The following is a 57,671-nucleotide window of genomic DNA, read 5'->3' on the forward strand; positions in this document are numbered from 1 at the left end:
GGGTGGTGGTGGGTGGTGGTGTCAGGCGGGGGTGAGGTGGGGGGTGTCGGGGGCGACCGGCTCGACGGGTGGGGCGGCGGGCTCTGCCGGCACCTCGAGTTGTCGGGCGCGGCGGCGCTCGGCCACCACCTCGTTGATTCGTCGCTGCATCTGCCGGCGGATCCGCATCCGCTCGTTGTTGCTGATCACGCTTGCTCCTCCCCCGAAGGCGCGCGCCGAGCCATACCCGGTATGTGAATAGTAAGACGTACGGGCGACAGAATTAGTTGCCCATGATCGCGAACTTTTTCTTCGGCTCGCCGGCCGTCACCGCCCTGACGTGCGCCTCCACTACGGTGACTGGCATGAGTCAGAGCAACGGGCGGCAGCCGGGCCGCGATCCGGAGCGGCACCGGGGGGCGGTCACGCTGCGCCGCGGTGCGATCCCCACCAGCACCGCTGACCAGCGATTGTTGGACTCCCGGGGGCGCAGCGACTGGAAGACCAAGGACGCCTGGCGGGCACTTCGGATCCTCTCCGAGTTCGTCGAGGGCTTCGACACGCTGGCCGACCTGCCGCCCGCGGTGAGCGTCTTCGGCTCCGCCCGTAGCAAACCCGACAGCCCGGAGTGCCGGCTGGCCGAGGAGTTGGGTGCGGCCCTCGCCCGGGCCGGTTACGCGGTGATCACCGGTGGTGGTCCCGGGGTGATGGAGGCGGCCAACCGGGGTGCCAGCGACGCCGGTGGACTCTCCGTCGGGCTGGGCATCGAACTCCCCTTCGAGCAGGGGCTCAACGACTGGGTCGACCTGGCCATCGACTTCCGCTACTTCTTCGCCCGCAAGACCATGTTCGTCAAGTACGCCCAGGCGTTCGTCGTACTGCCGGGCGGCTTCGGCACCATGGACGAGCTGTTCGAGGCGCTCACCCTGGTGCAGACCGGCAAGGTGACCCGCTTCCCGGTGGTGCTGATGGGCACGGCGTACTGGCGTGGACTGCTCGACTGGTTGCGCGACAGCATGGCCGCCGAGGGCAAGATCGGCCCGGTGGACCTGGAGCTGATCTGCCTCACCGACGACGTCGACGCGGCGGTGCGGCACATCGTCGCGGCCGAGGCGGCGCTCGCCGCCGACCAGGAGGCGGTCCGCGAGGAGGCGGTCGCCCGGACCGCAGCCGACCAGCAGGCCGCCCGCCGCGCCGCCGACACCGCCGCGCCGTCCGGCGGCACCGCGTCCGGCGGCACCGCGTCCGGCGGCACCGCGTCCGGCGGCACCGCGTCCGGCGGCACAGGCTCCGGCGGTACGGGAGGCAGCGGTACGGGGAGCGGCGCAGGATCCGGCGGCACCGCGTCCGGTACCGGACGCGGCGTCGATGGTCGGGAGGGCTGAGACGGTGGCGGCGATCTGTGTCTTCTGCGCGTCCTCCCGTACGCTCGATCAGCGCTGGCTGGACCTGGCGGCCGAGACCGGGGCGGAGCTGGCCCGGCGCGGGCACACGCTGGTCAGCGGCGGCGGTTGCGTCGGGATGATGGGTGCCCTCGCCGACGGGGCGCGGGCGGCCGGCGGGCGCACGGTCGGGGTGATCCCGCAGGCGCTGATGGACCTGGAGGTCTCCGATCTCGCCTCGGACGAACTGCTGGTCACCGACACCATGGCCAGCCGGAAGACCATCATGATCGAGAAGTCGGACGCCTTCCTCACCCTGCCCGGCGGTCTGGGCACCCTGGACGAGCTGTTCGAGGTCTGGACCACCGCCACCCTGGCCATGCACGCCAAGCCGATGGTGCTGGTCGACACCGACGGCTTCTACCGCCCGCTGCTCGACTGGCTCGCCACCATCACCGACCAGACCTTCCTCAAGCCGGCCGGCCTGGAACTGCTCACGGTCACCCCGACCGTCTCCACCGCACTGGACGCCCTGGAGTCGCGGCTGCCCTGACCCGCACGCCCGGCCCTGACCCGCACGCCCGGCCCTGACCCGCACGCCCGGCCCCGGTCCGGCCCCTTGGGCGAGTGCTCACGCCTGGTACCCGGGAGCGAGCGACGGGCCTGGGCAGGGTGGTGAGGTGGGTGGTGTCGTACCGGCGTGGTGGGATGTGGGGGTGCAGGGGTACCGGCTGGTGCGCCGGCCTGTCGGACCCGGCCCGGATGACGGGCGGTCCGCCGCGGGCGTCCGGGGGGACGCTCGGCGCGGCGGGGTGATCGAGGAGCCGGGTCGGAGCGGGTCGGGCGTCGAGGGGGAGCCGCGGCCCGGAGGGTCGGCGGGCGATGCCGCACACCCCGACGGCCCACACCGACCGGGGGCGGACCCGCCCCGCCCAGGGTCCGGGCCGCACCGGCCGGAGGTCGCAGCGCAGTCGGGTGGTCGACGCGATCCGCTCCACGAGGAGGTCGCAGCGCAGCCGGGTGGTCGGCGCGATCCGCTCCAGGCAGAGGTGGTGGCGCACACCGCCGGGCCGATGCTGGTGCTCGGCGGGCCGGGCACCGGCAAGACCCGCACCCTGGTCGAGTCGGTCGCCGCCCGGGTCGCCGAGGGGGTCGACCCGGAGCGCCTGCTGGTGCTCACCTTCGGCCGTCGGCAGGCCACCGAGCTGCGGCAACGGATCGAGGCCCGGATCGCCGCCGACGGTCACCGGGTGCTGCGGGAACCGTTGGTACGCACCTTCCCCGCCTTCGCCTTCGGGCTGCTGCGCCGGGCCGCCGGCGAGCGGGGCGAGCCGTCCCCCCGGCTGCTCACCGGCCCCGAGCAGGATCTGATCATCCGCGAGCTGCTGGACGTCGTCGGCACCGAACCCGGCGACGACCCGGTCGGTTGGCCGGACGACCTGCTCCCCGCCCTGCGTACCCGGGCGTTCGCCGCCCAGCTGCGTGACCTGCTGATGCGGGCTGCCGAGCGGGGGGTCGGCCCGGCCGAGCTGGCCCGGCTGGGGGAGAAGCTGGGCCGCACCGACTGGCCGGCCGCCGCCCGGTTCCTCAGGGAGTACGTCGCCGTCCTCGCGCTGCGCGACGTCGGCAACCGGGGCTCCGTGGCGTACGACCCGGCCGAGCTGGTCCGCGCCGCCACCGGCCTGCTCCTCGACGATCCGGAGCTGTTGGAGGCCGAGCGTCGCCGGCTGGCCCACGTCTACGTCGACGAGTTGGCCGACACCGACCCGGCCCAGCAGGACCTGTTGGCAGTTCTGGCCGGCGGCGGCAGGTCCCTGGTGGCATTCGCCGACCCGGACTCCTCCACGTACGCCTTCCGGGGTGCCGACCCGGCCGTGGTCGCCGCGTTCCCCCACCGGTTCCGGACGGCCTCCGGGGCACCGGCGGCGCAGGTCACGTTCACCACCTCCTACCGGGCCGGGCCGGTGCTGCTCGGTGCCACCGGCCGGCTGGCCCGGCGGCTGCGCGGCCCGGCCGGGCACCGGCAGCTGCGACCGCTGCCCGACGCGCCGCCGGGCAGCGTCGAGGTGCGCACCTTCCGCTCGGCCACCAGCGAGGCCGCCTGGCTGGCCCACGCGCTGCGCGCCGCCCACCTGCTCGACGGGGTGCCCTGGTCGGCGATGGCGGTGCTGGTCCGCTCGACCCACCTGCACCTGCCCTCGTTGCGACGGGCGTTGCACGCCGCCGGGGTGCCGACCGTGGTGCACGGCGAGGACCTGCCACTGCACCTGCAACCGGCGGTGGCCCCACTGCTGCTCGTGCTGCGCTGCGCCCTCGACCCGGCCCGGCTCGACGAGGAGTCCGCGATCGCCCTGCTGCACTCGCCGCTGGGCGGGGCCGATCCGCTCGCCGAGCGGCGGTTGCGGCAGGGGCTGCGGGCGCTCGCGCTGGCCCGGGGCGACCGGCGGCCCTCCGGCGAGCTGATCGTCGAGGCGCTGGCCGACCCGGCGGAGCTGGCCGGCATCGAGCGGCGCTGGGTCGAACCGGCCCGTGCCGTGGCGGAGTTGCTGGCCACCGCCCGGACGGCTGCGGCGGTGCCCGGCGCGACCGCCGAGGACGTGCTCTGGGCGGTGTGGAGCGCCAGCGGGCTCGCCGAACGCTGGGCCGGGGTGATCATGCGGGGGCGGGCGGCCACCGGGGAACACGAGACCGCCCAGCGTTGGCGGGCCGAGGCCGCCGACCGGGACCTCGACGCGGTGCTGGTGCTCTTCGACGCGGCGGCCCGGTTCGTCGACCGGCTGCCCGGTGCCCGGACCGAGGTCTTCCTCGACCACGTCCTCGGCCAGGATCTGCCGGCCGACACCCTGGCGGCCAGCGCCGACCGGGGAGCCGCGGTCCGCCTGCTCACCGCGCACGCCGCCAAGGGGCTGGAGTGGGACCTGGTCGCGGTGGCCGGTGTGCAGGAGGGCGTCTGGCCCGACCTGCGGCTGCGCGGCAGCCTGCTCGGCTCGGAGCGGCTGGTCGACGTGCTGGTCGGCCGGGCGGACGGCGCCGGCGTCCGGGCCGGTCTGGTCGGGCAGACCTCCGCCCTGCTCGACGAGGAACGCCGGCTCTTCCACGTCGCGGTGACCCGGGCCAGGCGTCGGCTGCTGGTCACCGCCGTCGCCTCGGCGGCCGTCGGCGGCGACGACCACGAGGAGCAGCCCAGCCGCTTCCTGCACGAGCTGGGTGTGGCCGACCCGGCACCTTCCCGCCCGGACCCGTCGGCGGCCCGGGGTGACGTGGGCGAGAAGAGCGAGGCCGGCGAGGTGGGCGAGGCGGGCGACGACCTGCCCGGCGAGTTGCCGGTCGGGCGGCCACCCCGGGCGCTCACCCTCTCGGCGCTGGTGGCGGAGCTGCGTACCGCGATCGCCGATCCGGCGGCGTCGGTGGCCCGGCGGCGCGCGGCGGCGGCCGAGCTGGCCCGGCTGGCTGCCGCCGGCATCCCGGGCGCGCACCCGGACGACTGGTGGGGCCTGCGCACTCTCTCCGACGACCGGCCCCTGGTGGACGAGGGCGAGCCCGTCCGGGTCACCCCGTCGGGCATGGAGAGCGCGCTGCGGTGCAGCCTGCGCTGGCTGCTCGAACGGCACGGCGGCAGCGGCCCGGCCAGCGCCGCCCAGGGGGTCGGCAACCTGGTGCACGCCGCCGCGATGCTGGCCGAGGACGCCAGCGCCGACCGGACCGCCCTGCTGGAGTACGTGGCCGCCCGGTTCGACGCGATCGAGCTGGCCGCCCGCTGGATGGTCGGCCCGGAACGGGAACGCGCCGAGGCCATGGTGGACAAGCTGCTGCGCTGGCTGGCCGGCAACCCGCGTCGGCTGCTCGCCATCGAGCACGAGTTCGCGGTCCGCCTCGACGACCCGGCGCGGCCGGTCGAGCTGACCGGCCGGGTCGACCGGCTGGAGGTCGACGCCGACGGCCGGCTCGTGGTGATCGACCTCAAGACCGGCAAGTCGACGGCGGTCACCGAGCGGGAGGTGGCCGAGCATCCGCAGCTCGGGGCGTACCAGGCGGCGGTGGAGGCGGGTGGGTTCGCCGAGTTCGGCGACGAGGCCGGGGGAGCGGCGCTGGTGCAGCTCGGCACCGGCGCGAAGGACGCCCGGGAGCAGACCCAGGCCGCCGCCGGGCAAGGCCCCGAGGCCGGCTGGGCCACCGCCCTGGTCCGGCGCACCGCCGACACGATGGCCGCCGCCACCTTCGCCGCCGTCGCCAACTCGAAGTGCCGGGTCTGCCCGGTGCGGACCAGTTGCCCCGTCTCCGGGCAGGGCCGTCAGGTCGTCGAGCCACCGACCGCCGTGGACGAGGGGGAGCGGTGACCCAGCCGACCCTGTTCAGCGCCGCCACCCCCGCCCCGCGCGCCGCCGACGCCGGCCCCCGCTACACGCCTGTGGAGCTGGCCCGGCTGCTCCGGCTGCCCGCCCCGACGACCGAACAGGCCGCGATCATCGCGGCGCCGGTCGCGCCGCTGCTGGTGGTGGCGGGTGCCGGCTCGGGCAAGACCGAGACGATGGCCGCCCGGGTGGTCTGGCTGGTCGCCAACTCGTACGTCCGGCCGGAACAGATCCTCGGGCTGACCTTCACCCGCAAGGCGGCCGGCGAGCTGGCGCACCGGGTACGCACCCGGCTCGACCAGTTGGTCCGGCGGCTCGGCCGGCGGTCCCGCAACCCGCTGGACGATCCCCTCGCCGGTGAGCCCACCGTCTCCACCTACCACTCGTACGCGGGACGGATCGTGGCCGAGCACGGGCTGCGGGCCGGCTACGAACCGACCACCCGGCTGCTCACCGAGGCGTCCCGGTGGCAGCTCGTCGACCTGCTGGTGCGCAACTACGACGGCGACATGTCCGAGGTCGACCGGATGCCCAGCACCATCACCGACGCCGTGCTGGCCCTCGCCGGCGAGCTGGACGAGCACCTGGTCGACCCGGACGCGCTGGCCGCCTGGACGGGCCGGTTCTTCGCCGACGTGCAGGCCCACCCCGGGCGCGTCTACGCCGACGTCCGCAAGGCGCTCCAGCTCCAGCGGACCCGGTTGAAGCTGCTGCCGCTGGTGCGGGCGTACGCCAGGCGCAAGGACGACTTCGAAGCGATGGACTTCGCCGACCAGCTCGCCCGTGCCGCCCGGGTCGCCCGGGATCACCCGGCGGTCGGCGCGGTCGAGCGGGACCGCTACCGGGTGGTGCTGCTCGACGAGTACCAGGACACCAGCCACGCCCAGGTGGTGCTGCTCAACCACCTCTTCGGCGGCGGCCACCCGGTCACCGCGGTCGGCGACCCCTGCCAGTCGATCTACGGTTGGCGCGGGGCCAGCGCCGGCACGCTCGACCGGTTCCCCACCGACTTCGCCCGCGCCGACGGCACCCCCGCCGAGGCGATGAGCCTCACCACCAGCTGGCGCAACCGGCCGGAGATCCTCGGCGTGGCCAATGCGTTGTCGGTCCCGCTGCGGGCCGCCGGTGCCCGGGTGCCGGAGCTGCATGCCGCGCTGAGCGTCCGGGAACCGATCCCGCACCGCAGCCCGGGGGGCCGGGCCGCCGGCACCGTGCACTGCGCGCTGCTGCCCACGTACGTCGACGAGGCGGACTGGATCGCCGACAGTGTGCTCGCCGCCTGGCGGGGGGCTGCCCGGGTGCCCGGCGCGCTACCCGAGCACATCCCGGTGCCGCAGCGCCCCTCCACCGCCGTGCTGGTCCGGGTGCGCAGCCAGATCCCGGCGATCGAGGCGGCCCTGCGGGCCCGGGGCCTGCCGGTCGAGGTGGTCGGCCTGGGCGGGCTGCTGGACACCCCGGAGGTGCGGGACGTGGTCTGCACCCTGCGGGTGCTCGCCGACCCCACCGACGGCGCGGCGCTGCTGCGCCTGCTCACCGGGGCGCGCTGGCGGATCGGGCCGCGTGACCTGGTGGCCCTGCACCGGCGGGCACGGGCCATCGCGCGGGCCCGCCGGGAGCTGACCGGCGACGAGGGGCCGGAGATCACCGTGGACGTGCTGGACGAGGCGACCCTGGTGGAGGCGCTGGCCGACCTGGGGCCGGCGCAGGCGTACTCGGCGGAGGGTTACCTGCGGCTGCGGTCGTACGGGATGGAGCTGGCGCTGCTGCGTTACCGGCTGGACCAGACGCTGCCGGAGCTGATCGCGGACGTCGAACGCACCATCGGCCTGGACGTCGAGGTGGCGGTCCGGGCCGGCCGGGACGGCACCGGCGACGCCGGGTTGGCCCGGGGGCACCTGGACGCCCTCGGTGACGTGGCCGCCCGGTTCAGCGGCGAGACCCCGGCGGCGACGCTTGCCGGTTTCCTGGCCTACCTGGCCGCCGCCGAGGACGAGGAGCGTGGGCTCTCCCCGGGTGAGGTGGAGGTGGTGGAGGGCGCGGTGCAGGTGCTCACCGCACACGCCGCCAAGGGCCTGGAGTGGGACGTCGTCGCGGTCGCCGGGCTGACCCGGGGCGGCTGGCCCGGCCAGGTCCGCAACTCCGATCACTGGCTGGGCGGGCTCGGGGTGCTGCCCTTCCCGCTGCGCGGCGACGCCGACGGGCTGCCCGTGCTCGACCTCGCCGAGCTGGCCGACCAGCGTGGGGTGGCCCGGGCGATGGCCGACTTCACCGACGCCTGGCGGGCCCACGACGAGCGTGAGGAACGCCGGCTGGCCTACGTGGCGGTGACCCGGCCCCGGCGGCTGCTGCTCTGCTCCGGGTACTGGTGGGGCGAGGGGACCAAGCGGTTCCGGGGGCCGTCGGTGCTGCTCCGCGAGGTGTACGACGCGTGCCTGGCCGGCGGGGGCGGCCTGCTGGTCGACCAGTGGGCGCCCGAACCGGCCGGTGCCGCGGTCAATCCGACCACCGAACTGGTGTTGCGGGCCGACTGGCCGGCCGACCCGCTCGGCCCACGACGGCCGGCGCTGACCGAGGCGGCGGCGTTGGTCCGCCGCTACCTCGCCGACCCCGAGGCGGCCCACCGGGACTCCCGGCCCGACCCCGACTCGGCCCGCCTGGAGTCCCGGGCCGACCCCGAGACATCCCGCCGGGAGACCACGACCGGACCCGACGTGGTCGGGCGCGAACCCGGACCCGACGTGGCTGGGCGCGGGGCCGAGCCGGTGGTGGCGGATCCGGAGGTGGTGCGGTGGCGGCGGGAGGCGGATCTGCTCCTGGCCGAGCGGGCGGAGCTGTTGCGGCAGGCCGACGGGGTCGAGGTGGTGCTGCCCGGACACCTGTCGGTCACCCAGCTGGTGGCGTTGCGTCGGGACCCGGCGCAGCTGGCCCGTACGCTGCGCCGGCCGATGCCCGCCCCACCCAGCCCGTACGCCCGGCGGGGCACCGCCTTCCACGCCTGGCTGGAGGCCCGGTTCGGAGCCGACCGGCTGCTCGACGTGGACGAGTTGCCGGGGGCGGCCGACGCGGACGCCGCGCCCGACGGGGCGCTTGCCGAACTCCAGGAGCGCTTCCTGGCCAGCGAGTGGGCAGACCGGGTGCCGGTGGAGGTGGAGGTGCCGTTCGCCACGGTGCTTGCCGGCGTGGTGGTCCGGGGCCGGATGGACGCCGTCTTCTCCCGCCCCGGCGGCCGGTACGACGTGGTCGACTGGAAGACGGGTCGACAGCCGACCGGCGGGGAGGCCGCGGTGGCCGCGGTGCAGTTGGCCGTCTACCGGCTGGCCTGGGCGGAGCTGGCCGGGGTGCCGGTGGACCGGGTGGGGGCCGCCTTCCACTACGTCCGGGACGGGGTGACGGTGCGGCCGGCCGACCTGCTGGACGCCGACGGGCTGACCGCGATCATCGCCGGGTTGCCGGAAAATCCGCTGGGGGGTGGCGCGCCGGAAGATCCGTGGTAGGTTGTTCTTGTTGCAGTTTTGGTTTCCAGAGACTCTGTGTGCGCCTGGCGGATTGTGGCCCCAGGCGCTCTTTGTTGTGTCCGGAGCTCTCCGGGCGGGGCGACCAAAAACAACAGGCGATTCGCGCATCCCGCGCGGAGCGCTCCTCTTCGGGTCCGCAACAAGTGCGGGCTCGACGTTCCGTCAAGGAGACGAAACAGATGGCAATTGGCACCGTCAAGTGGTTCAACGCTGACAAGGGCTTCGGCTTCATCACCCCGGACGGCGGCGGCGCTGACGTCTTCGCCCACTTCTCGGCGATCCAGTCCTCCGGCTACCGGAGCCTGGACGAGAACCAGCGGGTCGAGTTCGAGGTGACCCAGGGCCAGAAGGGCCCGCAGGCGGAGAACATCCGTCCGCTCTGATCTTCGGATCGTCCGGTAACACCCACCAGGTCCTCCGGACCCGGTGACGGACCGGTCCGCCGCGCCGCCCCCCGCTCCGGCGGGACGCGGCGTGCTGCGGCGGACCGGCCCGTACCCAATCGGTTCGTGCTTGTGAGTCCCGACGGACCTGGTCCGTCGGAGACCGCGCCGACTTCCGGCGCCCTCCCTCGACACGTGCCGCGTCGAGGAAGGCTTTCCGCATGACCATGACCATTCCCACCTTCGCCGCGACCGGCCTCGCGCCGGCGCTGCTCGCCGAGCTGACCGCGCAGGGCATCACCGAGCCGTTCCCCATCCAGACGGCCACCCTGCCGGACTCGTTGGCCGGTCGGGACGTGCTGGGCCGGGGGCGTACCGGCTCGGGCAAGACCCTGGCCTTCGGGCTCCCGCTGCTGCACCGCACCGCCGGTCACCGGGCCCGCCCCGGTCGCCCGCTCGCCCTGGTGCTGGTCCCCACCCGTGAGCTGGCCGCCCAGGTCACCACGGCACTCACCCCGTACGCCCGGGCGCTCGGGCTGCGCTGCGCCACCGTGGTCGGTGGGCTGTCCCTCCAGCGGCAGGCGGACGCGCTGCGCGCCGGTGCCGAGGTGCTTGTGGCCACCCCCGGTCGGCTGCACGACCTGATCAACCGGGGTGACGCCCGGCTGGACCAGGTCGCCATCACCGTGCTCGACGAGGCCGACCAGATGGCCGACATGGGCTTCCTGCCCCAGGTGACCAAGCTGCTGGAGCAGGTCGCCCCGAACGGCCAGCGGATGCTCTTCTCGGCCACCCTGGACGGCGGGGTGGACCGGCTGGTCCGCCGCTTCCTCAGCAACCCGGTGTCGCACTCGGTGGACCCGGGCACCGCCACGGTGACCGCGATGACCCACCACGTCCTGCACGTCGACGCGGCCGACAAGCCCGCCGCGCTCACCCAGATCGCCGCCCGCGAGGGCCGCACCATCCTGTTCATGGCGACCAAGCACCGCGCCGACCGGATGGCCCGTCAACTGCTCGCCAAGGGCGTACGCGCGGCGGCGCTGCACGGTGGGAAGTCCCAGCCGCAGCGCACCCGGATCCTGGAGCAGTTCCGCACCGGCCAGGTCACCGCACTGGTCGCCACCGACGTGGCGGCCCGGGGCATCCACGTCGACGGGCTGGACATGGTGGTCAACGTGGACCCGCCGACCGAGGCGAAGGACTACCTGCACCGTGGCGGTCGGACCGCCCGGGCCGGCGAGGCCGGCCAGGTGGTCACCCTGGTCCTGCCGGAGCAGCGCCGGGACGTTTCCCGGCTGATGAGCGTGGCCGGCATCAAACCGCAGTCGACCCAGGTACGCCTCGGCGACGGCGGGCTGGCCCGGGTGACCGGAGCGCGTGAGCCGTCCGGCGTGCCGGTGACCATCGTGGCCCCGGCCCCCGCCCCGGCTGCCCGGCCGCGTATCGCCCCCGGTGGCGGCAACGGTGCCGGTGGTGAAGGTGGTCGGTCGCACCGGGCGTCGGGCCGTTCCCGTCGGCCGCGTCGCCCCCGTACCGCCTGACCGGCGAAACCGTCCCGCCTGACGGGTGAGCTGTTCCGCCTGGGGCCGGGAGGCCGCGCGCGGCCAGCGTGCTCGCCGTGACTGCTCGGACGAGATCGACTCAGTGGGGCGATGTCGGTGTGTCGTCGTGCCGAAGATGCCGCCACGTCGGCCCAGCTGAGTCGATCTTGTTTTGGCGGGTGACGATCGGGCTGCCGTCCCACCCCATGGACGGTGCGGGATCGGATGCGGACCCTCGGTGATCGCGGTGGCCGATGCGTCGACTTGCCGGCTCTATTGCGTCCGATCGGTGACTGTTCCACCGGGCCCGGCTGGTCGAAGCTTGCTGCCGGGGAAGAAGCGGCCGGCACGGTCGGTCACGGGGGAGGGTTGACCATGGCGGGCGACGCCGATTCGGGGGCGGGGCGCGAGCTGCTTGTGGTGTTCGCCGTGGCGGGTGCCGGGCTCCTGCTCGCCATGATCGCGGCATTCGCGCCCTGGCACCCGAGGCCGGGACGGGCCGCCCCGGCCGGGCTGGTCGAGTTGCACAGCCCCGACGAGGGACGCCCGTCGACGGTCGAACTGACCGCCGGCTGAGCCGACCCCGACCGGGGTCGACGGGACGGAAGTCCGGGTGCCCGCAGGTCAGTGGGCCGGCATCTGCTCCCGGTGGACCAGCAGGTCGGTCAGCGTGGTGTGGTCGACCACCACGGCTATCGCGCCGTCCACCGCCAGCCACACGTCGCGTAGGCCGGTGGCCACCCCGTGATAGCCGGCATCACCGGCGGGCAGCCCGCGTACGGTGGTCAGTGATCCACCGACGGCACGCAGCACGTCCCCGACGCTGATCTGCGAGGCGGGGCGGGTCAGCGCGTAGCCACCCTCGGCGCCCCGGTGGCTGTGCAGCAGGCCGGCCCGGCGCAGGTCGAGCAGGATGCCCTGGAGGAAACTCAGCGGGATGCCCTGCGCCTGCGCCAGACTCGCCGCCTTGACCAGCTCCCCACCGCCCCCACCCTCGGATCGGCCGCCCCCGCCATGGGGTCGGGTGCCGGTGTCGGGGCGGTCGACCTCGCCGGTCCTGCTGTCGGGTGGGCCGTGCCCGCCGTCGCCGGAGGCGGCGACGGCGAGCATGGCCCGGAGCGCGTAGTCGCTGCGTGCGGAGATGTACACGTCACTGACCAGCCTGGTCCAGCACGCCCCAGCGGCGGCGGATCGCCCGGTCGGCCGCCCCGAAGGCCGCGTCGACCACCAATCCGACGACCAGGATGACGATCATCGTGGCGAGCAGCCATGGTGCGTCGGACAGCTCCCGTGAGTAGGTGAGCTGGGCGCCAAGCGACGTCTGCGAGATGCCGACCACCAGCAGCTCCCCGGCCATCAGGCTGCGCCAGGAGAAGGCCCAGCCCTGCTTGAGCCCGGCGACGATGGCGGGCAGCGCGGCCGGCGCGATGACGTACCGGTAGAGGTTCAGTCCACGTGCGCCGAGATTGCGACCGGCCCGGACCAGCAGCGGCGGTACGTAGTCGACGCCACTGATCACCCCGTTGGCGATGGACGGCGCGGCGCCGAGCACCACCACGAAGAAGATCGCCTTCTCGCTCAGCTCGAACAGCAGGATGGCCAGCGGGAACCAGGCGATCGACGGCATCGTCTGCAACGCGGTGATCATCGAGCCGATCGCCGCCCGGAGCACCTTGGACCGGGCCACCGCCAGACCGACCAGCAGGCCGACCGCGACGGAGAAGAGGTAGCCGAGCGCGGCCCGTTGCAGCGTGGTGGCGAGCCCGTCCCAGAGTTGCCGGCCGCTGGCCTGCCGGACCAGCTCCTCGGCGACGGTGACCGGGCCGGGCAGCGAGTACGGCGGCTTCCAGCCACTCCAGACCACCACCTGCCACAGCCCGATGGCGATGGCGAGCGCGGCGAGCTTGGGCCAGGTGGACGCCCAGAGCCGGGCCCCCCGGGAGACCTCCTTCTCCCGGCCGGCGATCTCCAGCGCGTCCAGCCCGGAGATCTCCGCGTCGGCGCGGGCCGCATCGGTCAGGGTGTCACTTGCCATGGCGGCCCACCTCCGTGCGCAGTCGGTCGGTGACCTCGGAGGCGATCGCGGCCACCTCGGGGGAGTCGATGCGCCGGGGGCGGGGCACGTCCACCTCGGTGGACCAGATGATCCGGCCGGGGCGGCTGCTGAGCAGGATGATCCGGTCGGCGAGCCGGGCCGCCTCGCGGACGTTGTGCGTCACGAACAGCACGGTGAGCTGCCGTTCCGTCCAGATCCGTTCCAGCTCGTCGTGCAGGATGTCCCGGGTCATCGCGTCGAGCGCGCCGAACGGCTCGTCCATCAGCAGCACCGGGGTGTCCAGGGCGAGGGTGCGGGCCAGGGCGACCCGCTGCCGCATGCCGCCGGACAGCTCGTGCGGGCGTTTGCGGCCGAAGTCGGACAGGTGGACGGTGCGCAGCAGCTCCGCCACCCGTTCCCGGCGGGCCGTCCGGGGCAGCCCGCGTAGCTTCAGCGGCACCTCCACGTTGGCCTCGACGGTCAGCCACGGGAAGAGCGCCGGCTCCTGGAACATCAGGCCGGGGTGGGCGTCGTCGGCCACCGTGATGGTGCCGCCCTGCGCGCGGTCCAGCCCGGCGACGAGGTTGAGCAGTGTGCTCTTGCCGCAGCCGGACGCACCGACGAGGCAGACGAACTCGCCGGGCCGGACGTCCAGGCTCACCCCGTCCAGGGCGAGGACGGCGTTCGTCCCGCGCCCGTACACCTTGGTCACACCGGAGAGCGCGACCGCGGCGGTCGCGCTCTGCGGCGTCGTCGTGGTCGACGTCACGGCTGGGTGACCTCGGTCTGGCCCTGCGTCTTGAGCACCTCGTTGAGGTACTTCAGGTCGTACAGGCCGTTCAGGTCGACCGGCTGGGTCAGCTCCACCGCGACGGCGTGGTCGAGGCCCGTCTTGAGCGAGGAGGCGATCGGGTCGTTGGTGAACAGCAGGGTGGGCCACGCCTGCTTGATCAGCTTGAGGTCCAACGGCTTGCCGGTGATCTTGCCGATGTGGTCGGAGATGGCCTGCTGGGCCTCGTCCGGCTTGGTGTTGACGAAGTCGTTCGCCGCGACCTGCCCTTCGACCAGCTTCTTCACCGCGTCGGGGTGGGCCTTGAGGAACTTGGTGGAGACGATCAGGTTGGTGATGACGAACTTCTTGTCCGGCCAGAGGTCCCGCTCGTCGACGAGGACCTTGCCACCGGCGTTGACCAGCCGGGAGACGAACGGCTCGGGCACCCATGCGCCGTCGATCGCGCCGCTGGAGAAGGTCTCCACCGTCTGGGCGTTCTCCTGCGGGACGATCTTGACGTCGCCGCCGCCCTCCTTGGTGGTCTTGAGGCCCTTCTCCTTGAGCCAGTAGCGGATGGCGACGTCCTGGGTGTTGCCGAGCTGCGGGGTGGCGATCTTCTTGCCGCGCAGCTGCTCGACCGAGGTGATCTCCGGCTTGACCACCAGGGCGACCCCGCCGGAGGCGGCGCCGGAGATGACCCGGACGGCCTCGCCCTTGGACTTGGAGTAGGCGTTGACCGTCGGGTTCGGGCCGATGTACGTGGCGTCGAGCGCGCCGGAGAAGATCGCCTCGATCGCGGCCGGGCCGGCGTTGAACGTCTTGGTCTCCAGCTTGACGTCGCTGCCGAGCTTCTCGGCGAAGATGCCCTTCTCGACACCGACCACGGCCGGGGCGTGCGTGATGTTGGGGAAGTAGCCCAGCCGCAGGGCGACCGGGCCGGAGTCGCCGCCGCCGGCAGCGCTGTCGTCGTCACCGCACGCCGCGGTGGTCCCCATCGTGGCCGCGCCGATGACGGCGAGGGTGGCGAGGGAGACCAACCGACGGAAGGGGAGCCGTCTCATCGTCTATCCAATCCGCAGTATTCCTATTTAGTTGGTAGGAAGAGTGGGTCAGGGGTGCTCCGGCGTCAAGAGCCGTCCACATCTCGGGACGACGAGTTCTCAGATATTCCCCGTTCTCCTACCTTCTTGCTAGGTTTAGCCGCCCCGCCGACGGACGCCGGCCGGGACGCGGCGAGAGGGTGGCGGACATGGCCTTCCACTGGTTCCTCCCCACCTCCGGCGACGGCGACCAGGTCGGTGCGGCCACCGTCACCGCCGGTGCGGCCCGGCACGACCGGGCGGCCACCGTCGGATATCTGACCGAGGTGGCCCGCGCCGCCGAGGCGGGCGGGTTCCGCGCCCTGCTCACCCCGGTCGGCTCCGGTTGCCCCGACCCGTGGATCGTCTGCGCGGCGGTCGCCCAGCACACCGGGCGGATCGGCCTAATGGTCGCCGTCCGGGCCGGCTTCGCCCTGCCCACCCTGGTCGCCCAGCAGGCCGAGGCGTTCCAGGCGGTCTCCGGCGGGCGGCTCGCGCTGAACGTCGTCACCGGCGGCGACCCCACCGAGCAGCGGGCGTACGGCGACTTCCTCGACCACGACGCCCGCTACGCCCGTACCGGTGAATTCATCGAGGTGCTCCGCCGGTCCTGGCGCGGCCGGCCGTTCGACTTCACCGGCGCGCACTACCGGGTCGACGGCGGCGGGCTGGCCGCTCCGCTGGCCGACCCGCCGTCGGTCTACCTCGGCGGCGCGTCCCCGGCCGCCGAGGCGGTCGCCGCCCGGCAGGCCGACGCGTACCTGATGTGGGGTGAACCACCCGCGGCCATCGCCGCCCGGGTGGGCCGGATCCGGGCCCGCGCCGCCGAGCAGGGCCGCACCCTGCGCACCGGCCTGCGGCTGCACGTCATCGCCCGACCCACCGCCGACGAGGCGTGGGCCGAGGCGGGCCGGCTGCTGGCCGGGATGAGCCCGGACCGGATCGCCGCCGCCCAGGCCCGGTTCGGCCGGATGGACTCCGTCGGCCAGGCCCGGATGACCGCGCTGCACGACGGCCGCGCCGACGGCCTCACCGTCGCGCCGAACCTCTGGGCCGGCATCGGCCTGGTCCGCGAGGGCGCGGGCACCGCGCTGGTCGGCAGCTACGCCGAGGTCGCCGCCCGGATCGACGAGTACGCCAGCAGCGGCGTCGACGAGTTCGTCCTCTCCGGCTGGCCGCACCGGGAGGAGGCGGAACGGGTCGGCGCCGAGGTGCTGCCCCGGGTCACCGCGTTGCCCGTCGCGGTGGCGCACTGAGACGCAGGCCGAGGACGGCCGTGTCACCGGTGGCGACACGCTAGGGTCGATCACGTGCCGACCCGGAGAGCGAGAATTCCAGCGACGAAATACCCGGTCGAGCGGTTCACCCTCGACAACGGCCTACGGGTGGTCCTCACCCCGGACCGCAGCGCCCCGGTGATCGGCGTGGCGGTCGTCTACGACGTCGGCATCCGCTCCGAGCCGCAGGGGCGTACCGGCTTCGCCCACCTCTTCGAGCACCTGATGTTCCAGGGCTCGGAGAACCTGGAGAAGCTGGCCCACTTCCGGCACGTGCAGGGCGCCGGTGGGACCTTCAACGGCTCCACCCATCTGGACTACACCGACTACTACGAGACGCTTCCCGCAAACGCCCTGGAACGGGCGCTGTTCCTGGAGGCCGACCGGATGCGCGGCCCCCGGTTGACCGAGGAGAACCTGCGCAACCAGGTCGACGTGGTCAAGGAGGAGATCCGGGTCAACGTGCTCAACCGGCCGTACGGCGGGTTCCCCTGGCTGACCCTGCCGCCTGTCATGTTCGACACCTTCCCCAACGCGCACGACGGTTACGGCTCCTTCGACGACCTGGAGTCCGCCACCGTCGCCGACGCCGCCGACTTCTTCCGCCGCTACTACGCCAGCGGCAACGCCGTGCTCGCCATCAGCGGGGACGTCGACGTCACGGAGGCGACCGCCCTGGTCGAACGGCACTTCGGTGACGTGCCGGCCCGGCCCGCCCCGCAGCGGCCCGACTTCACCGAGCCCGACCTGACCGTCGAGCGGCGCACCTCGTACACCGACCAGTTGGCGCCGTTGCCGGCGGTGGCCTCGGCGTGGCGGGTGCCCGACCCGGTCGGCGACTTCGCCGGCTACCTCCCCTACGTGGTCCTCGCCGAGGTGCTCACCGACGGGGAGGCGTCCCGGCTGGTCGAGCGGCTGGTCCAGCGGGACCGCAGTGTCACCGGCCTCGGCGGCTACCTCGGCTTCATGGGCGACCCGTTCGACGTCCGCGACCCCACGGCACTGCTGCTCCAGGCGCACCTGCCGCCCGGCGGCGACGTGGACAAGGTGCTGCGCACCGTCGACGAGGAGCTGGACCGGCTGGCCACCGACGGGCTGACCGACGGCGAGCTGGCCCGCACCCAGGCGCGGATGGCCACCCACCTGCTGCGGGACACCGACGCGGTGCTCGGCCGGGCGTTGCGGATGGCGGTGCTGGAGCAGCAGCGCGGTGAGCCGGGTCTGCTCAACGAACTGCCCCGGCTGGTCGGCGAGGTCACCGAGGAACAGGTCCGGGCCGCCGCCGCCACCCTGCGACCGCAACGCCGCGCCTCCATCGAGGTCATCCCCGGAGGTGCCAACAAATGAGTACGAACATCCGGGCGTTGCCGGCGCTCGGTCCGACCCGGCGGCTCAAGCTGCCCCGGCAGGCCGAGCGGCGGCTCGGCAACGGGCTCACCGTGATCGCGGTACGCCGGCCCGCCGTCCCCCTGGTCGAGTTGCGGCTGTGGATGCCGTTCGGCCGGACCCACCTGGCCCGGCGCGCGATGCTCGCCGAGACGATGCTCACCGGCACCGGCACCCTCACCGCCACCCAGATCGCCGCTGAGCTGCAGAAGGTCGGTGGCGGGCTCTCCGCCGGGGCCGACCCGGACCGGTTGATGGTCTCCGGCGCGGGCCTGGTCACCGGGCTGGACCGGATGCTGGAGATCCTGGCCGACGTGCTGACCGGGGCCAGCTACCCGGCCGACTGGGTGCAGACCGAGCGGGACCGGCTGGTGGACGGGATCCAGGTGGCTCAGAGTCAGCCCGCCCATCTGGCCCGTACCGCGCTGCTCCGGCGGATCTACGGCCGGCACCCGTACGCGGTGCAGACCCCGGAGCCGGAGCAGGTCCGCGCGGTCCGCCCGGCGGCGCTGCGCCGGTTGCACGCCGAGCGGGTGCACCCGGCCGAGGCGGTGCTGGTGCTGGTCGGCGACGTGCAGCCGGAACGCGCGCTGGACGCCGCGGAGAAGGCGCTGGCCGGCTGGACCGGGGACAGTCGGGGCGTCGACCTGCCGCCCGCGCCACCGCTGGAACCCGGGCAGCTGCTGCTGGTGGACCGGCCGGGCTCGGTGCAGTCGTCGCTGCGGATCGCGCTGCCGGCGGTGCCCCGCACCCACCCGGACCACGCCGCACTGCAACTGGCCAACCTGATCTTCGGCGGCTACTTCTCGTCCCGCTGGACGGAGAACATCCGGGAGGACAAGGGTTACACCTACGGCCCGCACTCGTCGGTCGAGCACTCCGTCGCCGGATCGGTGCTGGTCGCCGGTGCCGACGTGGCGACCGAGGTGACCGGCCCGGCCCTGCTGGAGACGACGTACGAGCTGGGTCGGCTGGCCTCGGTGCCGCCCGGTGCGGACGAGTTGGAGCAGGCCCGCCAGTACGCCCTGGGCACCCTCCAGCTCGGCATCTCCACCCAGGCCGGGTTGGCCGCGTTGACAAGCGCGTACGCCGGCAACGGGCTGCGGTTGGACTTCCTCGCCGAGCACGCCGCCCGGCTGGCGAAGGCCACCGTCGACGACGTCGCCGAGGCGGGGGCCCGGTATCTCGCCCCGGCGCGGGCGGTCGTGGTGGTGCTCGGTGACGCCGAGCGGGTCGCCGGTCCGCTGGCCGCCCTCACCCCGATCCGTACGGAGTCGGCGTGAGCGGTGAGACCGCGCCGCCGCTGGCCCGTTCCACGCTGGACCGGGCGGCGCACCGGCGTACCGATCCGCAGTGGTTGGCGCAGGCGTGGCAGCGGGCCCGGGTGCTGGTGCTGGATTCGGCCCGGGACGGGCGGGCGCTGATCCGCACGGAGGTGAATCCGCCGGTGCTGGTGCTGCGGGACGCCGTCGAGGTCGGCCCGCTGGGGGAGGCGTTCCCGCTCTTCCTGGGGGTGGAGCCCGACGGGGTGCCGGTCTTCGCGGTGGACGCCCCGCTGCCCGAGCTGCCGGGCACCCGGGAGGCCAACCTGCGGGAGATCGGCCACCTGCTCGACGATCGGGACGCCGGGATCTTCACCACGGCGCTCGCCCTGGTCAACTGGCACCTGGGGCACGGCTGGTCACCCCGCACCGGGCACCGGACCGAGGTCGACGAGGGTGGCTGGTCGCGGGTGGACGGGGACGGCCGGCGGGCCTGGCCGCGTACCGACCCGGCGATGATCGTCCTGGTGCACGATGGGGTGGACGGCCCGGACGGTCGTTGCCTGCTCGGCAACAACGCCACCTGGCCGCGTACCCCGGGGCAGCGGCGTTTCTCCTGTCTCGCCGGTTACGTCGAGCCGGGGGAGTCGGCCGAGGCGGCCGTGCTGCGCGAGGTCCGCGAGGAGGTAGGCGTCGGGGTCGAGCGGATCACGTACGCGGGCAGCCAGGCCTGGCCGTTCCCCGGTTCGTTGATGCTGGGCTACCTGGCCGAGGCGGACCCGGGGGAGCCGGTGCGGGTCGACCCGACCGAGATCGCGTACGCCCGCTGGTTCACCCGGCGCGAGATCGGCGCGGTGCTGGCCGGCCGGGCGGTGGACGCCGGGGACGGCGACCGGGTGATCCTGCCGCCGCCGTCGTCGATCGCCCTCTTCCTGATCCACCGCTGGCTCGACGGCCACTGCTGACCCCACCCGACCGCGACGGCCGGAGGGAGTGCGCTGCGGCCTCGTGACCCGGGCGACGTGGAGCCGCCGGCAGCCTCGCCGACGGCCCCACCCGGTCACCGGATCAGTCCAGTGCGAACTGCCCGTTCTTCGTACCCTCGATGAACCCGAGCCACCCGGCCCGCGGGAACAGCAGTATCGGGCCGCTCGGGTCCTTGCTGTCCCGCAGCGCCACCTGGGCCGTCGCGGTGCGCAGCTGGGCGACCTCCACGCAGTTGGACGTCTGGCTGCGGGTGCTCTTGTGCCAGCGCGCGTCGGCGGGCACGGTCTCCTGGATCTCGTTCATGGTTCTGCTCCTGGTTGCTGGAACTGCCTCGACGGAACGAGCGGCGGTCGCCCGGCCCCGACGGGCCGGTGTGGATCACCGATCCGTCAGGCGCCCGGGTCGGCGGCGGCGTTGGACCGGCGCTGCCGTCGGACCAGGGGCCGCCGTGGACGAGGCCGCCGTGTCGGTCAGCCGTCCCGACGCCGCGAAGAGCCAGGTGAGGGTGTCCGATGCGGAGAGCGCCGCCGAGCAAAGCCACTCAAATGCCACTTTATAGTGATTTACCGTGGATGCCTCGGTCGACATGACGTCGATGAAGCCTCCTTCGATCGCCAGCGTCTCCGGATCCTGCGGATCGGCGAACCGGTAGAGCGAAAAGGCAGTCGGCGGCAGGTAGAACTCGCCGATCCGGGTGTCCCGCAGCAACAGGTGCAGCGTCACGTTCGGCAACATGGCCAGCTCACAGAGGTGGGCGAGCTGTTCCCGCAGCACCTCCGACGGGCAGGCCCGCCGCCCCAGGGCCGCCTCCTCCAGCACGGCCGTGTAGCCGGGACCGTCCGGCCGGTCCAGCAGGGACTGCCGACCCAACCGTGCCTTGACCTCGGTCTCCGGGTCGTCCCGGACGGACGGGTCGGCCGCTCCCGCGGCAGCGGCGTTGGCCGAGACGATCCGCAGCCGGGCGTACCCCTCGGTCTGCAACAGGCCCGGCACCAGCACCGGGTTGTACTCGCGGATCTGGGCGCAGCCCGCCTCCAACTCCGCCCACCCCAGCTGTTGCCGGGTCATCACCGGGTACGACCTGCGCCAGGCGCGCATGTCGCCGGCCTCCTCGGTGATGACGAGCAGCTCCTCCCGCAGCTCGGTGTCGGCCTCGTAGAGGTCGAGCAGGGCGCGGACGTCCTCCGGGTCGGGCCGGCTGCGGCCGTTCTCCAGTCGGGAGAGCTTCGAGGCCGACGCCCAGCCGATCCGCTCGATCACCTGGTCCCCGGTGAGTCCCGCCGCCTCGCGCAGGCGACGCAGGTCACTGCCGAGCCTGCGCCTGCGCAGGATCGGACTCGGTACGGCAGGAGGCACGGTGTCCTCGATTCCGTCGACCGTCGCGGGACGCGACGGTAACTGTATGAAATTCGCCCCCCACGGTCAGTATGGACGGCGCGACCGGCGTCGGAGGTCCCGGCGAGGGCGTGTCTTGCGACAAAAAGAGGACTCTGGAACCTGCCCGCCGGCCCCGGGGACGCCCCCGCCCCCACCCGACGGCGGTTCCCCGTACGCGTCCGCCCGGGCGCCATCCCCCGGAGGGAACCCCCATGCGCGCCGTCCTGCGCCGCCCCGACTTCCGTCTGCTCTTCGTCGCGCTGCTGGCCAGCATGGCGGCAGAGTCGATGCTGCCGCTCGCCCTCGCCATCTGGGTCAAGGACCTGACCGGCTCCGACGGGCTGGCCGGTGCGACCATCTTCGCGATCATCGCGCCGATGGCCCTGGCCCCGCTGGTCGGCTGGGTCGTCGACCGTTACCGCCGCCAGCCGTTCTTCGTGGCCGCCAACCTCGGCACGGCGGTGCTGCTCACCCCGCTCTTCGCGGTCCGCGACCGGGCCGACGTCTGGATCGTCTATTTGGTGGCCGCCTGCTACGGACTGTCCTACCTGACGCTGCACGCGACCCTGAGCGGGCTGCTCCGCCAGCTCGTGCCGGGCGCGTTGCTGGCCGACGCGAACGGGGCGCTGCAGACCGTCCGGCAGGGCCTTCGCCTCGGCGGTCCGCTGGCCGGGGCGGCCCTGTACGCGGCGGTCGGCGGTTGGCTGCTCACCAGCCTGGCGATGACCGGGTTCGTGGTCGCCGCCGCCGTGGTGGGGCTGCTCCGGGTGACCGAGCACCCGCCCGCCACCGCCACCCTGCGCTGGCCGGCGGAGCTGGGCGCCGGGCTGCGTCACCTGACCCGTGAGGCGGCCCTGCGCCGGGCCCTGCTCGGGTACGGGCTGGGCTCGCTCGTGATGGGCTTCACCGAGTCGCTGATCTTCGCGTACGTCGACCAGGGGCTGCGCCGTGACGCCGCCTTCGTCGGGGTGCTGATCACCGTGCAGGGGGTCGGTGGGCTGGTGGGTGGCCTGATCTCGCCGACGGTCGTCCGCAGGGTGGGTGAGCTGGGGTCACTCGCCACCGGGGTGGCCCTCTTCGGCCCGGCCGCGCTGGCCCTGGCCTGGCCGGACCTGCGGCTCGGCGTGCTGGCGCTGCTGCTCGCCGGACTCTCCCTGCCGTTGACCGTGGTCGGGCTGACCACGCTGATCCAACGGCGCACCCCGCCCGGGTTGCTCGGCCGGGTCACCGCCGCCTCCGAGGCGCTGGTCAGCGGACCGCAGGCGGTCTCCATCGGGGCCGGGGCGCTGCTCGTCGGCGTGTTCGACTACCGGCTGCTCTTCGCCCTCGTCGGGGTGGTCACCACGCTCGCCGGTCTCTGGCTCTGGCAGGGCCGCCGCCTCACCCCGCCGAACCCGCCCACCCCGCCGAACCCGCCCACCCCGCCCACCCCGATCCCGACCGCGCCACCGGCCCCGCCCGGTCCCACGCCCGTCGCCCACATCCCGGTTCCCCGCCGTCCGCTGCCCGACCCCACCGCCCACCGGATGCCCGGTCGGTGAACCCGGAGCCGACGCGGAGCGGCCGGCCCGGTGGGGCCGGCCGCTCCGTGGTGGCGGGGTACCGGGAGGTCAGCCCGGAAGGGTGGCCAGGTGCTGCTTGACCTGGGTGATGGACGGGTTGGTCAGCGCGCTGCCGTCGGCGAAGCGCAGCGTCGGCACGGTCTGGTTGCCGCCGTTGACGCTCATCACGAAGTCCGCGGCCTTCGGGTCCTGCTCGATGTCGACCACCTCGTACCCGATGCCTTCCCGGTCCAGCTGCGACTTCAGCCGGTGGCAGTAGCCGCACCACGGGGTGGAATACATGGTCAACATCGTCGAATCCTCCAGCGGTCGTCGCACCGGCCCGGTCAGGTCGGGCTGACCGGTACAACATCAGCCGGAGCTGGAATGATTCCACGCTGTGGTGGTTCACTCGGCGGAGACGGTGCTCGCCGGGCTGGATCCGGAACAGCGGTCGGCGGTGACCGCCCCGGCCGGCCCGGTCTGCGTCCTGGCCGGCGCCGGCACCGGCAAGACCCGGGCGGTGACCTCCCGGATCGCCCACCGGGTGCTGACCGGCGAGATCGTCGGCCGGCACGTGCTCGCGGTCACCTTCACCGCGCGGGCCGCCGCAGAGATGCGGAACCGACTCGCCCTGATCGGGGTGCCGGGGGTGCAGGCGCGGACGTTCCACGCGGCGGCGCTGCGTCAGGTGCGCTACTTCGCCCCCCGGCTGCTGTCCGGGCGGGCCATGCCGGAGCTGCTGGACAGCAAGGTCCGGGTGGTCACCCTGGCCGCCGCCAAGGTCGGCCTGCGGGCCGACCGGGCCGCCGCCCGGGACCTGGCCGGCGAGATCGAGTGGGCCAAGTCGTCGCTCGTCGAGCCGGGCGAGTACGTGGTCGCCGCGGCGAAGGCGCTGCGCGAGACGCCGCACGAGCCGGCGCGGGTGGCCGAGGTCTTCACCGCGTACGAACGGCTGAAACGGTCCTCCGGGGTGATCGACTTCGAGGACATGCTGCGGGCCGCGGTCTGGGGCATCGAGGAACACCGGGACGTGGCCGAGCAGGTACGCGGCCAGTACCGGCACTTCGTCGTCGACGAGTACCAGGACGTCAACCCGCTCCAGCAGCGGCTGCTCGACGCCTGGCTGGGCGGCCGGGACGACGTGACGGTGGTCGGTGACGCCAGCCAGACGATCTACTCGTTCACCGGGGCCACCTCGGCCTACCTGGTCGACTTCCCGCGTCGGCACCGGGAGGCCACGGTGGTCCGGCTGGTCCGCGACTACCGGTCCACCCCGCAGGTGGTCGGGCTGGCCAACGCGGTGATCAGCCAGGCCCGGGGCACCGAGGCGCGGCTGCGGCTGGAGCTGCACGGCCAGCGCCCACCCGGCCCCGAACCGGAGCTGCGGATCTTCACCGACGAGCCGGCCGAGGCCAACGCGGTGGCGGCCCGCTGCCGGACGCTCGTCGACGCGGGCACCCCGGCGAAGGAGATCGCCGTGCTGTTCCGCACCAACGCCCAGTCCGAGGCGTACGAGAAGGCGCTGACCGAGGTCGGCGTGCCGTACGTGGTCCAGGGGGCGGAGCGGTTCTTCGAGCGGACCGAGGTACGTCAGGCGATGGTGGCGCTGCGGGCCGCGACCCGCTCGATCCCGGGCGAGACCCCGCTGCCGATCGCGGTCCGGGAGGCGCTGACCGCCATCGGCTGGGCGCCCGACGCGGCCCCGCCCGGCGGCGCCGCCCGGGAGCGCTGGGAGGCGCTCGCCGCGCTCGTCCAACTCGCCGACGAGTACGCGGCCACCCCCGAGGTGCTGCCGATCGGCGAGGCGGCGGCGGTGGAGCGCCCGGCCACCCTGGCGGACTTCAACGACGAGCTGGCCCGGCGGGCCGCCCAGCAGCACGTGCCGACCGTGGACGGGGTGACCCTGGCGTCGCTGCACTCGGCCAAGGGCCTGGAGTGGGACGCGGTCTTCCTGGTCGGGCTCGCCGAGGGCACCCTGCCCACCTCGTACGCCCGTACCCCGGAGCAGGTCGAGGAGGAGCGGCGGCTGCTCTACGTCGGGATCACCCGGGCCCGGCAGTGGCTCTGGCTGTCGTACGCCTCGGCCCGCTCGCCGGGTGGGCGGGCCCGCCGCCCGTCGCGCTTCCTGCCCCAGCTGGACCGGACCGGCGGTGGTGAACGGGCCGGCACGGGCCGGGCGGGTGGGACGGGCGGGACGAAGCGGGCGGTGGAGCGTCGGCGGCCCCAGGTGGTCTCCTGCCGGATCTGCGGTGCGACCCTGCTCGCCGGCGCGGACCGCAAGCTGGGCCGCTGCCCGACCTGTCCGTCCGACATCGACGAGAACCTGTACGAGCGGCTCTGCGACTGGCGTGCCCGGGTGGCCGGGGCGCAGCGGATCCCGGCGTACGTGGTCTTCACCGACGCCACCCTCGTCGCGCTCGCCGAACGGCGGCCGGGTCGGGTGGAGGAGCTGATCGCCATCGCCGGCATCGGCCCCCGCAAACTCGGCCTCTACGGCGAGGCGGTGCTGGCGTTGGTGGACGGCGCCGCGGTGGACGACATCGGTCCGGAGAAAACTTTCGAAATCTCGTCGTAAATTCGTTTGCCCTCGCCCCGGCGCGAGGAATAGCCTCAGAACGCACCTCGGGAGCAGCGCCATTTCGGCTGCTCACGGGGCTGGTCCAGTCGGTACGAGGAACGTGAGGGAGGTGGCACCCGTGGAGATCTTCAATTACGAGCGTTCGGCGGTGATGTCAGCTGCCTTCACTCCGCCGGCGGTCCTCCGGGTGGCAGCTGCCGCTCCGCGACCGTCGATCCCGCAGGTGCACCAGGTCTCGGTTCAGGCCGAGCTGAACCTGACTGTTGCGCCCACTGCGGGAGCCGAGGGGACCAGTGGCTTCACGGGTCTGGGCATCGATGTCGCCAAGAAGCACATGGATGTCCGCGGCGTTCCACCTCGAGGGAGACCGGTCTGATATCAGACCACCGGCTCACCTCGAGGCCGCGGAACCCGCTCACCGGGATCCGCGGCCTCAGTTTTTTGCCCGTCGAAGTACGTCGGAAATGCGATCCACGAGATCGAAGTGAGAGAGAGGTGACCGGGAGATGAGTCTGGCGTTGGCCCCCCTCGACGTGAGCGTCGAGCTGGAGGCGAACCTGCCCTGCCGGAAGTTCGACCCCGACCTGTGGTTCTCCGACTCGCCCACCGACCTGGAACTCGCCAAGTCGCTCTGCGGGGACTGCCCGCTGCGCGTCGAGTGCCTGGCCGGTGCGGTCGAGCGGGCCGAGCCCTGGGGCGTCTGGGGCGGCGAGATCTTCGAGCGTGGCGCGGTCGTCCCGCGTAAGCGGCCCCGGGGCCGTCCGCGTAAGGAGGACCTCGCCCGTGACGCGGCCCTTCAGGTCGAGGCCGAGGCGCGGTTGGCGGCCAGTGGTGTGGCCACCTCGCGCAGTGCGGTCCGACTGGCAGCCTGACCTACCCGATCCGTTCCACCCACCCGCCGATGATCATCGGCCGCGAGAAAGTTGACCCCGATGCTGCACCTGCCGAATGGAACCGAGATGCAACTACTCCACGAAGCGTTGTCCCGGGCTCGAATGCGCCGGCCTCAGGCCGGTCGTACCACCACGAGCACTGAGGCGCACCGTTCTGCCCGTACCGTCGCGATGAAGAGCCGGAGCCAGTCGGCTCGCGAACTGGGCGTTCTCTAGAGCACCACCGACAGGCGGGGGCGGTGACCGGAATCCGGTCACCGCCCCCGCTCCTCGTCGGGTCGTCAGGCCACCGGGGCGAAACCGGGCAGCCACCGTTCCAGGATGCCCCGGTAGGGCGCCTTCGCCTCCAACTGGCAGAGCACCCCGATCGAGCCCAGCGTCACCCGGTGGATGAGCAGGTACGACGGCGGCAGGTTGAGCTGCCGACTGAGCTGGAAGGCGGGCGACTTCGGGCTGGCCAGCCGGGTCGCCTCGGCGCGCAGCCAGGCCCGGGTGAACCGGAACTCCTCCTGCGCCACCGGGTCCAGCATGGGCCGGATGTAGTCCAGCAGCGCCGGTGCGTCGATCGGCTCGGTCGGGTTGACGAAGCCCTCCTCGCGCAGCCCGGCGACGACCGCGTCGGCCTCACCGCGCAGCGACAGCCCGAGCAGTCGGCCGATCGGTTCCGGGGTGCCCTCGGGCATCCGGGCCACCGCCCCGAAGTCGATCACACCGAGCCGGCCGTCCGGCAGCAGCCGGAAGTTGCCCGGGTGCGGGTCGGCGTGCAGCAGCCCGGCCCGGGGCGGGGCGGACAGGTGCAGGATCGCCATCAACCGCCCGGCGGAGTTGCGCTGCTCCTCGGTGCCCTCCCGGATGATGTCCGCCAGTGGGGTTCCCTCGATCCACTCGGTGACCAGCACCCGGGGCGAGGCGGAGAGCACCGCCGGGATGAAGATCTCCGGGTCGTCGGCGTACGCGGCGGCGAAGGCGCGCTGCGACTCGGCCTCCAGTTCGTAGTCCAGCTCCTCGGTGATCCGTTCCCGCAGCTCGGCCAGGAGCGGCTTGACGTCCAGGCCGGGTTGGATGACCCGGAACATCCCGCCGAGCCGGGAGAGCTGCTTGAGGTCGGCGAGCAGCGCGTCGCCCGCGCCCGGGTACTGGATCTTGACGGCGGCGGCCCGGGACACCCCGGTCTCCGGATCCCGCCACACCGCCCGGTGCACCTGGCCGATGCTGGCCGCCGCGGCCGGGGTGTCGTCGAACTCCACGAACCGGTCCCGCCAGTCCGGCCCGAGCTGCTCGGTGAGCACCTTGTGCACGCTCGCCACCGGCAGCGGCGGGGCGGCCTCCTGGAGCTTCGTCAGGGCCTGCCGGTAGGGCGCGGCGATCTCGTCCGGTAGCGCCGCCTCGAACACCGACAGGGCCTGGCCGAACTTCATCGCCCCGCCCTTGAGCTGCCCGAGGACGCTGAAGAGCTGCTCGGCGGTGCGTTGCTGGATCTCGGCGGAGATGACGTCGGAGGCGATGCCGGTGACGCGCTTACCCATCCCGAGGACGGTCCGACCGGCGAAGCCGAGCGGCAGAGCGGCGAGCTTGGCGGTCCGGGACACGGCGCGGCGCGGGATGTCGGTCACTTGGCCATTGTTACCGACTTCGTGGCCCCGGTGCTGCTCCGAAGCCGGGCCGGGTGCCTGCATACCCCTTCCGCGTCCCTTCCGGGCTCCCTTCGTATTCCCGGTGGGGCCGGGCGTGGTCACCATCGACGGCCGGCGCCGGAGCAGGAGCAACCGGGGTGCGGGGCCCAGACCCGACGGCGGAACCGGCCGGCCGACCCGACCTCCACCGCACAGCCCACCGTCTCCGGCGTGCCCCCGTCGACCTGGGCCAGCGCCTCGGCGACCGCGTAGCCGACCGCAGCGAGCAGGGTGGCAGTGCCGCAGGACTGGTCAGCCGGGCCGGTGGCGAGTTGGGCGGCCAACGCGGGCCAATCCGGGTCGCGCTCGGTGCGGTGCAGGTCCAGGCAGTGCAGGCAGGGTCCCGCCGGGGGCCGGACCAGCGGACCGACCACCGGCACCCCCTCCCGGAGGGTGAGCAGCAGGTGCGGTTGGCGACGCCGGGCGTACCCGGTGGCGAGCAGGTCCGCCGGCCGGTCCGTGCCGAGTTGCACCACCAGTTCGACCCGGCGTCGGCCGGCTGGCCCGGTCCGGGTGCCCGGGGCGACGCGTTCGATGACGGTCCGGACCGCGCCTGCCAGCGGCTGGCCGACGTCGGTCGCGACCAGTCCGGTCCCGACCAGGTCGCCCGGGTGCACCGGGCCGGTCAGCTCGGCCGACACGTGACCCACGCCGGCCTGGGCCAGAGCCACGGCGACGGGTGCGCCGAGCCGGCCCGCTCCGGCCACCACCACCCGGGCGACGCGTCTGCGGCGCAGCACCTGGGCCGGGGTGCCGGCCAGGGTGGGCGTGGCCAGGGCGAGCGCCCCGGCCTCCGCGGCGAGCCGGGTCCGGTCCGGGCCGGTGAGGTCGCGGGGAAGCAGGGTGTGCGCCGGTACGACGAGCCCGGCGGCGTGCAGCGTGTCGATCAGTCCGCGTACCTGACCGGGGTCGACCTGGAAGTTCGCCGCGTCCACCAGGATGCCGCGCTCGCTGCGGGTGCCGTCGAGCAGGTCGAGTAGCCGGGGGAGGCGTGAGTCGGTCACCTCCAGCAGTACGGCCCGGCCCGGAGCCAGCCCCAGTTGCAGGGTGTGCCGGTCCCGCCAGAGCCGGGTGAGGCCCGGTAACAGGGCGGGGCGGAGCAGCGCGGTACGGGAGGGTTCCGTGCCGGAGGGCTCAACAGGGGAGGACGTGCCGGAGGGCCCAACAGGGGAGGACTCTGTGTGGGAGGGCTCTGTGTGGGACGGTGCGGCGCGGGACGGCATGGTGCGGGACTGAGTCATGATGACGAATCGTGATCGAATCCCTGCGGTGAGTCGCTCGTTGTCCACAGGTGTGCAGCGCCAGATCCAGCGTTGTCCACAGGAATCGACGAGTTATCCACAGTTCACGGGCAGTGATGTCGCCTAGCTGACAGCCCGTCCCTCGGGCCCGCCGGCAGGCGTACCCGAGAAGCGGCCCCACCTTCGCGTCGGCTCGGCCTCCCGGACCCGGACGTGCGGGAGGGGCGGCCTCGTCGGCCGCCCCTCCCGCGTCGCACCCGGACGGGTCAGACCTTGGCCTTGCCCAGGATGCGGTTCACTGTTGTGCCGCACACCGGACACTTGCCCTTGGCCATGTTCATCCCGGTCTTCGAGACCTCGACGTGCCCCTCGAAGTCCCGCTTCTCCTTGCACTTGACGCAGTAACCGTTGTAGGTCTGGGCCTGGTCGGCCACGGTAGCCTCCTCGTCTCGTCCGGCGGGCACGTCGGCCCGACGGTGCTCCCGGCGGCGGGCCACGCGGGGCGCCGACGCCGGGTCCTTCTCCGGCGGTCACCCACGTGACCACCGGTTGGCGGACCCTACCCAGCTCTGGGCAGTTCCATGTCAGCTGTGCATCGACACTGTGAGCAAGTCGACGTCGAGAGTGTGCATCCCGAATTAGGTGGGATAAGTGAGTTTGCCGGGGACACGCCGTGTGGAACCCCGCTCGGGTCCCCCGGAGGGGGTGTGGGGACGCCGCCCGGGTCGCTCACCCACCGTGGAGATCGTTGCGGGCGGACGCCGTGGAGCCGGCCACGAAGGGTGACGAGGGCCGAACCCCAAGGTGATCACCAGTTTTTTTCGGACTCCTTACCACCAATCATCATTTTCCGGGCGCGCGTCGGGGTGTTGACCCTTGCGGACCCCTGGTCAGTACGCATTAGCTTTCCTTCGTGGCAGGAAACCACGGCTGCGCGGCCCACTGATGGCGGCGGCGCGGAAGCCAGTCGTCGAGGTACGGCGCAGTCAGCGCCGGCGACGCACGGTGTCCGCCTACCGGGACGGCGAGCGGGTCGTGGTCCTCATCCCCGACCAGTTCTCCCGAGCCGAGGAGAGCGAGTGGGTCGACCGGATGCTCGCCCGGCTCGCCGCCCGGGAGGACCGGTTGACCCGCAACGACACCGAACTGCTCGACCGGGCGCTCCGGCTGATCAGCATGTACCTCTCCGACCAGGGCGGCGACGCCCTGCCGGCCAGCGTCCGGTGGGTCACCAACCAGAACGGCAGATGGGGGTCCTGCACCCCCGCCGACCGGACCATCCGGATCTCGCACCGGCTCCAGGACATGCCCGACTGGGTGCTCGACTACGTGCTGCTGCACGAGTTGGCGCACCTCATCGTGCCGAGCCACAACGCCCGCTTCTGGGCCCTCGTCGGCCGGTACGCGAAGACCGAGCGGGCCCGGGGCTACCTGGAGGGGGTGGCCGCCGCCTCCGCCGTCCCGGTCCCCGGCTGACTCCGCATCGCCGCCGCTGCTGCCCCGGTCCCCGGCTGACCCCACGTCGCCTCCGCTGCCCCGGCCTCTGCTGCCCCTGCTTCGCCGCCGCCCCGTCCTCCAGCGATCGGAGGCGTGCCCGCTGGAGGACGGGGAGGCGTGCCCGCTAGGGTCGGGGAATGGTCCGACGGGTGGTGGTGGCGTTACTCGGCCCGGTGGCCTGGTCGCCGCCCGGGATCGGCCTGGTGGACTGGCGCACCGCGCTGGCCGAGGACGTGGTGGACCTGCTCGCCACCCTCGCCGAGGTGGAGACCGCTGTCGCCGTGACCCCGGCCGACCGCTGGCTCGCCGACGCGGTGCGCTGGCCCGACACCGTCGTGTACGAGGTGCCCGAGCCGACCGTCACCGCGGCGCTGGCCGCCCTCGCCGGGTACGACCAGGCTGCCGTGGTCGCCGCCGATGCCCCGGACCTGCCGGGGCTCACCCTCGGCAAGCTGCTCCGGCCACTGACCAGTCGATCCGTCGCCGTCGCCCCGGTCGAGGGTGGTGGCGCTGCCGGGCTGCTCGGCGTGGCGTCGCGGTTACCCGTACCCGATTGGCTGCCGGTGCTGGACCTGGACGTCGCCGGGCCGGCGGACCTGCGTCGCGCGGCGCCCGCCCCGGCCGACGTGGCGGTCACCCCCGGCTGGCACCGGCTGCGCGGCCCGGCCGACCTGGCCGCCCTGGACCCGGCGGTCGAGGGCTGGGAGGCCACCCGTGCCCTGCTCTCCGGCCACCGCGCCTGACCGGCCACCGCGCCTGACCGGCCACCGCGCCTGACCGGCCGGGAGTCGGGTGGGTCCGGCCGGCGTCGCGGCAGGTAGGGACCGGTCAGGGCGGGGAGCCGGTCAGGGCATCGGGGCGGTCAGGGGCGGTCGGGGTCGCCGTCGGGGTCGTCGGGACGGGGGCGGCTGCCCGGGGCCTGCTCCTCGGGGCCGCCGGGGGCGGTGAAGTCGAAGTTGGCCAGCTCGTCGTCGAGATCCGCCGAGGTGGTCGCGAACGCCACCGGGTCGGCGAAGTCCGCGTCGGAGGGGAGCAGGTCGGGGTGGCCCCAGACCGCGTCCCGGCCGGCGATGCCCCGGTGCTCGGTCAACGCCGCCCACAGCGCCGAGGCCTCCCGCAGCCGGCGCGGACGCAGCTCCAGGCCGACCAGGGCGGCGAAGGTCTGTTCGGCCGGCCCGCCGGCCGCCCGGCGACGACGGAACGCCTCACCGAGGCGGACCACGTTGGGCAGCCGGTCGGCGGCGGCACTGTCGACCACGTGGCAGACCCAGCCCTCGACCAGCGCGAGCACCGTCTCCAGCCGGGCCAGGGACGCCTTCTGCGCCGGGGTGTCCTCCGGGGTGAAGATCCCCTCCAGGGCGATCGCCTGCATCGACTCCGGGTCGGTCGGGTCGACCCGGCCCATCGCCTCCTCGATCGCCTCCCGGTTGACCCGGATGCCTGACGCGTAGTTCTCCACAGCGGTCAGCACGTGCCCGCGCAGCCACGGGACGTGCTCGAAGAGCCGCTGGTGGGCGGCCTCGCGTAGGGCGACGTAGAGGCGTACCTCGTCCTCGGGCAGCTCCAGGCCCTCGCCGTACACCCGGATGTTGGCCGGGATCAGTGCGGCGGTGCCGGCCGGGCCGAGCGGCAGGCCGATGTCGCCGGCGGAGAGCACCTCTGCGGCGAGCTGGCCGAGGGCCTGGCCGAGCTGGCCGCCGAAGAGCGCCCCGCCCAGGGTGGCGACCATCGACTGCATCGGGCCGAGCTGGGCACGGGCCTCCGGCGGGACCAGGTCGCCCATCGCGCCGACCATCCGGCTGGCCACCGGGTCGCAGAGCTTGCGCCAGACGTCGAGCGTCTTGTAGATCCACTCGTTGCGGTTCCACGCCACGGAGGTGCGGATGCCGGTCGGCCAGGCCGACGCCGGCTCCAGCCACAGATCGGCCAGGCGCAGCGCCTCCTCCACCGCGTGCCGCTCGTAGGGGGAGGCCATCGGATCACCCGTGGCCGCGAGCTGGCTGGCGGCCACCTGACGGGCCAGGTCCCAGTTGACCGGCCCGCTGCCCGGCGCGGAGAGCAGGTGCTGCAACTGCGACATGAACTGCTGCATCTGCGCGGGATCGTTGGGGTCTGGTGGTTGCCCACCCGGGAGCGCGAAACCGAACGGAATATCAGGCACGACGTCTACGGTACGCGCGCCGCGCCCCTGGTAGCCGCCACTGGCGTTGCGCTGAGGGCGAAGTCCGCCGCAGCGCGCCGGAGTCGCCGCCACCTGTCGGTACGCTCTGCCGCATGCGACGTCGTGGCGTGACCGTCCTCCTCGGTGCCCTGCTCACCACCCTGCTGAGCATCGGCGTGCTCGGCGCACCCATCCCGTACGTGGTGCTCGGCCCCGGGCCGACGGTGAACACGCTCGGCACCTCCGCGGGCAAGGAGGTCATCCAGGTCAGCGGCCGGGAGACGTCCACCTCCGCCGGTCAGCTCCGGATGACCACTGTCGGCGTGCAGCCGACGGTGAAGCTGCGCGCCGCGATCGCCGGTTGGCTGTCGAAGGACGAGGCGGTGGTGCCCCGGGAACTGGTCTACCCGCCGGGCGAGTCGCAGGAGGAGGTCGAGAAGCGCAACGCCGAGGACTTCCAGAACTCGCAGAGCAGCGCCGAGACCGCCGCGCTGGTCAAGCTCGGCTACCCGGTCGAGGTGGTGGCGAAGGAGGTGGCCGCGGACGGTTCGGCGGCCGGTGTGCTGAAGGCCGGTGACGTGATCGTCACCGTCGACGGGGCCAAGGTCACCTCCGCGACCCGGCTGGTCGAGCTGGTCCGGGGCAAGCCCGCCGGCACCCGGCTGACCATCGGGTACGTCCGCGACGGCACCGCCGGCAGCGCCACCGTGACCAGCCGGGAGGCCGACGGCCGGCCGCGCATCGGGGTGGTCCCCGACCAGCGGCAGCCGCACCCGTTCAGCCTGAAGATCGACCTGAACGACATCGGCGGCCCGAGCGCCGGGCTGATGTTCGCCCTCGGCATCATCGACAAGCTCAAGCCGGAGGATCTCACCGGTGGGAAGGTCATCGCCGGCACCGGCACCATCGACGACGAGGGCCGGGTCGGCCCGATCGGCGGCATCGCGCAGAAGCTGGTCGGCGCGAAGAAGGCAGGTGCCAAGGTGTTCCTGGTCCCCGCCGACAACTGCGCCGAGGCGGTCCGCAACCCGCAGCCCGGTCTGCCCATGCTCAGGGTCGGCTCGCTGGACGACGCATTGACCGCGCTGGACACGTTGCGCGCCGGTGGAGAGCCGACCCGCTGCTGAGGCCGGTGCCACCGGACCGACCCGGCGCGACCTGACCCGAGGCGTTCAGGAACACCCCGTACTCTGGGTGCCTGTCCGGAGCCGATCAGATCGAGCGTGCGGAGCCAAACAGTGGTCATGCGTAGCAGCCCCCTGCCGAGGATGAGTCGGCGCGGACGCGTCACCATCGGGGTCCTGGTCGGGGTGTTCCTCCTGTTCACCCTGCTGGGCTGGGGGGTGCAGGCGTGGACCGACTGGCTCTGGTTCGACGAGGTCCGCTACACCCAGGTCTTCACCGGCGTGCTGCTGACCCGGGTGCTGCTCTTCCTCGCCGTCGGGCTGGGCCTGGCCGCGTTCGTGGGCGGAAACCTGTGGTTGGCCTACCGGCTGCGGCCGAAGCTGCGCCCGCACTCGCTGGAGCAGGCCACCCTGGAGCGGTACCGGATGCTGCTCGCGCCCCGGATCGGCAGCTGGATCAGCCTGACCGCCGTGGTGCTCGGCCTGTTCGCCGGGCTCTCCGCGCAGGGCCGCTGGCCCCAGTGGCTGCTGTTCCGCAACGGCGGCGACTTCGGTGTCAAGGACCCGGAGTTCGGCATCGACGTCGGCTTCTACGTCTTCCAGCTGCCGTTCTGGCGCTACCTGCTCGGGGTCGGTTTCACCGCAGTGGTGCTGGCCCTGATCGGCGTGTTGGCCGTGCACTACATCTTCGGCGGGGTACGCCTGCAGGGCGTCGGCGACCGGATGACAGGCGCCGCCCGCGCCCACCTGAGCACGCTGGTCGCGGTCTTCGTCCTGCTCAAGGCCGTCGCGTACGTGCTGGACCGGCGGGCCATGCTGCTGGAGTACAACGAGGGCGCCAAGCTGTACGGCGCGGGCTACGCCGACGTCAACGCGCTGCTGCCGGCGAAGGAGATCCTGGCGTACATCTCGGTGGTGGTGGCCATCGCCATCATCGTCTTCTCCAACGCGGTGATGCGGAACCTGGTCTGGCCGGGCATCTCGCTGGCCCTGCTCGGGGTCTCCGCCGTCGCGATCGGTGGCATCTACCCGTGGGCGGTGCAGACCTTCGAGGTCAAGCCGAGCGCCCGGGACAAGGAGGCCCCGTACATCCAGCGCAGCATCGACGCCACCCGCGCCGCGTACGACATAGCCGAGGTGCAGACCAAGGGGTACGCGGCCAGCAACCTGGTGCCACCGGCCAGCCTGGCCACCGACACCTCGGTGGTGCCGAACGTCCGGCTGCTCGACCCGCAGCTGGTCTCCGAGACGTACACCCAGCTCCAGCAGGTCCGGGGGTTCTACGACTTCGGCCCCAAGCTGGACATCGACAGGTACGCGGTGCAGAACAAGACCTCCGACTACGTGGTCGGGGTTCGTGAGATCAACTACGGCGAGCTGACCGACCAGCAGAACAACTGGATCAACCGGCACACCGTCTACACCCACGGCTACGGCCTGGTCGGGGCCCCGGCCAACCAGGTGGTCTGCGGTGGGCAGCCGTACTTCGTCTCCGGCTTCCTCGGCGAGAAGGCACAGGAGGCGTGCTCCTCGCAGACCGAGCAGATCCCGGCCAGCCAGCCGCGGATCTACTACGGCGAGCGGATGCAGGCCGACGACTACGCCATCGTCGGTCAGACCGAGGAGGGTAAGAACGCCGAGTTCGACAGGCCCACCCCGACCACCGGGGGCGAGCAGTACTACACCTACACCGGTGAGGGTGGCGTCGAGATCGGCTCGTTCACCAGGCGGCTGCTCTACTCGATCAAGGAGCAGGAGACGAACTTCCTGCTCTCCGAGGCGGTCAACGAGAACTCCAAGCTGCTGTACGTGCGCAACCCCCGGGACCGGGTGGAGAAGGTCGCCCCGTTCCTCACCCTGGACGGCGACCCGTACCCGGCGGTGGTGGGCGGCAAGGTCCAGTGGATCATCGACGGCTACACCACGGCGGCGACCTATCCGTACGCCGAGCGGATCAACCTCCAACAGGAGACCACCGACGAGCTGACCAACCGGGGCACCTTCCAGCTGGCCCGGGAGAACGTCAACTACATGCGCAACTCGGTGAAGGCCACCGTCGACGCGTACGACGGCACGGTCCGGCTCTACGAGTTCGACGACACCGACCCGGTGCTCAAGGCGTGGAACAAGGCGTTCGGTGGCGACCTGGTGCTGCCGAAGACCGCGATCCCGGCCGACCTGGCCGAGCACTTCCGCTACCCGGCCGACATGTTCAAGGTGCAGCGCAACCTGCTCACCAAGTTCCACGTCACCAACCCCGGCGACTTCTACTCCGGCCAGGACTTCTGGCAGGTGCCGAACGTGCCGGACGCGCCGGACAGCGGGCAGAAGCAGCCGCCGTACTACCTGTTCACCCAGTTCCCCAACCAGGACGCCCCACGGTTCCAGCTCACCTCGGCGGTCACCCCGAACGGTCGGCAGAACCTCGCCGCGCTGATCTCCGGGTCGTACGTCGACGGGCAGCCGAAGCTGGAGGTGCTGGAGCTGCCGGATCAGACCCGGATCTCCGGCCCGGTGCAGGTGCACCAGCAGATGACCAACAACGCCACCATCCGGACCGAGCTGAACCTGCTCTCCTCCAACCAGGCGCAGGTGCAGTACGGCAACCTCCTGTCGTTGCCGTTCGCCGACGGGATGCTCTACGTCGAGCCGGTCTACGTCAAGAGCAACCAGCAGGACGCGTACCCGCTGCTGCAGAAGGTGCTCCTGTCGTACGGCGACGGCGGCTCGTACGTGGTGCTTGCCAACAACGTCGCCGACGGCATCAAACAGCTCGTCGAGCAGGGCAAACGGGCCGGGCAGGGGAGCACCCCGCCGCCGTCGAGCGGTGGGACGCCGCCGTCGCCGTCACCGTCGCCGTCACCGTCGGCATCGCCCACGGCCTCGCCCGGGGCGAGCAACCCGCCGCCCAGCGGTGACCTGGCCGCCGCAGCGCAGCGGGTCCAGACGGCGATCGCCGAGGTCAAGGCCGCCCAGGCGTCCGGCGACTTCGAGCGGTACGGCCGGGCCCTGAAGGCGCTGGACGAGGCGATCACCGCCTTCCAGCAGGCCCAGCAGGGCAATCCGGCCGCCCCGCCCAGCGGCAACCCGCCCGCGTCACCGTCCGCCGGCGGCTGACCCGCCCGCTCCCGCGTCGACGGGGCCACGATCCGAGTGGGGATCGTGGCCCCGTCGGCTTTTCGGCTGTTCACAGCACCAACCTGTGGGTACCGCCGACCGTGTCCCGGTGGGGTGCCGGGGAGGCGTGCCGGGCATCCCGGGCCCGTTTTGCGGGCGCGGGGGTCGGTGCGCTACGGTTAACCAGGCGACGCGGGGTGGAGCAGCTCGGTAGCTCGCTGGGCTCATAACCCAGAGGTCGCAGGTTCAAATCCTGTCCCCGCTACTGTTCGAAAGGCCCCGGAGTTCTTCTCCGGGGCCTTTCGATTTTCTCCTGCTGGTTCTCCGCGTTCTCCTGCTGGTTCCCGAGCGTGTGCAGAATGCTCCCGGGCGTGTCACGCCCGTCTGGAACCGGTTGCTCCATGATCAAATAGCATTTTCGAGCACTTTCCTCGGCGTGTCGTCTCTCTGAATGCAATCCGATCTTGTTGCCGGTTGCCGGTTGCCGGTTGCCGGTTGCCGGTTGCGCGTATAGCGCTGTGGGTGGGGTGTGGCTGTCGTGGCCACATTGCGCCGGAAGGCTGCGGGGACCGTGTTGGGCTGCGGGGCCTTGTTGAGCTGGGTAGATGGTGGATCGAGGGGGCGGTGGATCTCCGTCTGGAGGATGGGTTAGGCTTATCTAGCCGACGCGGGGTGGAGCAGCTCGGTAGCTCGCTGGGCTCATAACCCAGAGGTCGCAGGTTCAAATCCTGTCCCCGCTACTGTTCGAGAGGTCCCGGAGTTCGTCTCCGGGGCCTCTCTTCGTCTGTGCCCGTCGGTCGTGCCCGTCGGCGCTGGGTCGGGGGCGGGGCGGGCCGGTGTGTGCTTCGGGGTGCCGGACTTGCTCCTCTCGGTCAGGATGAGGGCATGTCTACTGGGATCAACAAGTCAACTGCCACCAAGTGGTGGGGCCGGCTGAGCGCGGTGCTCGGCGCGGTGGTTCTCTCGGTCTTCGTACCGGTTGCCGCGTGGGCGTCCACAGGCACCGGTGAGCTGGTGGTGGAGGCCGCCCGTCGCCGGTCCAGGGGCGGTGGCTTCGGCGTCTTCGGGCTGCTCTGCTGCCTGGTGGTGGTCGGCGGCATCGTCCTGCTGGTCGTCCTGCTGATGCGGAACCGGCGCAGCCGCCCGCCCCGCTGACCCCGTGACCGGGGCGCTGCCTCGGCCCGTTGTCGGGTAGCGCCCTGGTCCGTCACCGGGCCAGGGCGGCCTGGGCGCGGGCCATGAACTGCGCCGTCGCCGCTCGCGCCCCGGAGCGTCCCGCGCGGATGCTCCGGGCCGACTCGGCGAGCAGGGCACGCACCTCGCTGTGCCCCTTCGGGGGTGGCGCGGGCGCCGGACCGACCTGCTGGTGCAGCGCCTCACCGAGGGCGGCGACCCGCTCGGCCGGCGGATCGTCGAGGGTCTGGACGACCGCCTGTCGTACCGTCAGGCTGGCCGGCAGGCCGCGCTCGGTGCCGAGGAGCCGGCCCACCTCCACGCTGCTGGTGAGGAAGTTGACCACGTTGGCCACCACCCCGGCATGGCGGGTGCCCCGGAACCCGGCCCAGTACATCGACGCCCGGTCCCACTGGGCGGCCCGGGGGCCGGGGAAGCCGACCAGGGCCAACTCGTCCTCGGAATAGCGCTGGAGTTCGGGAAACTGGTGTGACCAGGCGAACGAAGCGGCAGTGTGCCCGGTGACCACCAGCTGCCGGGCCGGCTCGCCGCCGTCGGCCCGGTCGACCAGGGCGGCGGCCGGGGTGGCCCGTTGGCTGCGGGCCCGCTCCCAGAACTCGAACCAGTCCAGCAGCGCCGCCGAGCCGAAACCCAACTGACGTCCCTGGTAGAACTTGGTGCCCAACCCGCGTAGCCAGAGCCACAGCGCCCGGTGGTCCCCGGACGGGTCCATGGAGCCGGCGACCCGGCCACGGCTGGCCCGGGTCACCCCGGCGGCCCAGCTCAGATAGTCGGCCCAGGTCATCGAGGTGGTCGGTTCGGGGGCACCGAGCCGACGGAGCAGGTCCCGGTTGAACACCACGGCGGCGTGGGTCTGTGCGGCCGGGACGCCGTAGACCCGGCCGTCGACCTTGCCGTAGTCCGCCAGGCCGGGCGGCAGGGTGTTCAGGTTGATCCGGCCGTCGTCTACGTATCCGCCGAGGTCCAGGACGATGCCGCGCTGGGCGTACTCGCCGAGCATCGAGTCGTCGATCTGGAACAGGTCGGGCACGTTGCCGCCGCCGGCCTGGGTGGCGAGCCGGTCGTAGTAGCCGCCCTGCCCCTGCCAGGTCACCCGGAAGGTGACAAGCGGATTGCGTGCCGAATACAGCCGCAGGGCCCGTTCGGTGGCCTCCGCCCGCTTGGTGCCGCCGTACCAGAAGACCGACAACTCCACCGGGCCGTCCCGCACCGACGACTCCTCGTCGATGCCGCACCCGCTGAGCCCGCCGACGGCCAGCACCGGCAGACCGAGCAGCCCGCCGAGCAGCCGCCGCCGGGCCGGGTCGACTCCGGGTCGGGGGAGCGGGGGACGCGCAGCGGACAACGGGTGCTCCTGGGGACGGGTGAGCCGGTAGCCGGATCATTCACGCAGGTGGCGCGGGTGGGTGTCAACGGCCGGTCGGCCCGCCGTACGCCGGTCGCCCGGGTGGGCGCACCGGCCGACGCGGCACCCGTGGTGTACTAGGGCGCGTGGAACTTCTGCACTCGGGCAAGGTCCGGGACGTCTACACCGACGGTGACGACCTGATCCTGGTCGCCTCCGACCGGATCTCCGTCTACGACGTGGTGCTACCCACCCCGATCCCGGACAAGGGGCGGTTGCTCACCGCCCTGTCGCTCTGGTGGTTCGCGCAGCTCGCCGACCTGGTGCCGCACCACGTGGTCTCGGCCACCGAGGTGCCCGCCGAGTTCGCCGGTCGGGCCATCCGCTGCCGCCGGCTGGACATGGTGCCCGTCGAGTGCGTCGCCCGCGGCTACCTCACCGGCGGCGGCCTCAAGGAGTACGAGCGCACCGGCGCGGTGTCCGGCGTACCGCTGCCGCGTGGCCTGGTCGAGGCGTCGATCCTGCCGGAGCCGATCTTCACCCCGTCGACCAAGGCGCCAGCGGGGGAGCACGACGAGCCGATCACCTTCGCCGAGGTGGTGGACAAGGTGGGCGCGGAGACCGCCGAGCGGCTGCGCCAGATCACCCTCGACGTCTACCGGCGGGGCGCGGAACTCGCCGCCGACCGGGGCATCCTGGTCGCCGACACCAAGATCGAACTGGGCTGGGCGCCGGACGGCACCCTCACGCTCGGCGACGAGGTTCTCACCTCCGATTCGTCGCGCTACTGGCCCGCCGAGTCGTACCAGCCGGGTCGCACCCAGTTCTCCTACGACAAGCAGTACGTCCGGGACTGGGCGACCGGCAGCGGCTGGGACAAGCAGGCCCCCGCTCCCGAGGTCCCGGCCGAGGTGGTCGAGGCGACCCGGGCCCGCTACGTCGATGTCTACGAGCGGCTGACCGGCGAACGCTGGGCCTGACCCGCCGCTGCCCGGCCGGCCCCTGCGGGATCGCGCTGCCCGGCCGGCCCCTGCGGGACCGGCCGGGAAGGGCTCAGCCGCCGCCGAGGGCGGTCTTCGGTTCGGCCCGGTAGGAGCGGTCCTCGGCCTGCTTGCCGAGGACACCGCCACCTGGCGTCTCCACGCTGAACGCCTGCTCGTCGGTGACGATCTCCGAACCGTCGTGGCGCTCGCCCCGGTCGTCGCGCCTCGCGGCGGTGGTCCGTCGGGGGCTCAGCTCCGGCGGCACCGGCTGCCCACCGCGCGCCGGCCGGGTGGTCGGCTCGGCCGGTGCCCGACCGCGTAGTGCGCCCGGCACCTCCTCCAACCGGGACACCCGCCCGCCGGACAGTGGCGCGGCTGGCCCGTCCAGCACCGGCGCGGTCACCGCCGACCGCTCGTCGCCCAGCCACTCGTCGCCCGGTGCCGCCGGGCGTGCCACGTCGGCCCGGTCACGTCGCTTCGGCCGGGCCGTCCCGGGCGTACCGACACTCCTGGCCGGGCTGCCCAGCACGGGCGGGGCGGTGCCCGGCCGGGTCGGCGTCGTAGCGTCGCCGGCCCGCTCACCGCCGGCCCGCTCACCGCCGGCCCGGGTGCCGCCACCGGTCGCGCGCCGCCCGTCCGGACGACGGTTCTGCAACACCGGTGCGGTGGTCTCCCCGGCCGGGCGGCCGAACAGGTCCTCGTCACCGGCACCCGGGCGGACGGACCCGCGTCGCGCCTGGTCCGTCCCCTCCTCGGTGCCCGGCCGGCGGGTGCCCGGCGAGTGCGACGCCCCGGCCGTCGGGGTACCGCCGGTGCCGCGCGCACCGGACGGTGGTGCCGCCGTCGAGGAGGAACCGGGACCACGCAGCCCGTTCGGGGGCGCGGCCCGGCCGCCGGTCGGTGGCGGGGTGGCGTTCGCGCCGGGGGAACGCAGCGATGCCTGGGGTGGCTCGGTGACCGATGGTGCGCCGACACCGCCGCGCAGCACCCCGCTGCGTAACCCGCCACGCTCACCGGTGAGCCCGTCCAGGCCCGGCGGTCGGGTCAGCCCGGCCCGACCCGCGCCGGGGGCATTGACGTGCGCGCCGCTCAGGCCGGGTGCGCCGGTGGGCAGCCCGGGTGGCGGCGCGGCCAGCGGCGGCGGCACCACCGGCGGCCGGGCCACGGCGGGACCCGGCCGGTCGACGGTGGCGGGTGCCGGGGCCGGCGGGCCGGTCTCGGTGCCCGGTGGCGGTCGCAGGGTGGCCAGCACCTGCCGGGCCAACTGGTCCGGGTCGCCCGGCGTGGGCCGGGGTACCGGCCGGACCGACGCCGGGGGCCGGTTCGCCCCGGTCCCGGGCGGGCGTACGCCGGGCGGCGGCGTACCGACCGGACCGCGCCACGGCGGATGACCGACCGGGTTGAGCACCGCGTCCATCGGGAAGAACGGTGGCCCGTGCCCGCCGCTGACCTTGCTCAACGTGCCGAAGTACTCGTTGGCGGTGCGTTCGGCCAGCTCCTGCGCCCGGCGGTTGTACTCCTGCTGCTTCTCCTGCACCGCCTCGGCCTCGGCCGCCTGGATGCCCTTCTCGCCGTCGTACAGGCCGAGGGTGAAGCCCTGCTTGAAGCCCTCGGAGAACTGCGTCCAGCCGTCGGAGTTCTTCGCGTCGTCGATCGCGTTCTCGTATTCCGTCCAGAGCCGGTCCATCTCCGTGCGGGAGTCCCGGGCGATGCCGACCATCGCCCGCAGCGCGGTCACGTTGTGCTGGGCCGCGTCCATCCACTCGTCGAGGTAGGCCAGCGTCTTGCCCGGCCCGGCCTTCAGGAACGCGTCGCGGGCCTGCGGCGACTTCCAGTGCTCGTCGTGCAGGGTCCGGCTGGCGGACAGCAGCTGCTGGTGGATGCCCTGCAAGAGGTTGTAGGCGTTCTGCCACTGGTCGGCCAGCGCCGAGATGTCCTCCGGGTGCTGGCCCAGCACCTGCTGGCGGACCGCCTCGATGGTGGCCCCACCCTCGCCGCCCGGAGCCGGGGTGAACGTCAGGTCCGGGTTCTCCGGCGGCATGACGTACCGGGTGCCCTCGCCGCGCGGGCCACCGGAGGCGTACGTCGCACGGGCGTCCCAGTAGTCGGCCATGGTGTCCTCCCGGGCTCAGATGCCGTAGTCGTGCCGCTTGATCTCGTCCAGCGCCTGCCTGGTCGGGGAGTTGGAGAGTTCGCTCGTCGGCACGCCCTCGGTGTCCTGACCGATGTGCAGCTCCTCGGTGACCTGCCCCTTGCCGTCGGTCGTGGTGAGCGTCCGCGTCCCGTCGGCGTGCTGCTCGTCGACCCGCTTCGAGGTCGGCTGCTCCTTGGCGTCGAGTTGTTCGCTTGTCACCGTGCGACCTCCGTCGGCGTCGTACGACGTCGTCTCCCGGCTGCCGCCCGTGCGCCGGCCCTCGGCGTCGGTGGTCGTGGTGGTGACCACCGTCGAGTTGCCGCTGACCACCGTGGTCGTCCGGCTGGTGCTGGTGGCGAGCACCTTGCCGTCGACGTCGGTCGTGGTCATGGTGACGATCGTGCCCACGCCACCAGGGAGCGTCTGCTGGGTGATCGTCTTCACCGTGCCGTCCGGTGCGATCGCCGTACTGGTCACACTGCCGTCCGGGTCGACCCGTTGGCCCTGGTCGACGAAGTCCTCCTCCGCCGGCGCGGTGGTGGCCTGCCCGCTCGACAGCGTCTCGAAGTACTGGTCCCACCAGGTCTTGCCGGAGACGAACGGGGGCAGCCCGGCGGGGCGCGGCGCGTCGGCGTCGCCGAAGGCGAACCGGACAGCGTCCAGCGAGGCCGCCGACCAGCCGTCGGTGTTGGCGTAGGCATCGGCCACCGTCTGCGCGGCCATGCCGATGTTGGTCAGCGCGGTGCCGAGATAGGTGAGGTACTGCTGGAACTCGCCGTAGTTCAGGGTGAGCTGGCGGCGGATGTAGGTGCCCTCCGGCAGCGCGTTGTTGTCCCAGGCGCTCTGCGGCAGCTGGCCGAGCTGACTCAGCCGGCCGCTGTGGCCCCGCAGGTTCTCCTGGATGGTGACCATGTTCCTGCCGTAGTCGACCAGCCCGTCGGGATCGACGTCGACGGGTTTCTGATCGGCGAGCCAGTCCGTGCAGGTGTTCTGGTCGGTCTGCTGCTGGTAGGGGTTGGTGCCGCCCGCGCTGCCGTCGTCCTCCGCCACCGAACCCTCCCCCTGGTGCGGCGGGCCCCCGCCCGAGTGTTGCCGGAGATCGTCCCGAGCCTAACCGCTGCCGACCACCACCGGGACCCGGTATCGCCGGACCGGCCGTCCGACCAGCCACTTCGGACGGAGTGAGGTGGCCCGATTCGATGCGGGACGCTACCGTCAGCATCGGCCACGACGGCCACCACCACATCAAGGGGACGCTTCCCTGACCGGGGGGCGCAAGCAGAGGAGCGGGTGAGTCCACCTTGACCAACACTCCCGGACTGGGTCAGGTCCACGCCACCCAGGAACAGCTGAACCAGATGGCACAGCGCTGCAACGACACCGGTGCGGGCCTCGCGCAGGGCATGGCGCAGCTCATCGATCGGGTGCAGACCCTGGGCGGTGGCGGCATGCGCGGCTCGGCGAACAACGCGCTTCAGGACGTCTCCGTGCAGCTCAACGACGGGCTGAAGAAGATCATCTCGGCACTCGACGAGCTGTCCGGCAAGATGACCAGCGCGGCCACGCAGTACGGCATGAACGACGACGACGCCGCGACCGAGATCCGCCAGGCCGCCGCCGAGACCGGCAACGCCGACGTGATGAGCATCCTGCGCGGCTGACGCCGCCGGTATCCTGCGCGGCTGACGCCGCCGGTATCCTGCGCGGCTGACGCCGCCGAGACCAGCGAAAGGTGACCTTCCGTGAGCAGTCCCATCACCTACAACTTCGGCGAGATCTCCGATGTGGCCACCGCCATCGGCACATACCAGGGCCAGATGGACGGCAGTCTCCAGGAGCTGTACACCCAGTTCACCCAGCTCTTCGCGGCGGACTGGCAGGGCTCGGCGGGCCAGGCGTGCGACGAGGCCCGGCAGAAGTGGAACCAGGGCGCCACCGAGATCAAGGAAGCGCTGTCCCGCGTCGGCGTCAAGCTCGGAGCCTCGGCGGAACGGATGCAGCAGATCGACCAGCAGATCGCCGCCGGTATGTGACGGTCCGGTCCGGCGTCCCCGTCACGGTGGGGGTGCCGGACCGGCCGCGCCGCCGGCAGGGCAGCCGGTGTCGTGGCACCCGGTTAGGCTGCCGTCGGGCGACCCTGGGGGGAGTGGCGATGGAGGAACGACCGAACTTCGGCGCGCTGACCGCCATGATCGGTGACCTCAGGAAGGCCTGGTCCGGAATGGACGAGGTGCAGCGCCGGATGCTCCGGGTGACCGGCACGGCCTGGTCGGACGACCGTACCGTCAAGGCGGTCGTCGGCCCTCGCGGGCACCTGCTGGAGCTGGACATAGACCCACGGGTGTTCCGGAACCCCAACTCGAAGGCGCTGGCCGCCACCATCGTGGCGACCGTCCGCCTCGCCGTGGAGGACGCCGCCGAGCAGTCCAAGGAGATCCTCGACGGCAGCCTCGCGCCCGACCTGCGGCGGCTGGCACCCGGCGGCGCCCAGTTGGAGAAGCTGCTGCACAGCCACGACGCCGACGTACGCCTGAAGGGGGACGACGATGAGTAGCTTCGTCGAGATCAGGACGAGCGTCGCCGACATCCTGGGCATCGCCAACCGGCTGCGGGCCAGCGGGCAGTCGCTCGCCAGCACGATGAACTGCAGGCTCGGCGCGATAAGTGGTCTGGAGTCCGCGCCGGGGACGCTGCCGCGCGACGAGTTCACCGAGGAGTTCCTCAAGACTTACCACAAGCCGGTCGAGGGGGCCGGCGGCGGTCAGCAGATGAACGAGGCCGTCAAGGAGAGCGTGCCCAAGCTCGGCAAGGCGATGGACCAGCTCGGCAAGTACGTCGCCGACGCGATGTGGAGTTACACAGGCACCGACGACGACAACGCCACCGACATCGACCGGGCCGGTGGTGGCCGGCGCTGACGTGCGGGGAACGGCCGTGGGTGACAGCGGTGTCGGGGAGGGCTCCGCGTGAGCGAGAGTGACCACGCCCTCGCCGAGATCCTGGAGTGGTTCTCCGACCTCGAAGCCGCCATCCCCGGCGTCCGGTCCACCGTCGGTGAGATCCTCATCGGCAAGATCCCCGAGTCGGACGTCGACGCCGTCTACGAGCTCTCCGACGCCTGGGGCACCGCCGCGCAGGAACTCGCCTCCTTCTACGAGGAGGCCGTGCACGCCGCCGACGGCATCATGGAGAACTGGCTCGGCGACGGGGCCGCCGAGGCGTTCACCCGGGAGTGGCTGTCCTACCTGGAGTCGCTCGCCGGCACGGTGGACACGCTCGCCTCCATGGAGGAGGCGGTGCATAGCTTCGGCCTCCAGATCGAGCTGATGAAGTTCATGGCCCTGATCGGCCTGATCATGCTCGCCGTCTCGCTGTTCATGCTGGTCGCCGCCGCCATACCGTCGCTCGGCCTGTCCACCGCCGGTATCCCGGGGGCGTTCGCCGCCTGCCGGGCCGCGATCGGCGCCGCCGCCACCAACGCGGTACGGGCGATCGGCAGCATCTCCGTCCGCGCGGCCCTCGCCGAGGTGACCGCGCTGCTGACCCGTACGCTGCCGACGCTGGTGCGTACCCAGCTGCCGAATCTGGTCCGTACCCAGGTGCCCCGGCTGGTCACCACCCAGTTGCCGCGCTTCGCGCGTACCCAGGTCCCTGCCTTCGTCCGGCAGACCCTGCCGACGTTGACCCGGCAGGGCGCCGGCAACCTGGCCCGGGGCGTACTGCCGCGTAACGTCGTCGCCCGGTCGGTCGCCGACCGGATGGCCGGTCAGTGGCTGCGCGGCGTCACCAACCGGGAGCTGCTGCGCCAGCTCGGCCGGGAGGCCGGGCTGGAGTCCCGGCGGCTGGCCGGGCGGAGCCTGCTCGCCGCCCGCAACCAGCTCGCCCGGGAGATCGAGGAACAGCTGCTGCGTCAGTTCGGTGCCCGGGTCGGCACCGACCTCGCCGCCCGGGGCGGGGTACGGCTCGCCGGTACCGAGGCGTTCGAGCAGCTCAGCCGGGCCACCCTGAGCCAGTACGCGACCCGAGAGATCGCCACCACCACCTTCGGCCGGGAGCTGACGAAGTACCTGGGCCAGCGGGTGGCGTTCGGCGCGGCCTTCATGGGCGGTGGTGACCTGCTGGGTCAGCTGTACCAGATCGCCGGCGGTGAGCGGGCCGGCCTCGACCTCGGCCAGCTCGGCATCTCCACCGCACAGGGCGGGCTCTTCGGTGCGTCGATGTTCGGCGGCGTCCCCGGCCACGTCATCGGCGGTGGGCTCGCCGGCGGGCTGGTGACCGGCGCGACGGACGCCGCGCAGGGCCGGTTCGACCTGCAGAACATGCTGCACGGCGTGGCGGAGGGCGCCAAGGCCGGCGCCATCTTCGGCGCGCAGAACAAACTGGAGACGGTCCGGGTCGGCGGGATGGACCTGCGGATCGGCCGGGACGTGATGGTGCTCCCCGAGGGGATGGCCGCCGTCGACCGGGCCGACGGGCTGCGGGTCACCTACAGCGAGCGCGGCGCGGTCTGGGAACACGTCGACGCGAGCGGCCAGCGGGTGGACGGCGGCGCGATCGCCGCCGACGGCAGTGTGCTCGCCCGCGACCGGGTCCGGTCGCCCGACCCCACCGTGGTCGCCGGCGACGTGACCGCTCCCGGTGGTCCGCGTACCACCCACCCGCCGGTGGCCGCGCTGCCCCCGGCCGACCTTCCGCAGCGCACCCACCTGATGGGTGGTGCGGGCGGTGGGGACGGTGGCGGTGGTCCGCGCCAGCCCGCCCACCCGACGCCGGTACGCACCCCGGAGGCGGGGGTGCGCACCGCCGGGCCGGTCCGCCACGGTCCCGGCGACGGGCCACCGCCGGTGCACACCCGTGCCGAGCCGCCGGTGCCCGTGCGGGACGACGCCCCGCCGACCGGTGCCACCAGGACCGATCCGGCGGCCCCGCACCCCGACGGCGGGCGGGTGATCCGGGGCGGGGTTGTCGCCGAGCGGACCGACCCGGCCGGACCCTCCGCACCCGACGCCGACCGTGCACCGAGCGGTCCGGTCACCCGGGCGGACGGGCCCGGCCGGCCCGAGCCGCCCCGCCCGGACGACGGCCCCGTTCCCGACCGTACGACCGAGGACCGGACCGCGCCGGATGACCGGGACGCCCAGACCGGTGCGTCGATCCGCCCCCGCGACGAGGTGCGGGCCTGGGACTGGGCGGAACGGGCGTACGACCGGTTCCGGGCCGACGACCACGATCTGCCGGACATCGCGGGGCACCTCGCGGACACCCCACGCCCCAGCGGTGCGGTCGGCTTCTCACCAGGCGAGGTGCGGCAGGTCAAACGACACCTGATGGCGGACGAGCACCTGCTCGACGACTACGAGGGCGGACACCGTCGGGCGCGCTTCGACGCCAACCCGGACATCGCCGAGGCGTGGATCCGGCTCCGTGAGGGCCGACACCTGCCCGAGGATCTCGTCCTGCTCGAACACGAGCTGACCGAGGCGAACTACCTGCTCGTACATCCGGACGCCACCTACCGGGAAGCGCACGACGCGGCTAATGCCCGGTACAACTGGGAGAGCATCCGGCCGGGACGGGCCGGTGAGGACCTGGACGCGTCGTGGAGCAAGAGGAGTGCGGATGGCGATCCTGCTGGACTTCGAACTGGTCCGGGAAGACAGACAGGAGGTGGAATACACCTTCGGGTACCCGACGATGGACCGGCGGCTGGTCATCCAGAAGGCCACCGGCCAGGGGAGACCGACGGACGGCCGGGAGGACGGGAACTACGCGGCGGTGTTGGTGAAGATCCTGCGGTTCCACCGCAGCGAGGCGCGCTGGCCCCGGAAGGGCAGCTACGCGGCGTAGCGCCCGGCGACGGGCACGTCCCGTTCAAGCTGGTCCCGGTCGAGTCCCGGCCGATCGGTCCGTCGGTCCCGCTGCCCGAGACGGTGCGGTCCACGTTCGACGGGCACGTCGGCGAGCTGCTGGCCGGGCGGGGACCCGGACCGGTCGACCAGCCGCACCGGGCGAGCTGGGACGAGTCGTCCCGGCTGCTCACCGTGGCCTACCCGGACGGGCTCCACGTCCAGGTGGCGCTCCAGGTCAACTCCGCCCTGCCACCCGGGCAACCCGTGGTGCTGCGCCCCGGGCTGACGGTCGAGCACGGGCAGTGGGTGCAGCGCGAGCCGGCCGGTGTCGTGCTACCGGACCACCTGCCGACCGATCCGTCCGCGCGTACGGCCTTCGTCGACCGGCAACTCGGCGACGCGTGGCGCACCCTGCACCGGGAGATTCACCAGGTGCTCGACCGTCCCGACGAACCGACTCCTGGCGTACCGGAAGCCGGGCGCGACACCACGACGACGCCGGACGGCCCGACGCGGCCTGAGCCTGCGCGGCCTGAGCCTGCGCGGCCTGAGCCTGCGCGGACGGTGGGGGAGCCGTCGCTGGCGGCGCTGGAGGCACCGGCGCGGCCCGACCCGCCGGTGCTCGACGCCGACGCGATCAGCTTCCGCGACGCCACCGCCCCGGCCCCGGCACCGCCCCGGCCGCTCACCCCGGACACTGTGCGCGGCCTGCTCGCCGACGGCGCGGCCGTCCCCGATCAGGTCCGGGCCTGGGCCCGCGACCAGCTTGCGGTACGGCAGGAGGACGGCTCGTACCTGCCGCACCGCCAGGTGGAGATCGACGCCGCGGTGGCCCGGTTGCGCGCGGAGACGACGACGCTGGTCGCGCAGCGGGTACCGGCCGACCCGAACGCCGCCCCGCCCGCCGCCGCCCCGCCCGCCGCCGCCCCGCCCGCCGACGCACGGCCCGCCGACGCCTACCCACGGGCCGCCGACGAGTTGCCGCTCAGCCAGGAGCTCGCACCCAGCAGCAACTTTCCCGCGCACCGGGCCAGGACCGGCGCGGAGTTGCCCGGGCAGGTGCACGAGCTGGTGCAGAAGGCGAAGGAGAACCTGCTCGGCCGGGAGCAGTCGGGGCGGTCGCTGCCCGCGCTCCGTGACCAGCCGGCCGTCCCGTCCCGTCCCCGCGCCGACGCGGCTGCACCGCCGCTCGCCGAGTGGGGGCCATCGCGCGACGGCGGACAGCCGGTCCGGCCGGAGCCCGAGCGTCGAGCCGGTGTGCTGGGTCGGGCCCTGCGCCGGGTCACCGGCTTCCTCGGCGGGGCCGACGCCGCCCCCGCCGCCCCAGAAGGCGGAACGACGCCCCGGCCGGCTGTCCCGGAGCGGGCTCCGGAGCACTCCGGCCGGACACCGGCACCGACGACGCCCGGCTGGCCTGTCCCGGAGCCGCACCAGCCGGCATGGACGTCGGGCACGGAACGCGTTGCGGCGGATCCAGCCACCCCGGACGCACGGACCCTGCTCAAGCTGACCGAGCGGCGCTGCATCGTCGACGAGCTGCGGGCCGCCACCGACCCGATCGACCAGGTCCGGCTCCGCGACGAACTCAACCGGCTCGACACCGACCTCGCCCAGCGTGGCTACCCCGTGCACGAGCTGGAGCGGGTACCGGAGGCGGACGGGGCGGCCCCGGCCGACCGGCGGGAGCAGACCCGCCAGGACGAGATCTGGTCCGACCCGCCGTGGCGGCAGGAGGACCGGCGGCCCTCGCTCGACGAGCTGATCCCCACCACCCGGGAGGAGGCCGGGGCCCGGGGCGAGGCGGTCCGCCGCGAGTTCGCCGACCAGCTGGACGGGCGCGAGTTCGCCGGGCTGCGGATCCGGGTGGACCTGACGGACCCGTACAGCGTCAGCGTGCACCGCAACGAGGTGGTCGTCCGGGCGACCGTGCACGACCCGGACGGCGTGCCCGTCGGCCGGGTGGTGCGGTCCTTCCAACGCGACCACGACGGCAGCCTCTTCGTCGAACACGTCTCGCTGAAGCTCAGCGAACGGGTCCAGGGTCAGGGCTTCGCCCGGGAGTGGAACGGCCACCTCACCGAGTGGTACCGGTACTCCGGCGTGGAGCGGATCGAGGTGCACGCCGCGTCCACCATCGGCGGGTACGCGTGGGCCCGCGACGGCTTCGACTGGGCACCGAACACCGAACACCGGGCTGACGGGGTGCTCGACCGGCTCCGGGGCGAACTCTGCGAGGTGGACGTCGACATCGAGCTGGCCCGCCGCTCGACCGCCGGCGACGGCCTCGTGGCCGTCGACCGGCTCCGGGAACGTTACGGCACCACCGACCCGGACCAGGTGCTGCGGGAGGCGAACCGGCAGCGGGAGGCGGGGCGGGAGATCCTGGACCGGGCCCGCACGCACTCCTTCGGCAGCACCCGGTACCCGACGCCGTTCGAGATCAGCCAGGCCGGCTGGGGCGACCACCACCAGGGGAGGGACGCCTCCTGGATCGGCAAGCGGGCCCTGCTCGGCGCGGACTGGAAGGGCGTCAAGCGGATCAGCGACACCGGCCCGCTGCACCCCCGGTCGGCGTACACCGTGGGGCTGCCCCGGGTGCCCGACCCGTCGGCGATCCACAGCCTGCTCAGCGGGGGCGGCCCTCCGCCGGTCACCGCCGCCCGGGTGCCCGACGCCGAGTTCCACGGGTACGGCCGGGAAGTGCCCGAGCCGGAACTGGCCGGGCAGCTCGGTGCCGACGCCCTGCGCCAGGTGGTGGACCGGTTGCCGGCCGACAGCACGCTGCGTGGCGTACGGCTGGAGCTGACCGCCGTCCCGGCGGACGCCCTGCCCGACGGCGCGGTGGCCCGGTCGGTGCCGATCGACGCGCACGGCCGGGACCTGCCGCACGGCACCGTCCCGCCGGACGGGGGCGGTTGGCGGGTCGAGCTGTCCGACCGGGCCACCGACGTCAACGTGGCCCGGGCTGTCGCCCACGAGGCAGCCGAGCTGGAGGCGATCGGGCAGCGGGCGGCCGGCGGGCTGGACCCGTTCACGCCGGACGCCCTCACCCCGGGGGTGCTGGCCGACGACGCCGGGCTCAGCCCGCACGACCTGGGCCGGCTGGCCGAGGTGGAGGTGCTGACCGACCTGCTACGCGACCCGGTGCAGGCGGCGTACGCCCGGACCGAGCTGCGGGCCCTGCGCGACCATCTCGGCCTGCACCCGGACGATCCCGGCGCGGCGGCCCGGCTGCCGTTGCTCGACGGGCGGCTCAGCGACGCCGGCCGGGACGCGCTGCTGGGTCGGGCGGGCCCGTCGGGCGAGCCGGCCCGTCCACCCGCCGACGGCGAGCCGGGGCACGCCCGCGACGAGGGGCCACCCGGCCGCAAGTCCGCTGACGCCGGCCTGCCGGGACGGGCCCGGGACGACGGGACAGCCCTGGTCGGGCGGGACGGCGACGGGCTGAGCGCGGTGCGTCCGGACGCGGTCGACCCGGCGGCACCGATGCGCGCCGACCTGGCGGCGGCGACCTATCCGGCCCGGGTCAGTCGGGTGCCGTTCGAGTTCGAGCGGTTCCTGCACGACCCCCGCTGGTCCGACGGCGCGACCCGCTTCGAGCAGCGGCTGGGGGCGCACTACTTCCGCGACCCGGAGGTGCTGGACACGGTCCGGACGGCGCTGACCCGGATGCGGGACATCCTGGTCGAGCTGATCGATCCGCTGCACCCCGGGGAGACCCGTGCCGAGGTGGTCGCCCGGGTGGAGAGCGCCTTCTTCCGGGACGACGAGCCGGCCAGCGCCGGCCAGGTCGGCACCTCGGTCAGCTTCGACCGGCTGCTCGCCGAGGGCAATCTCCGCGAGACGATGACTGCCTTCTACAACGCCGCCTACTGCAACTGGAAGAATCCGCACACCCTGTCCCATGTGCTGCTGTCGGTGCTGGACGAGGGGCGGTGGGAGCAGGCGCAGGGCGCGGGCGTCGACGTCGGTGCCGTCCGTCGGATGGGGGGCCTGCTCGACGGTACGGTGAACCGGCTGATGCCGGACGCCCTGCGGGACAGGCTGAAGTTCGGCCGGGACTTCTTCGCCACCGGCAACGTGGCGAGGAGTTCGGCGCACGGCATCCGGGACCTGACCGAGATGACGGCGAGCCAGTCCCCCCGCAGGCCCCGCTCGGATGAGGAACAGTTGGCACTGGCCAACACCCCCGACCACTACGCCCGGCTGGGGACTCCGCTCGGTCGGCTCGAACGGGCCTATGTCGACCAGCTGAACAGGGAGAAGACCGGCGATCCGCTCGGCGACCACGGCCTGCTGCCGTGGCGTGAGGGGGTCACCGCGCACGACACCGACCACGGGCCGTGGGCCCGCTGGGTGGGCCGGGACGGCTTCCCGGTCATCGACGGTGTCTCCGGCACCACCGCCCGGATGCTCACCGCCGCGCGGTTCGTGGGGCTCGACGGCCCGCGGGCCGAGCGGTTCCTGAGCGGCCTGATGGGCTGGATGCTGCCGGCCCGGGACCACTCCCTCTTCGAGATCCTGCGCGGAGCGGAGATCGCCGGCATCCAGCGGGTGGAACTGCGCCCGTCCGACGGCCGTTTCACAGCGGTGGACCTCTACCGCAGTCTGCCCGACGTCGACCTGCCCACGCTGCGGGCCGAGGTGGCGGTCGACGGGCTCTTCCCCCACGAGGCCCGCTACCTGGACCATGCCGTCGACCCGCACGGCTTCTCGGAGACCCAGCACAAGGTCCCGGCGATCGCGGACCGGCTGTGGCCCCAACTTGCCAGCGGTCAGGTGCGTGACGCCGACCTCGCCGACTGGCTGCGGCGCAACGGCATCGACCCGGCCGACACCGCCGCCGTGCGGGGCCTCGGTCAGCGGCTGTCGAAGCCGCACGTGATGGCGTTGGCCGTCTACACCCGACACAGCCACTACCTGATCAACAACGTGATCCGCGCACACCTGTTCACCGGCGCCGCCGGGGAGGTGCCGAGCAGGGCACTCTTTGACCGCAAGGTGCGTGAACTGGTGGCCGGCTACCTGGGGAACCTGGCGGCTGGCTCCAAGGCGTTGCCCCTGCCGCTGATGCTCCGCTCGGTGGTGCACGTCGGCGACGGGCATCTGACGGCCCGGTCCGAGTTGGCCGGCCCGGCCCGGGACTGGGTGGACGCCCACCGCCGGGTGGTCGACGCCCAGCGCCGGATCGACGAACATCACCGGTTGGGGCAGCGGCACGACGAACGGCAGGCACGCGCCGACAAGCAGCGTGCCAAACGGGACGCCGCGACGTCGTGGAAGCAGATCCGGCGAGGGCTCGACGCTGTCTTGCCTCGACTCTTCGACGAGGTGGTATGGCACGCCGACATGGTCCACGACGCGATGATGCAACTGCCTGCCGTCGGCCGGCCGGACCGTCCGCTGATCGCGTTCCGAGGGGACTGGATCACCCCGATCTACTCGCCCATCTACGGGAGTTCCTGGCATCCCACCGGTATGGCGCGGGAGTTCCTCAGCGTCAGCCGGCGGCTCGATGTCGCGGTACGGTTCATGTCCGAGAATCCGGCGTCGGGCGGTAAGGTGCTGGTCGTCTACCGGTTGAGCGGCCAACAGGCCAGGGACATCGCGGTCTTCTCCTCGTTCGCCACGGACGAGGAGGCGGTCTTCCCGCCTCGCTCCCGGGTGCGCCGGACGTCGGACCCGCAGCTGGCCGCGCAGATCCGGGTCCAGCTTCCAGCCGAGTTCCAGGACAACTGCGAGATCATCGTGATGGAAGAGGACTGACCGGTGACGGACGAGAACGGGTGGAACGAGGCGGATCAGCTCTTCGCTGACGTGCACCGAATGCTGCTGCGCCTCGCCGGGCGGATGCCCGACGAGATGGTCAGCCGGTTCCGCGAACTGCTCGGCAATGGTGACCTGAGATACCTGCCGGACGCCGTGTCCGTGGCGACGGTGGAACTTGCCGTCCCGCTGATCCCGGCGGACCGGGAGTTGCTGGCCCGGATACTGGTGGTTCTTGACGTGCCCGGTGGCGAGCCGCAGCTCTACTCGGAGGTGCCGGTCTCGGCCGATCCGCCGTCACCCGTCGCTTTCCGCTTCCTGCCTGCGTCGCCGGACGTCGTCGCCGAGGCGGGAGGCCGGTTGCCGCCTCGGCTCGACCTCACCGGCGGTGACCCTGACGATCTCACCGACCTGCCGCCGGAGTTGAGCCACCTCCGCGACCTAGCCGACCGGCTCACCGACTCGTCCGACGACGGGGTGGTGGTGACGCTCACCACGGAGCCGGGCGTGCGGAGCATCTGGCGGACCTGGCGTACCGGGCCTTCCCCGGATGCCGCCGTGCGCCGGGTGTATCTCGTGGAGGCGGCGCCCGGTGCACCGGCCTGGGATCTCGCGTACGAGGGCCAGGGCTCACTGGCTGACGACGGCGAGTCCGCTCCACAGGTGGAGGTGTACTGGCTGGGGGACGTACTGCCGTCCTATCATCGGGCCGCGCTGGACGGAGCCGCGTTGCTCTGGCACCGGCCGCCGCCCGGAGCCAGCGCGGCGACCGCCGAGGGCTGAAGCTCCGGTGACCGTGGCCCACTCCGGGCCGTTCGATGTGCCCGGCGGGTGACTGACAGCCGGAGCGAGCGCGTTCTGGTTGACGTGCCATCGCCCGGGGGCGACAGTTCGCCGGTGTACAGCGCGAGTCTGAGGAAACTGGAGCAGCTACCCCGCCCGGTGCGGTCTGACTACCTACGGATCGCGGAGCGGACGATCGCGGAGGTCTCCACCCGCTGGTCGTCGGTACTGTCGGTGCCGGTGCTCTGGCTGACCCTCGGCGCTGACGGCGCCGACGTCCGGGTGGAGCGAGTCGACATCGACGAACACGCCGGACGGGCACGTCCACCTGCGCGCCGTGCACCGCGACGATCCCCGGGCGTTCGCGGACACCTTCGCCGTCCGCCGCCGGCCGTTGCGGCGGAGACGGTTCGTACCCGAGGTGTACGAGCAGCTGGCGCAGGCCCGGCGGACGTACCCCCGGCGCGTCTGACTGAGGCCCCTGACCAGGCAGGTGGGTGCGGCCGGCTTCGTTCGCCGACGGGCGGCAGGGGTAGGTCCTCCCCCGCAGGAGGTGACCGGCGATCCGGACAGCCCGGCGTCGGGGTCGCGTCGGGCAGCGGGCACCCGGCTGCCGCTGCGCTGAACGACGATCAGCGGCGGCGGGGCGGTGGCGATGACCACCGACCCTGATCCGGGGTACGGCCGGGCGGTGCGCGGCACGGCGGCCAGGTGCCTGGCTGTGGCAGGATGACGTGCGCCGACGGCCGTGACGGGGAGGTTGCTGGTGGACACGGAGCGGACGACCGAGGCGCTCCAGCGGTATGTGCTGGACCCCGGTGAACCCGTCGAGCAGGCGTGGACCGGCCCGGCGTCGGTCACCGTGCGGACCGCCCGCTTCCGCTATCTGGCCCGGCCGGCGCAGTGGGCGGTCGCCGACGAGGAGTGGGTGGCCGAGGCGGTCCGGGTGCTGGCGGCGCGGCAACCGATCTTCGTGTCCCACGGCCTGGTCTTCACCGGCTCGGGCGAGACGCTGCATCTCAACCGGCCCGAGGTGATGGCCGACCTCGGTCGCCGGGTGGGTGCCGGGCTGCCTCCGCTGGCGTACGCGGAGCTGCTCGGTGAGCTGTACTCGGCGTGGGAGATCGACGGCCCGGTGGTGCGCCCCTTCTCGGCGACCGAGGGCACCCGCGCCGGCTGGCTGGTCTGCGACGCCGACCACTTCACCGACGTGCTGTCGGTGCCGGACGCCCCGGCGGTCACGCCGCCGACGTTCGAGCGGGCCGCCGACGGGGACTGGACGTTGCGGTTCTTCTCGCACAACTGTTACCCGCTGGAGATCCGATCCGCTGTGGACGTCCACCGGTGGACGGTGACGGGTGGGCCGGGTCGGGCGGCGAGCTGGGACCGGGAGGCCGTCGCCGCGCGGGTGGCGCGTCCACTGCCGTGACGCGTCGGCCGGCGGAGGCCGCGTACCGGCCTGGAGGACCCTCCCCGGTCGACGGCCCGGCGGGCAGCTCGCCCGTCAACGACCGGGCCCGGGCACACGGAGGTGACGTGATGGCGATGAACACCGATCCGGAGCGGCAGCGTCGGCTGCGGGAGTTGGCCGAGCTGCACGCCCGGTGGCAGTCCGAGCACCGGGTGGACGATGCGGAGTTCACCCCTGAGGGCGCCGACTCGGCCAACCGGCGGTCACCGTCGCCGCAGGCGCAGCGGGAGTACCTGCGCCGAGCCCGGGAGATCATGGGCCTCGACCCGGACACCGGCCACTACCGGGGGACGGAATGACGCTGCTGCCGGCCGCCCGCACCGGGGACGAGGCCGACCTCTACCTGGAGCTGCACCCGTGCCCCCGGTGCGGGGCGATGGAGGCCACCTGGCGGGGGACGGCGACGACGCAGGGGACCCGACCGGTGTACCGGTACTCCGGTCGGTGCGCCGACTGTCACGAGCCGCGCGAGTTCGTCTTCGCCCTGCCCGACGGGCGGACGGCACCCGCCGAAGCCGGCCCGCACCCGACCACCAGGTTCGGCGGCCCGCAGCCTTCGGCCCTGCTCGACCCCGGTGAGTGGCTGCTCGTCGCCGACTGGTGCGCGGAGGCGTCCGAGGTGGCCGAGCGGCAGGGCGACGACGCCGAGGCGGCGGAGCTGCGTTGGACCGCCGTGGCGGCCCTGGAGGAGGTCCGCAAGTTCCTCCCGACCGACGGCGACGCGGTGCCGGAGTCGGCGTTCTGGTCGACCCGGGGGCGGACGGTCCACCAACGGGAGCCGGGGCGGTTCCGTCGCCGCCGCATCGAGGTCGTCCGGGACTTCCACCTGGACCACATGCCGTGGAGCCCGTCGTGACGCCGCTGGCCGCCCGCTCCACCCACGAGGCCCACCTCTACATGGACCTGCAACCGTGCGGCTGCGGGCAGGGGCGTTTCCCGCGCGCCTCGACGGTACTCACCCTGCCCGACGGGGAGCTGGCCCGCCGGT

General features: G+C 73.1%; 46 protein-coding genes, 2 tRNA genes and 1 pseudogene (1 of these 49 running past the window's edge). 34 read left to right on the plus strand and 15 right to left on the minus strand.

What is annotated here, in order from left to right; all coding sequences use genetic code 11:
• Window positions 1-21 precede the first annotated feature (21 nt).
• Entirely contained in the window at window positions 22-189 is a 168-nt protein-coding gene (locus AC0AIB_RS13450) for a hypothetical protein (RefSeq protein WP_328343160.1), read from the minus strand.
• Between the two features lie 155 nt (window positions 190-344).
• Here AC0AIB_RS13450 and AC0AIB_RS13455 point away from each other — a divergent pair.
• From AC0AIB_RS13455 to AC0AIB_RS13485, 7 genes and pseudogenes are all read left to right on the plus strand, one after another.
• Window positions 345-1,166, plus strand: a pseudogene (locus AC0AIB_RS13455) (LOG family protein); the annotation flags it as partial.
• Window positions 1,167-1,368: 202 nt separating this feature from the next.
• Window positions 1,369-1,914: an LOG family protein gene (locus AC0AIB_RS13460; protein ID WP_465096766.1), complete on the plus strand. Its 546-nt coding sequence runs from the start codon at window positions 1,369-1,371 to the stop codon at window positions 1,912-1,914.
• A 520-nt stretch (window positions 1,915-2,434) separates the two neighbouring features.
• Entirely contained in the window at window positions 2,435-5,698 is a 3,264-nt protein-coding gene (locus AC0AIB_RS13465; protein ID WP_465096788.1) for an ATP-dependent helicase, read from the plus strand.
• Window positions 5,695-9,207 (plus strand): ATP-dependent helicase, encoded by a 3,513-nt coding sequence (locus tag AC0AIB_RS13470; RefSeq protein WP_465096767.1) that lies wholly within the window; start codon window positions 5,695-5,697, stop codon window positions 9,205-9,207. The genes AC0AIB_RS13465 and AC0AIB_RS13470 overlap by 4 nt, the downstream gene beginning before the upstream one ends.
• A 200-nt stretch (window positions 9,208-9,407) precedes the next feature.
• Window positions 9,408-9,611 carry a transcription antiterminator/RNA stability regulator CspE gene (gene cspE / locus AC0AIB_RS13475; RefSeq protein ID WP_007464836.1) on the plus strand — a complete coding sequence of 68 codons (204 nt, stop codon included), beginning with the start codon at window positions 9,408-9,410 and terminating at the stop codon, window positions 9,609-9,611.
• 221 nt (window positions 9,612-9,832) lie between these two features.
• Window positions 9,833-11,155 (plus strand): DEAD/DEAH box helicase, encoded by a 1,323-nt coding sequence (locus AC0AIB_RS13480; RefSeq protein WP_465096768.1) that lies wholly within the window; start codon window positions 9,833-9,835, stop codon window positions 11,153-11,155.
• A 375-nt stretch (window positions 11,156-11,530) separates the two neighbouring features.
• Window positions 11,531-11,731, plus strand: a complete 201-nt coding sequence (locus AC0AIB_RS13485; protein ID WP_328343168.1) for a hypothetical protein — start codon at window positions 11,531-11,533, stop codon at window positions 11,729-11,731.
• A 48-nt stretch (window positions 11,732-11,779) separates the two neighbouring features.
• On the opposite strand, the gene AC0AIB_RS13490 is transcribed toward AC0AIB_RS13485, so the two are convergent.
• The 4 genes from AC0AIB_RS13490 to AC0AIB_RS13505 are packed head-to-tail and all read right to left on the minus strand — an operon-like array spanning window position 11,780 to window position 15,023.
• On the minus strand, window positions 11,780-12,304 hold the full coding sequence (locus AC0AIB_RS13490; RefSeq protein ID WP_328343170.1) for an RrF2 family transcriptional regulator: 525 nt from the start codon (window positions 12,302-12,304) through the stop codon (window positions 11,780-11,782).
• Window position 12,305: 1 nt separating this feature from the next.
• Entirely contained in the window at window positions 12,306-13,190 is an 885-nt protein-coding gene (locus tag AC0AIB_RS13495) for an ABC transporter permease (RefSeq protein ID WP_328343172.1), read from the minus strand.
• Entirely contained in the window at window positions 13,180-13,959 is a 780-nt protein-coding gene (locus AC0AIB_RS13500) for an ABC transporter ATP-binding protein (protein WP_328343174.1), read from the minus strand. The genes AC0AIB_RS13495 and AC0AIB_RS13500 overlap by 11 nt, the downstream gene beginning before the upstream one ends.
• A complete protein-coding gene (locus AC0AIB_RS13505; protein ID WP_328343176.1) occupies window positions 13,956-15,023 on the minus strand; it encodes an ABC transporter substrate-binding protein in 1,068 nt (355 codons plus the stop codon). Before AC0AIB_RS13505 ends, AC0AIB_RS13500 begins: the two co-directional genes overlap by 4 nt.
• Before the next feature lie 188 nt (window positions 15,024-15,211).
• Here AC0AIB_RS13505 and AC0AIB_RS13510 point away from each other — a divergent pair, with 188 nt between their 5' ends.
• Genes AC0AIB_RS13510 through nudC form a run of 4 tightly spaced genes read left to right on the plus strand, consistent with a single transcriptional unit; the run spans window position 15,212 to window position 19,931 of the window.
• Window positions 15,212-16,297: an LLM class flavin-dependent oxidoreductase gene (locus tag AC0AIB_RS13510; RefSeq protein ID WP_465096769.1), complete on the plus strand. Its 1,086-nt coding sequence runs from the start codon at window positions 15,212-15,214 to the stop codon at window positions 16,295-16,297.
• Window positions 16,298-16,351: 54 nt separating this feature from the next.
• Window positions 16,352-17,665: a M16 family metallopeptidase gene (locus tag AC0AIB_RS13515; protein WP_465096770.1), complete on the plus strand. Its 1,314-nt coding sequence runs from the start codon at window positions 16,352-16,354 to the stop codon at window positions 17,663-17,665.
• Window positions 17,662-18,987 carry a M16 family metallopeptidase gene (locus AC0AIB_RS13520; protein ID WP_465096771.1) on the plus strand — a complete coding sequence of 442 codons (1,326 nt, stop codon included), beginning with the start codon at window positions 17,662-17,664 and terminating at the stop codon, window positions 18,985-18,987. The genes AC0AIB_RS13515 and AC0AIB_RS13520 overlap by 4 nt, the downstream gene beginning before the upstream one ends.
• Window positions 18,984-19,931 (plus strand): NAD(+) diphosphatase, encoded by a 948-nt coding sequence (nudC, locus tag AC0AIB_RS13525; RefSeq protein WP_328343184.1) that lies wholly within the window; start codon window positions 18,984-18,986, stop codon window positions 19,929-19,931. Before AC0AIB_RS13520 ends, nudC begins: the two co-directional genes overlap by 4 nt.
• Before the next feature lie 103 nt (window positions 19,932-20,034).
• On the opposite strand, the gene AC0AIB_RS13530 is transcribed toward nudC, so the two are convergent.
• Together AC0AIB_RS13530 and AC0AIB_RS13535 are read right to left on the minus strand one after the other, a co-directional pair.
• Window positions 20,035-20,256 (minus strand): DUF397 domain-containing protein, encoded by a 222-nt coding sequence (locus AC0AIB_RS13530; protein WP_328343186.1) that lies wholly within the window; start codon window positions 20,254-20,256, stop codon window positions 20,035-20,037.
• Window positions 20,257-20,331: 75 nt separating this feature from the next.
• Window positions 20,332-21,309, minus strand: a complete 978-nt coding sequence (locus AC0AIB_RS13535) for a helix-turn-helix domain-containing protein (RefSeq protein WP_328343188.1) — start codon at window positions 21,307-21,309, stop codon at window positions 20,332-20,334.
• A 233-nt stretch (window positions 21,310-21,542) separates the two neighbouring features.
• On the opposite strand from AC0AIB_RS13535, the gene AC0AIB_RS13540 reads away from it, so the two are divergent.
• On the plus strand, window positions 21,543-22,871 hold the full coding sequence (locus AC0AIB_RS13540) for an MFS transporter (RefSeq protein WP_465096772.1): 1,329 nt from the start codon (window positions 21,543-21,545) through the stop codon (window positions 22,869-22,871).
• Between the two features lie 69 nt (window positions 22,872-22,940).
• Here AC0AIB_RS13540 and AC0AIB_RS13545 read toward each other — a convergent pair whose 3' ends face one another.
• Window positions 22,941-23,183 carry a mycoredoxin gene (locus AC0AIB_RS13545; RefSeq protein ID WP_328343192.1) on the minus strand — a complete coding sequence of 81 codons (243 nt, stop codon included), beginning with the start codon at window positions 23,181-23,183 and terminating at the stop codon, window positions 22,941-22,943.
• Window positions 23,184-23,271: 88 nt separating this feature from the next.
• On the opposite strand from AC0AIB_RS13545, the gene AC0AIB_RS13550 reads away from it, so the two are divergent.
• The 3 genes from AC0AIB_RS13550 (at window position 23,272) to AC0AIB_RS13560 (ending at window position 26,324) form a co-directional block, all read left to right on the plus strand.
• A complete protein-coding gene (locus AC0AIB_RS13550; RefSeq protein WP_465096773.1) occupies window positions 23,272-25,449 on the plus strand; it encodes an ATP-dependent DNA helicase UvrD2 in 2,178 nt (725 codons plus the stop codon).
• A 121-nt stretch (window positions 25,450-25,570) separates the two neighbouring features.
• Complete coding sequence (locus AC0AIB_RS13555) at window positions 25,571-25,828, plus strand: hypothetical protein (protein WP_328343194.1); 258 nt, start codon at window positions 25,571-25,573, stop codon at window positions 25,826-25,828.
• Between the two features lie 130 nt (window positions 25,829-25,958).
• A complete protein-coding gene (locus tag AC0AIB_RS13560; RefSeq protein WP_282267977.1) occupies window positions 25,959-26,324 on the plus strand; it encodes a WhiB family transcriptional regulator in 366 nt (121 codons plus the stop codon).
• Between the two features lie 302 nt (window positions 26,325-26,626).
• Here the strand turns inward: AC0AIB_RS13560 and AC0AIB_RS13565 are convergent, their stop codons facing one another.
• From AC0AIB_RS13565 to AC0AIB_RS13575, 3 genes are all read right to left on the minus strand, one after another.
• The gene (locus AC0AIB_RS13565) at window positions 26,627-27,958 is read right to left on the minus strand and encodes an ABC1 kinase family protein (protein ID WP_328343198.1); all 1,332 of its coding nucleotides are present in this window, start codon (window positions 27,956-27,958) and stop codon (window positions 26,627-26,629) included.
• A gap of 119 nt (window positions 27,959-28,077) precedes the next feature.
• Window positions 28,078-29,121: a TOMM precursor leader peptide-binding protein gene (locus AC0AIB_RS13570; RefSeq protein WP_328349048.1), complete on the minus strand. Its 1,044-nt coding sequence runs from the start codon at window positions 29,119-29,121 to the stop codon at window positions 28,078-28,080.
• Window positions 29,122-29,525: 404 nt separating this feature from the next.
• The gene (locus tag AC0AIB_RS13575) at window positions 29,526-29,693 is read right to left on the minus strand and encodes a DUF5679 domain-containing protein (RefSeq protein WP_007464795.1); all 168 of its coding nucleotides are present in this window, start codon (window positions 29,691-29,693) and stop codon (window positions 29,526-29,528) included.
• Between the two features lie 511 nt (window positions 29,694-30,204).
• Between AC0AIB_RS13575 and AC0AIB_RS13580 the strand changes: the two genes are divergently transcribed.
• Together AC0AIB_RS13580 and AC0AIB_RS13585 are read left to right on the plus strand one after the other, a co-directional pair.
• Window positions 30,205-30,735: a M48 metallopeptidase family protein gene (locus AC0AIB_RS13580; RefSeq protein WP_328343200.1), complete on the plus strand. Its 531-nt coding sequence runs from the start codon at window positions 30,205-30,207 to the stop codon at window positions 30,733-30,735.
• Between the two features lie 158 nt (window positions 30,736-30,893).
• Window positions 30,894-31,499 (plus strand): hypothetical protein, encoded by a 606-nt coding sequence (locus AC0AIB_RS13585; RefSeq protein WP_328343201.1) that lies wholly within the window; start codon window positions 30,894-30,896, stop codon window positions 31,497-31,499.
• A 119-nt stretch (window positions 31,500-31,618) separates the two neighbouring features.
• On the opposite strand, the gene AC0AIB_RS13590 is transcribed toward AC0AIB_RS13585, so the two are convergent.
• The gene (locus tag AC0AIB_RS13590; RefSeq protein ID WP_328349050.1) at window positions 31,619-32,848 is read right to left on the minus strand and encodes a zinc-dependent metalloprotease; all 1,230 of its coding nucleotides are present in this window, start codon (window positions 32,846-32,848) and stop codon (window positions 31,619-31,621) included.
• Window positions 32,849-33,030: 182 nt separating this feature from the next.
• Here AC0AIB_RS13590 and AC0AIB_RS13595 point away from each other — a divergent pair, with 182 nt between their 5' ends.
• The 5 genes from AC0AIB_RS13595 (at window position 33,031) to AC0AIB_RS13615 (ending at window position 38,313) form a co-directional block, all read left to right on the plus strand.
• Window positions 33,031-34,044: a YlbL family protein gene (locus AC0AIB_RS13595; protein WP_328343202.1), complete on the plus strand. Its 1,014-nt coding sequence runs from the start codon at window positions 33,031-33,033 to the stop codon at window positions 34,042-34,044.
• Window positions 34,045-34,161: 117 nt separating this feature from the next.
• On the plus strand, window positions 34,162-37,158 hold the full coding sequence (locus tag AC0AIB_RS13600; RefSeq protein WP_328343204.1) for a UPF0182 family membrane protein: 2,997 nt from the start codon (window positions 34,162-34,164) through the stop codon (window positions 37,156-37,158).
• 191 nt (window positions 37,159-37,349) lie between these two features.
• Window positions 37,350-37,423: transfer RNA gene (locus tag AC0AIB_RS13605), tRNA-Met, on the plus strand.
• Window positions 37,424-37,824: 401 nt separating this feature from the next.
• Window positions 37,825-37,898: transfer RNA gene (locus AC0AIB_RS13610), tRNA-Met, on the plus strand.
• Window positions 37,899-38,043: 145 nt separating this feature from the next.
• The gene (locus AC0AIB_RS13615) at window positions 38,044-38,313 is read left to right on the plus strand and encodes a hypothetical protein (RefSeq protein ID WP_328343206.1); all 270 of its coding nucleotides are present in this window, start codon (window positions 38,044-38,046) and stop codon (window positions 38,311-38,313) included.
• A gap of 52 nt (window positions 38,314-38,365) precedes the next feature.
• Here the strand turns inward: AC0AIB_RS13615 and AC0AIB_RS13620 are convergent, their stop codons facing one another.
• Window positions 38,366-39,697 (minus strand): ABC transporter substrate-binding protein, encoded by a 1,332-nt coding sequence (locus AC0AIB_RS13620; RefSeq protein ID WP_465096774.1) that lies wholly within the window; start codon window positions 39,695-39,697, stop codon window positions 38,366-38,368.
• A gap of 146 nt (window positions 39,698-39,843) precedes the next feature.
• Between AC0AIB_RS13620 and AC0AIB_RS13625 the strand changes: the two genes are divergently transcribed.
• Window positions 39,844-40,677, plus strand: coding sequence for a phosphoribosylaminoimidazolesuccinocarboxamide synthase (locus tag AC0AIB_RS13625; protein ID WP_328343210.1), 834 nt, complete (start codon window positions 39,844-39,846; stop codon window positions 40,675-40,677).
• A 73-nt stretch (window positions 40,678-40,750) separates the two neighbouring features.
• Here AC0AIB_RS13625 and AC0AIB_RS13630 read toward each other — a convergent pair whose 3' ends face one another.
• Together AC0AIB_RS13630 and AC0AIB_RS13635 are read right to left on the minus strand one after the other, a co-directional pair.
• Entirely contained in the window at window positions 40,751-42,793 is a 2,043-nt protein-coding gene (locus tag AC0AIB_RS13630) for a DNA polymerase III subunit gamma/tau domain-containing protein (RefSeq protein WP_465096775.1), read from the minus strand.
• A gap of 15 nt (window positions 42,794-42,808) precedes the next feature.
• Complete coding sequence (locus AC0AIB_RS13635) at window positions 42,809-43,864, minus strand: hypothetical protein (protein WP_328343214.1); 1,056 nt, start codon at window positions 43,862-43,864, stop codon at window positions 42,809-42,811.
• Between the two features lie 251 nt (window positions 43,865-44,115).
• Between AC0AIB_RS13635 and AC0AIB_RS13640 the strand changes: the two genes are divergently transcribed.
• The 11 genes from AC0AIB_RS13640 to AC0AIB_RS13690 form a co-directional block, all read left to right on the plus strand.
• Window positions 44,116-44,475 carry a WXG100 family type VII secretion target gene (locus AC0AIB_RS13640; RefSeq protein ID WP_328343216.1) on the plus strand — a complete coding sequence of 120 codons (360 nt, stop codon included), beginning with the start codon at window positions 44,116-44,118 and terminating at the stop codon, window positions 44,473-44,475.
• 81 nt (window positions 44,476-44,556) lie between these two features.
• The gene (locus tag AC0AIB_RS13645) at window positions 44,557-44,847 is read left to right on the plus strand and encodes a WXG100 family type VII secretion target (RefSeq protein ID WP_328343218.1); all 291 of its coding nucleotides are present in this window, start codon (window positions 44,557-44,559) and stop codon (window positions 44,845-44,847) included.
• A 119-nt stretch (window positions 44,848-44,966) separates the two neighbouring features.
• Window positions 44,967-45,368, plus strand: coding sequence for a YbaB/EbfC family nucleoid-associated protein (locus AC0AIB_RS13650; protein WP_328343220.1), 402 nt, complete (start codon window positions 44,967-44,969; stop codon window positions 45,366-45,368).
• On the plus strand, window positions 45,361-45,732 hold the full coding sequence (locus tag AC0AIB_RS13655; protein ID WP_328343222.1) for a hypothetical protein: 372 nt from the start codon (window positions 45,361-45,363) through the stop codon (window positions 45,730-45,732). Before AC0AIB_RS13650 ends, AC0AIB_RS13655 begins: the two co-directional genes overlap by 8 nt.
• Before the next feature lie 48 nt (window positions 45,733-45,780).
• On the plus strand, window positions 45,781-54,429 hold the full coding sequence (locus tag AC0AIB_RS13660) for a WXG100-like domain-containing protein (RefSeq protein WP_465096776.1): 8,649 nt from the start codon (window positions 45,781-45,783) through the stop codon (window positions 54,427-54,429).
• 3 nt (window positions 54,430-54,432) lie between these two features.
• Window positions 54,433-55,212 (plus strand): hypothetical protein, encoded by a 780-nt coding sequence (locus AC0AIB_RS13665; protein ID WP_328343225.1) that lies wholly within the window; start codon window positions 54,433-54,435, stop codon window positions 55,210-55,212.
• A 337-nt stretch (window positions 55,213-55,549) separates the two neighbouring features.
• Window positions 55,550-55,684 (plus strand): hypothetical protein, encoded by a 135-nt coding sequence (locus AC0AIB_RS13670; RefSeq protein ID WP_465096777.1) that lies wholly within the window; start codon window positions 55,550-55,552, stop codon window positions 55,682-55,684.
• A 294-nt stretch (window positions 55,685-55,978) separates the two neighbouring features.
• A complete protein-coding gene (locus tag AC0AIB_RS13675; protein ID WP_465096778.1) occupies window positions 55,979-56,641 on the plus strand; it encodes a hypothetical protein in 663 nt (220 codons plus the stop codon).
• A 110-nt stretch (window positions 56,642-56,751) separates the two neighbouring features.
• The gene (locus AC0AIB_RS13680) at window positions 56,752-56,982 is read left to right on the plus strand and encodes a hypothetical protein (RefSeq protein WP_328343229.1); all 231 of its coding nucleotides are present in this window, start codon (window positions 56,752-56,754) and stop codon (window positions 56,980-56,982) included.
• A complete protein-coding gene (locus AC0AIB_RS13685) occupies window positions 56,979-57,539 on the plus strand; it encodes a hypothetical protein (protein ID WP_328343230.1) in 561 nt (186 codons plus the stop codon). Before AC0AIB_RS13680 ends, AC0AIB_RS13685 begins: the two co-directional genes overlap by 4 nt.
• On the plus strand, window positions 57,536-57,671 hold the 5' portion of the coding sequence (locus AC0AIB_RS13690) for a hypothetical protein (RefSeq protein ID WP_328343232.1). Its footprint extends 413 nt past the window's final position; the window shows 136 of its 549 coding nt (coding positions 1-136); the start codon lies at window positions 57,536-57,538; its stop codon lies off the right edge, out of view. Before AC0AIB_RS13685 ends, AC0AIB_RS13690 begins: the two co-directional genes overlap by 4 nt.

The organism is Micromonospora sp. DSM 43699 (assembly GCF_055517075.1).

Coding starts and splice junctions, on each gene's coding strand:
- AC0AIB_RS13465 (WP_465096788.1), top strand. CDS start 2,435: ATGCTGGTGCTCGGCGGGCCGGGCACCGGCAAGACCCGCACCCTGGTC.
- cspE (WP_007464836.1), top strand. CDS start 9,408: ATGGCAATTGGCACCGTCAAGTGGTTCAACGCTGACAAGGGCTTCGGC.
- AC0AIB_RS13480 (WP_465096768.1), top strand. CDS start 9,833: ATGACCATGACCATTCCCACCTTCGCCGCGACCGGCCTCGCGCCGGCG.
- AC0AIB_RS13485 (WP_328343168.1), top strand. CDS start 11,531: ATGGCGGGCGACGCCGATTCGGGGGCGGGGCGCGAGCTGCTTGTGGTG.
- AC0AIB_RS13495 (WP_328343172.1), bottom strand. CDS start 13,190: ATGGCAAGTGACACCCTGACCGATGCGGCCCGCGCCGACGCGGAGATC.
- AC0AIB_RS13505 (WP_328343176.1), bottom strand. CDS start 15,023: ATGAGACGGCTCCCCTTCCGTCGGTTGGTCTCCCTCGCCACCCTCGCC.
- AC0AIB_RS13510 (WP_465096769.1), top strand. CDS start 15,212: ATGGCCTTCCACTGGTTCCTCCCCACCTCCGGCGACGGCGACCAGGTC.
- AC0AIB_RS13520 (WP_465096771.1), top strand. CDS start 17,662: ATGAGTACGAACATCCGGGCGTTGCCGGCGCTCGGTCCGACCCGGCGG.
- AC0AIB_RS13530 (WP_328343186.1), bottom strand. CDS start 20,256: ATGAACGAGATCCAGGAGACCGTGCCCGCCGACGCGCGCTGGCACAAG.
- AC0AIB_RS13540 (WP_465096772.1), top strand. CDS start 21,543: ATGCGCGCCGTCCTGCGCCGCCCCGACTTCCGTCTGCTCTTCGTCGCG.
- AC0AIB_RS13545 (WP_328343192.1), bottom strand. CDS start 23,183: ATGTTGACCATGTATTCCACCCCGTGGTGCGGCTACTGCCACCGGCTG.
- AC0AIB_RS13560 (WP_282267977.1), top strand. CDS start 25,959: ATGAGTCTGGCGTTGGCCCCCCTCGACGTGAGCGTCGAGCTGGAGGCG.
- AC0AIB_RS13580 (WP_328343200.1), top strand. CDS start 30,205: ATGGCGGCGGCGCGGAAGCCAGTCGTCGAGGTACGGCGCAGTCAGCGC.
- AC0AIB_RS13585 (WP_328343201.1), top strand. CDS start 30,894: ATGGTCCGACGGGTGGTGGTGGCGTTACTCGGCCCGGTGGCCTGGTCG.
- AC0AIB_RS13590 (WP_328349050.1), bottom strand. CDS start 32,848: ATGCAGCAGTTCATGTCGCAGTTGCAGCACCTGCTCTCCGCGCCGGGC.
- AC0AIB_RS13595 (WP_328343202.1), top strand. CDS start 33,031: ATGCGACGTCGTGGCGTGACCGTCCTCCTCGGTGCCCTGCTCACCACC.
- AC0AIB_RS13600 (WP_328343204.1), top strand. CDS start 34,162: ATGCGTAGCAGCCCCCTGCCGAGGATGAGTCGGCGCGGACGCGTCACC.
- AC0AIB_RS13615 (WP_328343206.1), top strand. CDS start 38,044: ATGTCTACTGGGATCAACAAGTCAACTGCCACCAAGTGGTGGGGCCGG.
- AC0AIB_RS13630 (WP_465096775.1), bottom strand. CDS start 42,793: ATGGCCGACTACTGGGACGCCCGTGCGACGTACGCCTCCGGTGGCCCG.
- AC0AIB_RS13650 (WP_328343220.1), top strand. CDS start 44,967: ATGGAGGAACGACCGAACTTCGGCGCGCTGACCGCCATGATCGGTGAC.
- AC0AIB_RS13655 (WP_328343222.1), top strand. CDS start 45,361: ATGAGTAGCTTCGTCGAGATCAGGACGAGCGTCGCCGACATCCTGGGC.
- AC0AIB_RS13680 (WP_328343229.1), top strand. CDS start 56,752: ATGGCGATGAACACCGATCCGGAGCGGCAGCGTCGGCTGCGGGAGTTG.
- AC0AIB_RS13685 (WP_328343230.1), top strand. CDS start 56,979: ATGACGCTGCTGCCGGCCGCCCGCACCGGGGACGAGGCCGACCTCTAC.